The sequence below is a fragment of the Streptomyces sp. NPDC058274 genome (genome assembly GCF_042881375.1).
Taxonomy (GTDB): domain Bacteria; phylum Actinomycetota; class Actinomycetes; order Streptomycetales; family Streptomycetaceae; genus Streptomyces.
In genome coordinates, this window is record NZ_JBHVXW010000001.1 from 569,430 (window position 1) to 626,920 (window position 57,491).

Annotated in this window: 44 protein-coding genes and 1 pseudogene (2 of these 45 cut by a window edge); 23 read left to right on the forward strand and 22 right to left on the reverse strand. The window is 71.0% G+C overall.

Features of this window, described 5'->3' with window-relative positions; all coding sequences use genetic code 11:
- The 3 genes in view from ACFVYF_RS02575 to ACFVYF_RS02585 are tightly spaced (at most 56 nt apart) and all read left to right on the forward strand, a layout consistent with a single transcriptional unit that may run on beyond the window.
- Window positions 1-127 carry the end of a metal-dependent hydrolase gene (locus ACFVYF_RS02575; RefSeq protein ID WP_389449601.1) on the forward strand. Its footprint begins 884 nt before the window's first position, so only the last 127 of its 1,011 coding nucleotides appear in the window; its start codon lies off the left edge, out of view; the stop codon is at window positions 125-127.
- The gene (locus tag ACFVYF_RS02580; protein ID WP_389449603.1) at window positions 127-1,185 is read left to right on the forward strand and encodes a PDR/VanB family oxidoreductase; all 1,059 of its coding nucleotides are present in this window, start codon (window positions 127-129) and stop codon (window positions 1,183-1,185) included. The genes ACFVYF_RS02575 and ACFVYF_RS02580 overlap by 1 nt, the downstream gene beginning before the upstream one ends.
- A 56-nt stretch (window positions 1,186-1,241) precedes the next feature.
- On the forward strand, window positions 1,242-1,943 hold the full coding sequence (locus ACFVYF_RS02585; RefSeq protein ID WP_389449606.1) for a TetR/AcrR family transcriptional regulator: 702 nt from the start codon (window positions 1,242-1,244) through the stop codon (window positions 1,941-1,943).
- Between the two features lie 70 nt (window positions 1,944-2,013).
- On the opposite strand, the gene ACFVYF_RS02590 is transcribed toward ACFVYF_RS02585, so the two are convergent.
- The 8 genes and pseudogenes from ACFVYF_RS02590 to ACFVYF_RS02625 all read right to left on the reverse strand — a co-directional run bounded on the left by ACFVYF_RS02590 (window position 2,014) and on the right by ACFVYF_RS02625 (window position 15,160).
- On the reverse strand, window positions 2,014-2,370 hold the full coding sequence (locus ACFVYF_RS02590; protein WP_389449609.1) for a 5-carboxymethyl-2-hydroxymuconate Delta-isomerase: 357 nt from the start codon (window positions 2,368-2,370) through the stop codon (window positions 2,014-2,016).
- Window positions 2,371-2,416: 46 nt separating this feature from the next.
- Window positions 2,417-2,804: pseudogene (locus ACFVYF_RS02595) on the reverse strand (SpoIIE family protein phosphatase); the annotation flags it as partial.
- 71 nt (window positions 2,805-2,875) lie between these two features.
- Window positions 2,876-8,281, reverse strand: coding sequence for a pullulanase-type alpha-1,6-glucosidase (gene pulA, locus ACFVYF_RS02600; protein ID WP_389450620.1), 5,406 nt, complete (start codon window positions 8,279-8,281; stop codon window positions 2,876-2,878).
- Between the two features lie 144 nt (window positions 8,282-8,425).
- Window positions 8,426-9,808: an alpha-amylase family protein gene (locus ACFVYF_RS02605; RefSeq protein WP_389449612.1), complete on the reverse strand. Its 1,383-nt coding sequence runs from the start codon at window positions 9,806-9,808 to the stop codon at window positions 8,426-8,428.
- A 208-nt stretch (window positions 9,809-10,016) separates the two neighbouring features.
- Window positions 10,017-11,693: a glycoside hydrolase family 13 protein gene (locus ACFVYF_RS02610; protein WP_389449615.1), complete on the reverse strand. Its 1,677-nt coding sequence runs from the start codon at window positions 11,691-11,693 to the stop codon at window positions 10,017-10,019.
- A gap of 136 nt (window positions 11,694-11,829) precedes the next feature.
- Window positions 11,830-12,738, reverse strand: a complete 909-nt coding sequence (locus tag ACFVYF_RS02615) for a sugar ABC transporter permease (protein WP_389449618.1) — start codon at window positions 12,736-12,738, stop codon at window positions 11,830-11,832.
- 13 nt (window positions 12,739-12,751) lie between these two features.
- Window positions 12,752-13,756 (reverse strand): carbohydrate ABC transporter permease, encoded by a 1,005-nt coding sequence (locus ACFVYF_RS02620; protein ID WP_389449621.1) that lies wholly within the window; start codon window positions 13,754-13,756, stop codon window positions 12,752-12,754.
- 123 nt (window positions 13,757-13,879) lie between these two features.
- Window positions 13,880-15,160 carry an extracellular solute-binding protein gene (locus ACFVYF_RS02625; protein WP_389449624.1) on the reverse strand — a complete coding sequence of 427 codons (1,281 nt, stop codon included), beginning with the start codon at window positions 15,158-15,160 and terminating at the stop codon, window positions 13,880-13,882.
- A gap of 465 nt (window positions 15,161-15,625) precedes the next feature.
- On the opposite strand from ACFVYF_RS02625, the gene ACFVYF_RS02630 reads away from it, so the two are divergent.
- Entirely contained in the window at window positions 15,626-16,660 is a 1,035-nt protein-coding gene (locus ACFVYF_RS02630) for a LacI family DNA-binding transcriptional regulator (protein ID WP_389449627.1), read from the forward strand.
- 107 nt (window positions 16,661-16,767) lie between these two features.
- On the forward strand, window positions 16,768-17,637 hold the full coding sequence (locus ACFVYF_RS02635; protein ID WP_389449630.1) for a phosphatase PAP2 family protein: 870 nt from the start codon (window positions 16,768-16,770) through the stop codon (window positions 17,635-17,637).
- A gap of 33 nt (window positions 17,638-17,670) precedes the next feature.
- Here the strand turns inward: ACFVYF_RS02635 and ACFVYF_RS02640 are convergent, their stop codons facing one another.
- A complete protein-coding gene (locus ACFVYF_RS02640; RefSeq protein WP_389449633.1) occupies window positions 17,671-18,567 on the reverse strand; it encodes a LysR family transcriptional regulator in 897 nt (298 codons plus the stop codon).
- A 71-nt stretch (window positions 18,568-18,638) separates the two neighbouring features.
- Here ACFVYF_RS02640 and ACFVYF_RS02645 point away from each other — a divergent pair, with 71 nt between their 5' ends.
- Complete coding sequence (locus ACFVYF_RS02645; protein ID WP_389449635.1) at window positions 18,639-19,610, forward strand: DMT family transporter; 972 nt, start codon at window positions 18,639-18,641, stop codon at window positions 19,608-19,610.
- On the opposite strand, the gene ACFVYF_RS02650 is transcribed toward ACFVYF_RS02645, so the two are convergent.
- On the reverse strand, window positions 19,598-22,594 hold the full coding sequence (locus ACFVYF_RS02650) for a bifunctional [glutamine synthetase] adenylyltransferase/[glutamine synthetase]-adenylyl-L-tyrosine phosphorylase (protein WP_389449638.1): 2,997 nt from the start codon (window positions 22,592-22,594) through the stop codon (window positions 19,598-19,600). The genes ACFVYF_RS02645 and ACFVYF_RS02650 overlap by 13 nt on opposite strands.
- Window positions 22,595-22,870: 276 nt before the next feature.
- On the opposite strand from ACFVYF_RS02650, the gene ACFVYF_RS02655 reads away from it, so the two are divergent.
- From ACFVYF_RS02655 to ACFVYF_RS02675, 5 genes are all read left to right on the forward strand, one after another.
- Window positions 22,871-23,386 (forward strand): pyridoxamine 5'-phosphate oxidase family protein, encoded by a 516-nt coding sequence (locus tag ACFVYF_RS02655; RefSeq protein ID WP_389449640.1) that lies wholly within the window; start codon window positions 22,871-22,873, stop codon window positions 23,384-23,386.
- 56 nt (window positions 23,387-23,442) lie between these two features.
- Window positions 23,443-23,883: a VOC family protein gene (locus tag ACFVYF_RS02660; protein WP_389449643.1), complete on the forward strand. Its 441-nt coding sequence runs from the start codon at window positions 23,443-23,445 to the stop codon at window positions 23,881-23,883.
- Between the two features lie 107 nt (window positions 23,884-23,990).
- Entirely contained in the window at window positions 23,991-24,878 is an 888-nt protein-coding gene (locus ACFVYF_RS02665) for an alkaline phosphatase family protein (RefSeq protein ID WP_389449646.1), read from the forward strand.
- Between the two features lies 1 nt (window position 24,879).
- A complete protein-coding gene (locus tag ACFVYF_RS02670; RefSeq protein ID WP_389449649.1) occupies window positions 24,880-26,412 on the forward strand; it encodes an MFS transporter in 1,533 nt (510 codons plus the stop codon).
- Window positions 26,409-27,482 (forward strand): TolB family protein, encoded by a 1,074-nt coding sequence (locus ACFVYF_RS02675; protein ID WP_389449652.1) that lies wholly within the window; start codon window positions 26,409-26,411, stop codon window positions 27,480-27,482. The genes ACFVYF_RS02670 and ACFVYF_RS02675 overlap by 4 nt, the downstream gene beginning before the upstream one ends.
- Here ACFVYF_RS02675 and glnA read toward each other — a convergent pair.
- The gene (gene glnA / locus ACFVYF_RS02680) at window positions 27,442-28,803 is read right to left on the reverse strand and encodes a type I glutamate--ammonia ligase (RefSeq protein WP_383287156.1); all 1,362 of its coding nucleotides are present in this window, start codon (window positions 28,801-28,803) and stop codon (window positions 27,442-27,444) included. The genes ACFVYF_RS02675 and glnA overlap by 41 nt on opposite strands.
- Before the next feature lie 354 nt (window positions 28,804-29,157).
- On the opposite strand from glnA, the gene ACFVYF_RS02685 reads away from it, so the two are divergent.
- From ACFVYF_RS02685 to ACFVYF_RS02695, 3 genes are all read left to right on the forward strand, one after another.
- Window positions 29,158-29,823: a DUF3105 domain-containing protein gene (locus ACFVYF_RS02685; protein WP_389449655.1), complete on the forward strand. Its 666-nt coding sequence runs from the start codon at window positions 29,158-29,160 to the stop codon at window positions 29,821-29,823.
- Window positions 29,824-29,828: 5 nt separating this feature from the next.
- Window positions 29,829-30,452, forward strand: coding sequence for a DUF305 domain-containing protein (locus ACFVYF_RS02690; RefSeq protein ID WP_389449658.1), 624 nt, complete (start codon window positions 29,829-29,831; stop codon window positions 30,450-30,452).
- Window positions 30,453-30,762: 310 nt separating this feature from the next.
- Window positions 30,763-32,703, forward strand: coding sequence for a protease pro-enzyme activation domain-containing protein (locus ACFVYF_RS02695; RefSeq protein ID WP_389449661.1), 1,941 nt, complete (start codon window positions 30,763-30,765; stop codon window positions 32,701-32,703).
- A gap of 22 nt (window positions 32,704-32,725) precedes the next feature.
- Here the strand turns inward: ACFVYF_RS02695 and ACFVYF_RS02700 are convergent, their stop codons facing one another.
- Entirely contained in the window at window positions 32,726-33,763 is a 1,038-nt protein-coding gene (locus tag ACFVYF_RS02700; protein ID WP_389449664.1) for an alpha/beta fold hydrolase, read from the reverse strand.
- On the reverse strand, window positions 33,760-34,491 hold the full coding sequence (locus ACFVYF_RS02705; RefSeq protein ID WP_389449667.1) for a DUF998 domain-containing protein: 732 nt from the start codon (window positions 34,489-34,491) through the stop codon (window positions 33,760-33,762). The genes ACFVYF_RS02700 and ACFVYF_RS02705 overlap by 4 nt, the downstream gene beginning before the upstream one ends.
- Before the next feature lie 69 nt (window positions 34,492-34,560).
- Between ACFVYF_RS02705 and ACFVYF_RS02710 the strand changes: the two genes are divergently transcribed.
- From ACFVYF_RS02710 to ACFVYF_RS02720, 3 genes are all read left to right on the forward strand, one after another.
- The gene (locus ACFVYF_RS02710) at window positions 34,561-35,292 is read left to right on the forward strand and encodes a hypothetical protein (RefSeq protein WP_389449669.1); all 732 of its coding nucleotides are present in this window, start codon (window positions 34,561-34,563) and stop codon (window positions 35,290-35,292) included.
- Window positions 35,293-35,419: 127 nt separating this feature from the next.
- Window positions 35,420-37,051 (forward strand): multicopper oxidase family protein, encoded by a 1,632-nt coding sequence (locus ACFVYF_RS02715; RefSeq protein WP_389449672.1) that lies wholly within the window; start codon window positions 35,420-35,422, stop codon window positions 37,049-37,051.
- Window positions 37,052-37,184: 133 nt separating this feature from the next.
- Window positions 37,185-38,945 (forward strand): NAD+ synthase, encoded by a 1,761-nt coding sequence (locus ACFVYF_RS02720; protein WP_389449675.1) that lies wholly within the window; start codon window positions 37,185-37,187, stop codon window positions 38,943-38,945.
- A gap of 688 nt (window positions 38,946-39,633) precedes the next feature.
- On the opposite strand, the gene ACFVYF_RS02725 is transcribed toward ACFVYF_RS02720, so the two are convergent.
- From ACFVYF_RS02725 to ACFVYF_RS02745, 5 genes are all read right to left on the reverse strand, one after another.
- The gene (locus ACFVYF_RS02725; RefSeq protein ID WP_389449677.1) at window positions 39,634-40,857 is read right to left on the reverse strand and encodes an MFS transporter; all 1,224 of its coding nucleotides are present in this window, start codon (window positions 40,855-40,857) and stop codon (window positions 39,634-39,636) included.
- Between the two features lie 144 nt (window positions 40,858-41,001).
- A complete protein-coding gene (locus ACFVYF_RS02730; RefSeq protein ID WP_389449680.1) occupies window positions 41,002-42,039 on the reverse strand; it encodes an endonuclease/exonuclease/phosphatase family protein in 1,038 nt (345 codons plus the stop codon).
- A gap of 222 nt (window positions 42,040-42,261) precedes the next feature.
- Complete coding sequence (locus ACFVYF_RS02735) at window positions 42,262-42,882, reverse strand: TetR/AcrR family transcriptional regulator (RefSeq protein WP_389449683.1); 621 nt, start codon at window positions 42,880-42,882, stop codon at window positions 42,262-42,264.
- Window positions 42,883-43,041: 159 nt separating this feature from the next.
- Window positions 43,042-44,634 carry an MFS transporter gene (locus ACFVYF_RS02740; protein WP_389449685.1) on the reverse strand — a complete coding sequence of 531 codons (1,593 nt, stop codon included), beginning with the start codon at window positions 44,632-44,634 and terminating at the stop codon, window positions 43,042-43,044.
- A 149-nt stretch (window positions 44,635-44,783) separates the two neighbouring features.
- On the reverse strand, window positions 44,784-45,572 hold the full coding sequence (locus ACFVYF_RS02745) for a GntR family transcriptional regulator (RefSeq protein ID WP_389449688.1): 789 nt from the start codon (window positions 45,570-45,572) through the stop codon (window positions 44,784-44,786).
- A 225-nt stretch (window positions 45,573-45,797) separates the two neighbouring features.
- Between ACFVYF_RS02745 and ACFVYF_RS02750 the strand changes: the two genes are divergently transcribed.
- From ACFVYF_RS02750 to ACFVYF_RS02770, 5 genes are all read left to right on the forward strand, one after another.
- Complete coding sequence (locus tag ACFVYF_RS02750; RefSeq protein ID WP_389449691.1) at window positions 45,798-47,081, forward strand: PTS transporter subunit EIIC; 1,284 nt, start codon at window positions 45,798-45,800, stop codon at window positions 47,079-47,081.
- Window positions 47,082-47,152: 71 nt separating this feature from the next.
- Window positions 47,153-48,223: an SIS domain-containing protein gene (locus tag ACFVYF_RS02755; protein WP_389449694.1), complete on the forward strand. Its 1,071-nt coding sequence runs from the start codon at window positions 47,153-47,155 to the stop codon at window positions 48,221-48,223.
- Between the two features lie 120 nt (window positions 48,224-48,343).
- A complete protein-coding gene (panB, locus tag ACFVYF_RS02760) occupies window positions 48,344-49,228 on the forward strand; it encodes a 3-methyl-2-oxobutanoate hydroxymethyltransferase (protein WP_389449697.1) in 885 nt (294 codons plus the stop codon).
- Between the two features lie 532 nt (window positions 49,229-49,760).
- Window positions 49,761-50,786: an ATP-binding cassette domain-containing protein gene (locus ACFVYF_RS02765; RefSeq protein WP_389449699.1), complete on the forward strand. Its 1,026-nt coding sequence runs from the start codon at window positions 49,761-49,763 to the stop codon at window positions 50,784-50,786.
- Window positions 50,783-51,607 carry an ABC transporter permease gene (locus ACFVYF_RS02770; RefSeq protein ID WP_389449703.1) on the forward strand — a complete coding sequence of 275 codons (825 nt, stop codon included), beginning with the start codon at window positions 50,783-50,785 and terminating at the stop codon, window positions 51,605-51,607. The genes ACFVYF_RS02765 and ACFVYF_RS02770 overlap by 4 nt, the downstream gene beginning before the upstream one ends.
- A gap of 29 nt (window positions 51,608-51,636) precedes the next feature.
- Here ACFVYF_RS02770 and ACFVYF_RS02775 read toward each other — a convergent pair whose 3' ends face one another.
- Window positions 51,637-55,326 (reverse strand): BTAD domain-containing putative transcriptional regulator, encoded by a 3,690-nt coding sequence (locus ACFVYF_RS02775; RefSeq protein WP_389450623.1) that lies wholly within the window; start codon window positions 55,324-55,326, stop codon window positions 51,637-51,639.
- Window positions 55,327-55,496: 170 nt separating this feature from the next.
- Here ACFVYF_RS02775 and ACFVYF_RS02780 point away from each other — a divergent pair, with 170 nt between their 5' ends.
- Window positions 55,497-56,297 carry a site-2 protease family protein gene (locus ACFVYF_RS02780; RefSeq protein WP_389449706.1) on the forward strand — a complete coding sequence of 267 codons (801 nt, stop codon included), beginning with the start codon at window positions 55,497-55,499 and terminating at the stop codon, window positions 56,295-56,297.
- Here ACFVYF_RS02780 and ACFVYF_RS02785 read toward each other — a convergent pair.
- The 3 genes from ACFVYF_RS02785 to ACFVYF_RS02795 all read right to left on the reverse strand — a co-directional run.
- The gene (locus tag ACFVYF_RS02785) at window positions 56,287-56,475 is read right to left on the reverse strand and encodes a hypothetical protein (protein WP_389449709.1); all 189 of its coding nucleotides are present in this window, start codon (window positions 56,473-56,475) and stop codon (window positions 56,287-56,289) included. The two genes, ACFVYF_RS02780 and ACFVYF_RS02785, sit on opposite strands and share 11 nt — an antisense overlap.
- Before the next feature lie 228 nt (window positions 56,476-56,703).
- Complete coding sequence (gene npdG / locus ACFVYF_RS02790; RefSeq protein ID WP_389449712.1) at window positions 56,704-57,423, reverse strand: NADPH-dependent F420 reductase; 720 nt, start codon at window positions 57,421-57,423, stop codon at window positions 56,704-56,706.
- Window positions 57,424-57,460: 37 nt separating this feature from the next.
- Window positions 57,461-57,491: the 3' portion of an exo-alpha-sialidase gene (locus ACFVYF_RS02795; protein WP_389449715.1), read on the reverse strand. 1,043 nt of this gene lie beyond the right edge of the window; only the last 31 of its 1,074 coding nucleotides appear in the window; its start codon lies off the right edge, out of view — the gene reads right to left on this strand; its stop codon occupies window positions 57,461-57,463.

The window sequence follows — 57,491 nt, forward strand, 5'->3', positions numbered from 1 at the left end:
CTCCTCCCCCGCCGCCGTCGCCGCCACCGCCGCCTCCTCCTCTCCTGTCTCCGCCGCCGCTGCCTCTGATGCCTCTGCCGCCTCCGCTGCCTCCGCTGCCTCCGCTGCCGAGCGGGGAGGCGCGTGATGCCCCGGCTGCGGACCGTCGCGGCCGTCGCCGGTACCGCCCTGCTCGTCCGGCGCGCGATGCGGCGCCGGATCGAGGCCTCGCCGCTGTGGCCGCTGCCCGCCCTGGAGGAACCGGTCTCCGGCCGGCCCCGCTCACGGGCGCTGCGGCTGCTGGTCACCCGGCACGAGAGGATCGCGGACGGGGTCGTACAACTGCGCCTGGAGGGGCGGAACCTGCCCGCCTGGGAGCCCGGCGCCCACCTCGATCTGGTGCTGCCGTCGGGGCTCGTACGGCAGTACTCGCTGTGCGGGGATCCGGAGGACACGTCTTCGTACACCGTCGCGACGCGGCTCGTGGGTGCGGCGGAGGGCGGGCGCGGCGGCTCCCGCGAGGTGCACGACCAGCTCCGGGAGGGCATGGAGGTCGAGGTGCGCGGGCCGCGCAACCGCTTCCCGCTCGTGCCGGCGCCCGCCTATCTGTTCGTCGCCGGCGGCATCGGGATCACGCCGGTCCTGCCGATGCTGCGCGAGGTCCAGGGCCGCGCGGACTGGCGGCTGGTGTACGGCGGGCGCACCCGCGCCTCGATGCCGTTCCTGGAGGAGATCGAGAAACTGCGGGGCGGTGCGGTCACCGTCGTCGCCGAGGACGTGGACGGACGGCCGGATCTCGACGGTCTGCTGGCGGACCTTCCCGAGGGCACCGCGGTCTACTGCTGCGGGCCGGAGGGGCTCATGGAGGGGGTTTCGCGCGCCCTGCCCGCGCACTGCGGTCTCCATCTCGAGCGCTTCACCGCACACACGTCCACCGAGGGCAACGGCCCCTTCGAGGTCGAACTGCGCCGCAGCGGCCGTACGTTGACCGTCCCCGCCGACTCCACCGTCCTCGCCGCCGTGCGGGCGGAACTGCCCGACACCGTGTACTCCTGCGAGCAGGGGTTCTGCGGGACCTGCCAACAGCGGGTCCTGGAAGGGGAGATCGACCACCGGGACGAACTGCTGACAGATGCGGAGCGTGACGACTCGATGCTGATCTGTGTATCGAGGGCGCGCGGTGAACGAATTGTGCTGGATATGTGAACACCCATGGCCGGACCGGGCCGTTCCGGGCCGGATCCGATCGGTAAGGTGTTCGCATGACAACCGGGGTACGCCGCAGGATGGGTGTCGAGGAGCGGCGGCAGCAGTTGATCGGCGTCGCCCTCGATTTGTTCAGCCGACGCTCGCCGGACGAGGTCTCGATCGACGAGATAGCCTCGGCCGCGGGCATCTCGCGGCCGCTGGTCTACCACTACTTCCCCGGCAAACTCAGCCTGTACGAGGCCGCGTTGCAGCGGGCCTCGGACGATCTCGCCGGGCGGTTCGTGGTACCCGAGGAGGGGCCGCTGGGCTCGCGGCTGCTGCGGGTCATGCGCCGGTTCTTCGACTTCGTGGACGACCACGGGCCCGGCTTCTCGGCGTTGATGCGCGGCGGTCCCGCGGTCGGCTCGTCGAAGACCAACGCGCTCGTCGACGCCGTACGCCAGGCGGCCTACGACCAGATGCTGGCGCACATGAAGATCGAGAATCCGCCGGCCCGGCTGGAGCTGGTGGTCCGCTCCTGGATCTCCCTCGTCGAGTCGACGGCGCTGATCTGGCTGGAGGGGCGGCGGATTCCGCGCGGCGAGCTGGAGCTGCAGCTCGTGCACGACTTCGGGGCGCTCGCGGCCGTCAGCGGCGCGTACGACGAGGAGATGAGCGCGTTGCTGCGTACGGCGCTCAAGGACGAGCCGGGCGACGGGCCGTTCGGTGACCTCGTCGTCCGGCTGATCGCGCTGGCGACACCGCCGGTGGAATAGCTTCTTCCGGCCGGCCTCGCCTCCCTGCGGAGTTGGCCGACCGCGCCGGCCCCCACCCCGCCGGTAACGCTTACCCCTCGTACTTGCGGTACGACGCGTCGAGGTCGCGTACCTCGGCGGACGCGTGCAGTTCGAGGCCGTCGGCAGGCTTCACATACGTCTTCAGCAGCCCAAGTGCCGCCTCGGTCAGCTTCGCCTTGGTCTCGTCGGTCCGCCCGGCCAGCAGCGCGATGGTGACGTGGATGATCGCGTGTCCGCGGACGTCGGCGCCGACCACCGTGTCCTCGGTCCGGCGGAACTGCGTCTTGCACGCGCCGATCCGCGCGGCCGCCGTGTCGACCAGTTCCGCGTGCAGCGCCGGTGCGAACCCGGCACGGTCGAAGGCGTCGTCGAGCGTCGCGGAGTAGTCGACGGTGATCTGCGGCATGGGCACTCCTGTTCCAAGGGACGTCTGTTCCAGGGGGACGTCCTGGTCACCCTAACCGCAGCGCGAGCAGGGCGATGTCGTCCTCCCGGTCGCCGCCGAAGCAGTCGAGGAGGGTGTCGCAGAGGGCGGCGGTCCCGGACGGGGCGCCGGCCGCGACGGTGCGCAGGTGCTCCATGGAGACCGCGAGGTCCGTACCGCGCGTCTCGATGAGCCCGTCGGTGATCATGAGAAGCCGATCCGTGGGCATCAGGACCGCCTCGGTGGGCGGCGGACGGTCGAGGCCCAGGCCGAGCAGTGGGCCGGATCTCGACCATGACCGTGGCCGCGTCCAGCGAGTGCCCGACCACGTCCCCGACCGCGGTGAGCACTCCGTCCGAGGTGGGCAGTGCCGCGTAGAAGTCGCCGCCGATGTCGGTCTGCCGGGAGGCGGGCATCTCAAAGCCCTCGGGCACGGGTGGTGGGGGCAGGCCCGGGTTCGGCCGCCTGCCCCCGCCAAGTTACTGCGCTATCGCGAGGCCGGGGCGAATACCGCGACGGTACGACCCGGGACGGCGAACGTCCCCGATTCCGCCCTGTAGGACGCCGACTTGACGATAGGGTCCGCGCCGGACGCCTGCACGGGGTGCAGCCCGTACGCGGTCCCGGCCAGGGCGCCGATCCGCTGTTCCTGCTTTTCGGGCGTCGCGTTGAAGACGACGACGAGGCCGCCGAGCCGCATGGTGATCACACCGGGCGTCTCGTCCTTGCCCGACAGCGGGAAGGACAGCTTCGACCGGACCTCGCCGGCGCTGCCGAGACCGAAGCCGTCCGCGGTCGTACGGATCCGCAGCAGGTCCCGGTACGCGGCCGAGGCGCCCTCGATCTGCTCGCAGCCCACCTTGACGGACGTCAACAGCGGTGTGGCGTAGGGCCACTTGGAGGCGTTGTCGGCCGCCATCGGCAGCCCGCGCCCGAATCCGTTGCCGTCCCGGCAGTTCCAGTGGATGGCGTTGAACCAGTCGCCGCTGTCGTACGAGTTGCGGTCGAGGGACTTCGAGCGCAGCAGGTCGGATCCGGCCTGGGAGAGAGCCGGGCCCTGGGAGAGGGCGGCCGTCGCCAGGGCGAGGACCTGCATCCGGGCGCGGTCGTCCGCGGAGGTGCCGCGCGGGAGTTTGTACGTGAGCGCGTCGTACAGGGACTCGTTGTCGTGCGCGTCCGCGTACGCCAGGGCGTCACCGGGCGCGTCGGCGTAGCCGGCGGGCTGTCCGTTGTAGTCGACCTCGGAGCCCTTGACCTCCTTGCCCGCGGAGTCGGTGAACCGGTACGCCGCCAGGTTGCCCGACAGGCCGACCTTGATGAGGTCCTGGTAGTGCAGCAGACGGGCCTTCTGCTCGGCCGGTGTGCCGTTGGCGGCCGAGGAGTTGGGGTCGGTGTAGAGGCCGGAGGCGAAGCCCTGGACGCCGGGGTCCTCGTCGAAGGGGCCGCCCCCGCGCACGGCGTCACGGGCGCGGTCGGAGAAGGTCGCGATGCCCGTGCCGGCCATGTTCTTCTGGGTGGCCTGCACGAACCGCGCGTCGTCGGCGACCTCACCGAAGTTCCAGCCCTCGCCGTACAGGACGATCTTCTTGCCGTCGACACCGTCCTTCGCGGGGGTCAGCGCGTCGAGGGCCTTCCTGACCGCCAGGATGTTGGCCTTGGGCTGGTGTCCCATGAGGTCGAAGCGGAAGCCGTCGACCTTGTACTCCTTGGCCCAGGTGACGAGGGAGTCGACGACGAGCTTGCCCATCATCGCGTTCTCGGTCGCCGTGCCCGCGCAGCAGGTGGAGGTGGCCACCGAGCCGTCCGCGAGCAGCCGCTGGTAGTAGCCCGGCACGATCCTGTCGAGCACGGAGGTGGCGGCCTGGCCGCTCGCCGCGGTGTGGTTGTAGACGACGTCCATGACGACCCGAAGGCCGTCCCCGTTCAGCGACTTGACCATCTCGCGGAACTCGACCGTGCGCCGCGTACCGTCCGGATCGCTCGCGTACGAGCCCTCGGGAACCGTGTAGTGGTACGGGTCGTAGCCCCAGTTGTACGCGTCCTTCGCGGCGGTCTTCGCCACGCACTCCTGCTGTTTGTCCGAGTCGGCCGCGTACGAGGCGAGGTCGCAGCCCGGCGTCGCCCGGTCGGACTTCTTCTCGGGAATCGTGGCGATGTCGAACGCGGGCAGCAGATGCACGTACGACGTACCGGCCTTCGCCAGCGCCCTGAGGTGCCGGGAGCCGTCGCTGTCCCGGTCGGTGAAGGCGCGATAGGTGCCCCGGTCCTTCGCGGGGACCGTCCTGTCCTCCGCCGAGAAGTCGCGGATGTGCAGTTCCTGGATCTGGGCGTCCTTGAGGGCCACCGCCTTGGGCTTCTTCAGGTGCGACCAGCCGCTCGGAGCAAGGGACTTGGCGTCGAGGTCGGTGACGAGGCTGCGCGCCGAGTCGGTCGTGAGGGCCACCGAGTACGGGTCGGTGACCTTGTTGGTGACGACCTTCCGGACCGTCGGCGCCCACACCTTGACGACGTACCGGTAGGGCTTGTCCGCCCAGGACTTCCTGCCGGTGACGGACCAGACGCCGGTGGTGTCGTTCCGCTTCATCGCGACCGCGGAGCCGTCGAGGTCCAGGCGCACCGACTGCGCGGTGGGCGCCCACACGGAGAGCGTGGGCGTGCCGTTGTCGAAGACCGGTCCCAGGTGCGCCTTCGTGGCGTCGTACAGATCGTCCAGTACGCCTGCGAGCTGCACGCCGGTCGCCGCGAGCACGGCGCCGTTCGCCGCGCGTTGCGAGGCGACGAGCTGGCCGCGCAGGGCGTCCCGCACCCGGTCGCGGTCACGCGGGTCGACGGACCAGGCCGCGTAGTCCTTCAGGTGCGGGAACGCGGTCTTCTGGGCGTCGGTGAGCCTCGTCCTCGACAGGCGCAGCCACTTGGCGTTCCCGGTCAGGGTGCCGTCCTGTACGGCGATCGAGCCGTCGTGCGCGTAAAGCAGCTGGGTGGAGGCGGCCGCCTCCGAGCCGTTCCAGGCGAGGGTGTTCCGGTCGATCCACACCGCCTTGGAGGTGGTCAGGTCGAGCGCGGCCGCACTGCCCGCGGGCTGCGGGAGCAGGTACTTCTCCTGGCCGCCGAGCATCCACACCTCGTGGCCGTTGGCCGTGAGGTCGAGCGACTGGTCGGACGGGAGGTCCTTGTCGTCGCCGTTGTGGAGGATGTAACTGAGGCTGGTGGCACCCTCGGTGAGCGGCACCTCGAAGACCGCGCCGTAGGCGTCGGTCCGCGCCGGTTCCAGAGGCTTCGACCAGTCCGTGGGCGTCGCGGCGCCGGTCCAGACGTGCAGTCCCCAGCCGTCGTACTTCCCGTCGGCGCGGTGGTAGTGCAGGACCGCCTTGGTCTTGTCCTGCGCCGGATAGTCGGGCCGTTCGGTGCGTACGGTCTCCTTGCCCTGTTCGAGCCAGACCTCGCCAGTCCTGGTGACGTCGATTGTGCGGTCGGCGGAGACGTCCTTGGTGCCGTCCTTGTCGATGACGAGGAACCCGACGCTGGAGGCGCCCGGCTTCAGCTTGACGTAGGCGAAGGCTCCGTAGGCGTCGCGGCCGATGAAGTCGTGGCCCGCGGGCCAGGTCGTCGACTCGCCGTCCGCGAGGTCGCCCCAGGCATAGAGGCGCCAGTCGGTGTAGTCGCCGTCGGGGCGCTTGTAGTGGACGATCGCGTAGTCGCGGGAGGAGGCGGTCGGGACCTCGGCGGCGGGCGGGGTGCCGGTGGCGGAGGCGGCCGTCGCGCTCGCCGTGCGTCCGGCGGAGTCGATGACAACCGCCTTGTAGCGCAAGGGGGTTGCAGCCGGGACGGTCTTGCCGATGGTTTGGGTGACCTTGTACGGGGCGTGGTCGGCGGAGCCGAGTGTCCGCCACTTTCCGTTGCCGGTCTGGGCGGCGAAGACCACGCGGTTGAGCTGTCCCCCCTCGACGGTCGCGGAGAGCTCGACGGTTCCGGTGGCGCCGGCGTCCGGTGCCTTCAGGGTGAGTGCGGGCTTCGAGGCGGGTGCCGGGAGCCGGCCCCCCGCCTTGAGGACCACCGCGGAACCGGCCGGGACGGTGACCGTGACCTTCTTGTCGGAGCCGCTCCTGACCGACGCCTCGGTCCCGTACTCTCCGCGGAACGTCATGTCAGCGGAGCCGGTCGCGAAGGTCGCCGTCCGTGCTTCGTCGGCGTTGTTGAGGGCGACGAGGTACTCGGTGCCGGCACCCGTGCGGGAGAAGGCGTACACGCCCGCGCCGTCCGCCGCGTACCGCTCCGTCTGGACGCCGTCCGCGAGCGCGGGGTTGTCCTTGCGGAGCTTGGAGAGAGCGGCGATCTCCTGGTAGAGCGGTGCACTCGTGTCGTACGCGTCGCTCGCGTGCGTCCGGTCTGTGCCGAGCTCGTCGTCGTCCAGGTAGTCGGCGGTCTTCGAGGCGAACATCGGCTGGCGGGCGTCCTTGTCGCCGCCCGCGCCGGTGAAGCCCTGCTCGTCGCCGTAGTAGACGACGGGGTTGCCGCGGCCGAGGAACATCAGCTCGTTGGCGAGCCGGTCCTTCTTGAGCAGTTCGGCGTCGCCGGCCCCGGGGTTGTCCTGGTTCAGGAAGTAGCCGATGCGGCCCATGTCGTGGTTGCCGAGGAAGGTGACCTGCTCGTACGCGTTGGCCTTGTCCGTCGTGTACTTGTAGTCGTCGCCGAAGACCGAGGCGAGCTTCCGGGCGCTGCCTCCCTGGGAGGCGTACGAGCGGGCCGCGTCCTGGAAGGGGAAGTCCAGCGTGGAGTCGAGGCGGCCCTGGGTGACGTACGGCGAGGTGACCGAGGTGTCGGCGGAGTAGACCTCGCCGAACATGAAGAAGTCGTCCCGGCCGTGCTTCTTCGCGTAGGCGTCGAGGGCGGTGGCCCACTGCGTCCAGAACTCCATGTCGACGTGTTTCACGGTGTCGATCCGGAAACCGTCGATGTCGTAGTCCCCGACCCACTTCTCGTAGATCTTCTCCATGCCCCGCACCACCTCGGGACGCTCGGTCCACAGGTCGTCGAGGCCGGAGAAGTCGCCCTGGTCGGAGCTCTCGCCGGCGAAGGTGGAGTCACCGCGGTTGTGGTACATCGTCGGGTCGTTGAGCCAGGAGGGGACCTTGGCGTTCTTCTTCTCGGCGGGCACGACCGGGGTGCGCGGGAAGGAGTCCTTGTCGACGGCGGGGAACCCGCTCGTCCCGTCCGCGTAGTCGGCGTCGTCGAAGGGCCGGCCGTCCTTGGTCAGATACGGGAAGGCGCCTTTGGAGAGGTAGCCGTAGGACTTCTCCTCGTAGTCGACGACATCGGCCGTGTGGTTGGTGATGACGTCGAAGAAGACCTTCATGCCCTTGGCGTGGGCCTTGGAGATCAGCGTCTTGAGGTCCTGGTTGGTGCCGAAGTGCGGGTCGACCCGGGTGAAGTCGGTGATCCAGTAGCCGTGGTAGCCGGCCGAGGCGTCCTTGCCGGTGCCCTGCACGGGCTGGTTCCGGAAGATCGGCGCCATCCAGATGGCCGTGGTGCCGAGGCCCTTGATGTAGTCGAGTTTCCGGGTCAGGCCCTTGAGGTCGCCGCCCTGGTAGAAGCCCTTGTCGGTGGGGTCGTAGCCGGTCGACAGACGGGAGCCGGTCAGGCCGCCGCGGTCGTTGGACGGGTCGCCGTTGGCGAAGCGGTCCGGCATGACGAAGTAGAACTGCTCGCGGGTGGCGTCGTGCCGGGCGGGCTCGGCGGCGAGCTTCGCGTCCGACGGCGGTGGCGGCGGGGTCGCGGCCTTCGCCGCGAGGGGGTGCGCAAGCGATACGGCCAGCGCGGCGGCGGCGATGACGGCTGCCGTCCGGCTGTGGCGGTGGGAGCGGCGCGTGCGGGGCGCCGACCCTCTCGGTATCAGGTCCACAGGCGTGAACTCCTAGCGAATACGGCGTTCTTGGGTCCGACCCCACGCTGCATCCCGGCTACGGTGCCGGGCGCCCGCGTGACCGTATCGCTTACGCAAGGTTTACAGCAAGAGTCGTGCAACGAACAGCAAGAGCTTTCAGCAGCTGCTCTTGCCGGCGTACAGGGCGAGGGCGGTGCCCGCGCCCAGCGTCGCCGTGAACTGGCCGGAGCCGTTGACCGTGACCGTCGTGTTGTTCTGCACGTTGCAGTACGTCCCGGCGGCCAGTGAGGTCTGGTAGGTGCGGTTCAGCGAGCCCGACTCGTGGTTGATGGCCACGAACCCCTTGCTGCCGCGGCCGAAGGCGATGGCGTCGCCGCCGTTGTCCCACCAGTTCGTGACCGACTGGCCGCGCGTGGTGTTGCGGAAGGCCACCATCGACTTGATCTCCGGCCAGGCGTGCTGGCACTTCCAGCCGTCCTGCCAGCAGGCGTTGACCGTGCCGCCGTTGGGCGGTCCCGCGTCCGTCGAGGACCACTCGTAGCCGGAGTTGATGTCCGGGGCACCGTAGGGGTAGGCGAGCATGAAGACGTTGGCGAGGGTGTAGTTCGCGCCGTCCTTGTAGTTCAGCGTCGAGCCGTTGCGCTCGGTGTCGTGGTTGTCGACGAAGACACCGGAGACGCCACTGCTCATATAGCCCCAGCCCTCGCCGTAGTTCTTCAGATAGGCGAGGTTCTCGTTGTTGAAGACCCGCTTGAGGTCGTAGGCGTACCGGAACTCCTGGACGTCGCCGTTGCCGGTGTACTCGGTCGGCTGGACGGCCTCACCGGAGCCGTAGATGACCTCCTGCTTCCAGTACACGGACGGATTGCTCAGCCGTGACTTGATGTTCGCGAGGTCGGCCGCCGGGATGTGCTTGGCCGCGTCGATACGGAAGCCGTCGACGCCGTATCCCAGCAGGCTGTTCAGGTACCCGGCGATGGTCTTGCGGACGTACTCCTCGCCGGTGTCCAGGTCGGCGAGCCCGACGAGCTCGCAGTTCTGGACGTTGCCGCGGTTGGTGTAGTCGCTGATCGACGCCGTGCAGTCGTCCATGTCGTACGAGGAGTACAGGCCCGGGTAGTTGTACTTCGTGTACGAGGAGCCGCCGGTGCCGGTGCCCGAGCCCGCCGACATGTGGTTGACGACCGCGTCGGCGACGACCTTCACACCCGCCGCGTGGCAGGCGTTCACCATGTTCGTGAAGGCGGTCGCGTCACCGAGCCGCCCGGCGATCCGGTAGCTCACGGGCTGGTACGAGGTCCACCACTGCGAGCCCTGGATGTGCTCGGCGGGCGGGGACACCTGGACGTAGCCGTAGCCGGCCGGGCCCAGGGTGGTGGTGCACTCCCTCGCGACGGAGTCGAATTTCCACTCGAAGAGGACGGCCGTGACGTCCTTCGAGCCGGGTGGTGATGCCTGGGCCACTCCTGTGGGGAGGGTGACCGAGGCCGCCATGCCCGCCGCGAGGACGGATATGGCGGCCAGAGTTCTCCTGGCCATGTGAACTCCTGCACGTCGTTGTGCGGGTGGGGGACATGAGGGTGCGGGGGCCGGAAGTTGCGTACTGAACAACACCGGTGTGAGCGGGACCGTAACGCTTGCTCGCAAGTTTCAGCAAGATGTCGCAAGCAATTCCAACTCACTTCATGTGACGGCCGGTTGGCCGTCCCCACCCTGTCCGCCGAGGCGCAGGAGGTTCACACGTGGGTCAGCGGGCCCACCAGACCGTGGTGTCCGACGGCAGCTTGGCCTCGTCGTCCGCGAGGGTCACCTCGCCGCTGGCGACCAGCACCCGTCCGTACGCCGGGACGGTCACCGCCTCGCCGCCGGTGTTCGCCGTGCACACGAACTCCCCGCGGCGGAAGGCGAGTACGCCCTCGGGTGCCTTCAGCCACTCGACGGCATCGCCCGCGCCCAGCTCGGCCCGCTCCCGGCGCACGGCGAGCGCGGTCCGGTACAGCTCCAGGGTGGAGTCCGCCTTGCCGGTCTGCGCCTCGATGCTCAGCTCGCCCCAGCCGGCGGGCTGCGGCAGCCAGCTGCCTCCGTCCCCGAAGCCGTACGAGGAGCCCTCCCGCGTCCACGGGATCGGCACCCGGCAGCCGTCACGGAAGCCGTCCTGTCCCGCGCCCCGGAAGTAGGCGGGGTCCTGGCGCACCTCGTCCGGCAGGTCCACGACGTCGGGCAGGCCGAGCTCCTCACCCTGGTAGAGGTAGGCGGAGCCGGGCAGCGCGAGCATCAGCAGGGTCGCGGCCCGGGCGCGCCTGAGGCCGAGTTCGCGGTTGCCGGCGGTGCGGATCTGGGTGCCGAGCCCGGCCTCGTTGGCGAAGCGCGTGGCGTGCCGGGTCACGTCGTGGTTGGAGAGCACCCAGGTGGCGGGGGCGCCGACCGGGCGCATCGAGTCCAGCGTGCGGTCGATGACGGAACGCAGCTCGGCAGCGTCCCAATGGGTGCCCAGGTACTGGAAGTTGAAGGCCTGGTGCAGCTCGTCGGGGCGCACGTAGTTGGCGGTGCGCTCGATGGTGGGCGTCCACGCCTCGGCGACGAAGATGCGGTCGCCCGAGTACTCGTCGAGGATCGTGCGCCACTGCCGGTAGACGTCGTGCACGCCGTCCTGGTCGAAGAACGGCATGACATCGTTGCCCAGGAGCTTCAGCTGGTCGTGCTCTCCCAGGTCGGGCAGCCCCTCGGCCTTGACCAGTCCATGGGCGACGTCGATACGGAAGCCGTCGACACCCATGTCGAGCCAGAAGCGCAGGATCGAGCGGAACTCGTCCCCGACCGCCGGGTGGTCCCAGTTGAAGTCGGGCTGCTCGGGCGCGAAGAGGTGCAGGTACCACTCGCCGGGAGCGCCGTCCGGTTCGGTGACCCGGGTCCACGCCGGGCCGCCGAAGATGGACTCCCAGTCGTTGGGCGGCAGTTCGCCGTTCTTCCCCTTGCCGGGCCGGAAGTGGTAGCGGTCCCGCAGCGGCGAGCCCGGCCCCTCCCGCAGCGCCCGCCTGAACCACTCGTACTGGTCCGAGGAGTGGTTGGGCACCAGGTCGACGATGATCCGCAGGCTCAGCTCGTGCGCGTCACGGATCAGCGCGTCGGCGTCCAGCAGATTGCCGAACATGGGGTCGACGGCGCGGTAGTCCGCCACGTCGTATCCGGCGTCGGCCTGCGGCGAGGCGTAGAAGGGGCTCAGCCACACGGCGTCGATGCCGAGGTCGCGCAGGTACGGGAGTCGGGAACGTACGCCCTCCAGGTCGCCCATGCCGTCGCCGTTGCTGTCGGCGAAGCTGCGCGGATAGACCTGGTAGATCACCGCGTCGCGCCACCAGTCGCGGTGGGCGGCGACGGTGGCGAGAGCGGAGGTCGGGGCCTGGTCGGCGGAGTGCTGGCTCATGGCGTCCTTGGTGCGTGACGGTGTTCGGGCAGGTGATGCGGTGGATACGAAGGCGGCCGCGGTGCCGGCGGGGTCGGATGGACACCGCGGCCGCCACCCGCGCGCGACGTGCGCGCGGGAGCGCGGGGCGCCGGCGTCAGCCCTTCGTACCGCCCGCGGTGAGGCCGGCCACCAGGTTCTTCTGCACAAGGTAGAAGAACGCGGAGACGGGTATCGCGACCAGCACCGCGGTGGCGGCCATGAGGTTGCGCTGCGCGTCGTGCTCGCTGACGAAGCTCTGCAGGCCGACGGCGAAGGTGTACTTCGTGTCGGACAGCATGAACGTGGAGGCGAAGGCCACCTCGCCGAACGCGGTGATGAAACTGTAGAAGGCGGCGACGGCCAGGCCCGGTTTGGCGAGCGGCAGGATCAGCCGCGCGAACGTGCCGAAGGGGCTCAGTCCGTCGACCCGCCCGGCCTCGTCGATCTCGAAGGGGATCGTGTCGAAGTAGCCCTTGAGCAGCCAGGCGCAGTACGGCACGGCGGTCGAGCAGTAGACGAGGATGAGGCCGAAGTAGTTGTCGATGAGCTGGAGTTCGGAAAGGATCTCGTACATCGGGACCATCAGCACGGCGACCGGGAACATCTGGGTGACGAGCAGCACCCACATGAACTTCCGGTAGCCGGGGAAGCGCATACGGGACACCGCGTAGCCGGTGGTGGCGGCGACGAGCACTCCGATGACCGTGGTGCCGAGCGAGACGAGGAGCGTGCTCTTCATCCAGTCGAAGAACGGCGTGTGCTGGAGCACGAACGCGTAGTTGTCGAGCGTCATCTTGCCGAGGATGTTCCCGGGGTGCAGGTAGTCGTCCTTGTCCGGGCCGAGGGACAGATAGACCAGCCAGACGATCGGGAAGAGCGCGACCAGGCTCGCGACGGTCAGGATGCCGTGCGAGGTGAGCGAGCCGGCGAGGGTGCGCTCACCGCGTCGGAGCGCCTTGCGGGGCGACGCGTCGTACGCGGGGACCTGGTCGCGCGGAGGCGTCTGCAGGGTGGGGGTACTCATGGGAACTCCTGCCTCAGATCGCGAGCTGCTGGTCATTGCGGTTCAGCCAGCGGCGGTAGAAGGAGGTGAAGACGATCAGGATGGCCAGCAGCAGTACGCCGTAGGCCGCCGACTGCGCGAAGTCGCGCGGCTGTTGGCCGAAGCCCAGGTAGTAGGCCCAGGTGACGAGGATCTGCGCGTCCGGGGCGGTGTTGCCGAAGAGCAGGAAGATGACGGCGAACTGGTTGAAGGTCCAGATGACGCCGAGCAGGACGACGGTGGAGCTGACCGACCTGAGACCCGGCAGGGTGACGTGCCGGAAGCGCTGCCAGGCGTTGGCCCCGTCCATCTCGGAGGCCTCGTACAGCGTGGCGTCGATGGACTGCAGTCCGCCGAGCAGCGAGACCATCATGAACGGCACACCGCACCAGGTGTTGACCATGATCGCGGCCGTGCGCTGCCAGAAGGTGTCCTCCAGCCACAGCGGCGACGGCAGGTGCACCGCGTCGAGCATCGAGTTGATGACACCGCCGTCGGCGAGCATGAAGCGCCAGCCGAAGACGGTGACGAAGGTGGGCACGGCCCACGGCAGCACCAGGATGAGCCGGTAGAGCGTCCGGCCGCGGAGCTTCTGGTTGAGCAGCAGCGCGAGGCCGAGACCGATGACGTAGTGGAGCAGGACGCACAGCGCCGTCCACACGATCGTCCAGATGAAGTGCGACCAGAAGCGGTCGTACGAGGTGGGGCCCCACAGGATGTCGGCGTAGTTGTCCAGGCCGATGAACTTGTAGGTGGCGTCGATGTGGTTGACGCCGATCGTGCGGGCCGAGTTGAGGCTGGTGGCGTCGGTGAACGTCAGATAGACGCCCCGCACCAGCGGATAGAGCACCAGGACGCCGAGCACGACGACCACCGGGGCGATCATCGCGTACGCGTACCAGTACTTCTGGTACGAGTGCTTCAGGCGCTGCGTCCGGCCGGAGCCCGGCGCTCGGTCACCGCGCCGCTTGCCGGTCGCTCGGTCGATGGCGACTGTCATGGTTCGACACCTTCTGGAAGATCAGGGGTTGGGCGCGGGGACCGGCGCCGCGCCGCGGGGCGCGCCGGGGTCCGCCGGCCGCCGGATCCGTCCCCCCCTGGGCGGATCCGGCGGCCGCGCGGGTCACTTGCTGAAGTCCGGGACCAGCTTGGCGATCGCGGTCTCCGCGTTGCCCAGGCCCTTGTCCAGCGACTCCTTGCCACCCGCGATCTTCGGCAGCTCGGTGTCGAGCGGTCCCCACAGCGAGCTGTACTCGGGCAGCGCGGGGCGCGGCTGGGCGGCGGAGAGCACGCCCTGGTAGCCGGCGATGCCCGGGTCGGCCTTGACCTCGGCGGTGTAGGCGTCGTCGCGCGTCGGCAGCGTCGAGTTCTTGAGGGCGATCGTCTCCTGGGACTTCGCCGACGTCATGAACTTCAGGAACTTCAGCGACGCGTCCTGGTGGGCCTTGTCGGACCCGGCGTAGACCGAGAGGTTGTGACCGCCGGTCGGGGCGCCCGCCTTGCCGCTGGAGCCGGCCGGGACGGTGGCGATGCCGAGGTTGGCCTTGTCCTTGAAGGCCGAGCCCTTGTAGAAGTTCGTGATCTCCCACGGGCCCTGGACGATCGCGGCGACCTTGCCGTTGACGAAGGCGTCCTGGATGTGGGCGTACGCGTCGGCGGTGGTGTCGGCCTTGTGCAGTCCCTTCCCGGAGAACAGGCTCTGCCAGGTGCCGTACGCCTTCTTGGCGGGCGCCGAGTTCACCGTGATCTTCTTGGCGGTGGCGTCGACCGTGTCGGTGCCCTCGCCGTAGAGGAACGACTGGGCGTAGTACGCCTGGGTGGAGCCCCAGTAGCCGTCGACGCCGGTCTTCTTCTGGACCGTGGCCGCGTCGGACTTCAGCTCGTCCCAGGTGGCGGGCGGCTTGGCGATGCCGGCCTTCTTGAAGAGGGCCTTGTTGTAGACGAGCGCGAGGGTGTCGGTGACCAGCGGCACGCCGTACGTCTTGCCCTCGTACTGGGCCTGCTTGATCAGGCTGGGCTGGAACTTGCCCTGGTCCGCGAGGGCTTCGGTGCCGTCGAGGGGCAGGAAGAAGCTCTTCTTCGCGAACGCCGGGGTCCAGCCGACCTCGGAACGCAGGATGTCCGGGGCGCCCTTGGAGCCGGCGGCCGTGTCGAACTTGTTCTGCGCCTGGTCGAAGGGCACGTTGACGTACTTGACCTTGATCTTGGGGTTGGCCTTCTCGAATTCCTTGGCCAGGGCCTTGTACGTCGGTTCCTCATTGGTGGCGTTGGAGGTGTCCCACCACGTAATGGTGACCGGACCGTCCGACTTGCCGCTGCCACTGTCACTGTCACTGCCGCCGCAGGCCGTCGCCGCGAGGGCGAAGGACGCCACCAGCGCGGTGGCCGCTATGCCACGCCGCATGAGATCTCCTTGAGGGTGAAAGCCCGTGTGGTGGGAGGTGACGGCCCCGTCTGCCGCCCCCTGCCGACTCACCGACGCGCCGTTGCTGCCGCCGGGCGACGTGAACGTAACAGCGATGTAAGCGTTGCGAAAGGCCTTGCAGCAAAAAAGTGCAAGGACTGTCCGGAGTTACCCGTCCGTGACGGATCGCGGACCGCCTCTGACCACTGATGTACGGCCGCTCAGCGGGGTTCGGCCGCCTTGTGCAAGACTCTGCAAGCTCTTGCCACAGCGGGCGGATACGAGGATCATCGCCCCGTCAGTGCCCGCGGGAGCCACCCCTTTCCCGCGGCGCGGGCACGGGGACACCGACCAGCATCACAAGGGAGCGCGATGACGCAGCAGCCCGCAGCGGGACGTTCACCCGCCCGCCCGAGGCGCCCGGTCGGTGGGCAGGGCGCAAACCGGCCGGTACAGTCCCCTCCTGTGACCACACGGCTTGCCGACATCGCAGCCCAGGCGGGGGTCAGTGAGGCGACTGTCAGCCGCGTCCTGAACGGGAAGCCGGGCGTCGCCGCGACCACGCGCCAGTCCGTCCTGGCCGCCCTCGACGTCCTCGGTTACGAGCGCCCGGTGCGGCTGCGGCAGCGCAGCGAGGGCCTGGTGGGCCTGATAACCCCGGAGCTGGAGAACCCGATATTCCCGGCCCTTGCCCAGGTCATCGGCCAGGCACTGACGCGCCAGGGATACACCCCGGTCCTCGCCACCCAGACCCCCGGCGGCTCCACCGAGGACGAGCTGACGGAGATGCTCGTCGACCGGGGCGTGGCCGGCATCATCTTCGTCTCCGGACTGCACGCGGACACCTCCGCGGACATGCAGCGCTACGACCAGTTGCGCGCCCAGGGCGTGCCGTTCGTCCTCGTCGACGGTTTCTCGCCGAAGGTGCAGGCGCCGTTCATCTCGCCCGACGACCGGGCGGCGATGACGCTCGCGGTCACCCACCTCGTCTCGCTCGGCCACACCCGGATCGGCCTCGCCCTCGGCCCGAAGCGTTTCGTGCCGGTGCAGCGGAAGATCGAGGGGTTCGTGCGCGCGGTGCAGGAGCAGTTGGGGCTGCGCTCCGACGACATCGAGGAGCGACTCGTCCAGCACTCGCTGTACACGCTGGAGGGCGGCCAGGCCGCGGCCAGCGCCCTGATGGACCGGGAGTGCACCGCGGTGGTGTGCGCCAGCGACATGATGGCGCTCGGCGCGATACGGGCGGCCCGGCAGCGCGGTCTGGACGTGCCGAAGGACGTGTCGGTGGTGGGCTTCGACGACTCGCCCCTCATCGCCTTCACGGATCCGCCGCTGACCACGATCCGCAAGCCGGTGCCCGCCATGGGCCAGGCCGCGGTGCGTACGTTGCTGGAGGAGATCGGCGGGACCCCTGCGCCGCACAGCGAGTTCGTGTTCATGCCGGAACTGGTGGTGCGCGGTTCGACGGCCTCGGCCCCTGGGGACCGAAATCGTCCCTGAGGGGACCATTCGCGGCTCCGGGGGCTCCGCGGGATGCAGGAAATGCGGCCTGGACCCGACCAGGGGATGATCGGTCGGGTAGGGCTTTTCTGGCAGACTCTGTCCTTATGGGTGAGACGACCGTGACGACACTGGAAGGCCGGGAGCAGGCCACTCCACAGTCCGTCCCGGACAGCTCGAACGTCCGCACGGACAGGGCACTGCTGTGCCGGCTGCGCACCCCGCGCCGCCCCCGTCTCTGGTTCGAGATCCTGCTGATCGGCGTGAGTTACTGGACGTACTCACTGATCCGCAATGCGGTGCCGGAGCAGAAGACACAGGCGTTGCGCAACACCGACTGGATCTGGCGGGCCGAGCATCACCTCGGGATCGCCGTCGAGGAGGCGGTCAACCACGCCGTGAACTCGGTGACTTGGCTGATCGTCGGAATGAACTACTACTACGCGACCCTGCACTTCGTGGTGACGCTGGGCGTGCTGGTGTGGCTCTTCCGCAGTCACCCCGGCCGTTACGCGGCGGCGCGCACGGCACTGTTCGCGACGACCGCCGTCGCCCTGGTCGGCTACTACTTCTTCCCGCTCGCCCCGCCCCGCCTGATGACCGGCGGCACCTTCGTGGACACGGTCCTGGTCCACCAGACGTGGGGTTCCATGGCGTCCGGCGATCTGAAGCACATGTCGAACCAGTACGCGGCGATGCCGTCCATGCACATCGGCTGGTCCCTGTGGTGCGGCCTGACCATCTTCGCGCTGGCGTCGACTCCGTGGGCCCGCATCCTGGGCCTGCTGTACCCGGCCGCCACCCTGCTGGTCATCGTCGCCACGGCCAACCACTTCTGGCTGGACGCGGTGGGCGGGATGATCTGCCTCGCCTTCGGCTTCGCGGTGGCCCGCCTCTGGTACGGCGCCCTGCCGTACGCCCTGCCACGCTGGGTGCCGGGGCCGGGCACCCGGCCGCTGCTGTCGCTCAAGCCCTGACCGCGCCCGCCGTACGGCCGCCGCGCCGCCGGCTCACCCCTGGCGGGCGGTGTCCCGCAGTGCGTCGAGCAGCGTGCGCAGGGCGGGCTGCGGCGGCGCCGTCGCGCGTACGGCGGCGTAGATGGCCCGTACCGGCTCGGGGCCCCGTACGTCGCGGATCACCACGTCCGGGTGGCGGCCGCCCAGCCCCAGCCGCGGGACGAGGCTGACGCCGAGCCCCGCCGCGACGAACCCCTGCGCGGTGACGTAGTCCCCGCTCTCCACCACGAAGCCGGGGCGGAACCCGGCGGCGGCGCACGCGTCGAGCTGGGCGTCCAGGCACGGGCCCGGCCACTCGCTGCCGACCCACGGCTCCTGGGCCAGCTCGGCGAGGTCGAGCACCCGGCGCCGCGCGAGACGGTGTCCCTTGGGGAGCACCGCGCGGTAGGGATCGTCAAGGAGATGCACCAGCCGTACCCCCTCGCATTCCGTGCTCCCGGGCGCTCGCACCACCAGCGCCAGATCGGCCCGTCCCTCCTTCACGTCGGGCAGCGGATCCTCGGGGTCGATCAGCTTCAACTCGACCCGCACCCTCGGGTGTTCGGCCCGCAGCCGGGCGACCGCCGGCGCGACCAGGGAGGCACCCGCGGTGGTGAAGTAGCGGACCGTGAGCTGTCCGGTGCGCCCGGCGCGCAGATCGGCCAGCGCGGTCTCGGCCTCGGCGACCTGCCGGCCGATGGCATCCGCGTACTCGGCGACCAGCAGCCCGGCCGGCGTGGGGCGCACGCCCCGGCCGACCCGCTCCAGCAGGGCCGTACCGGTCTGTTTCTCCAGCGCGGTGATCTGCTGGCTGACGGCGGAGGGCGTGTAACCGAGGTCGGCCGCCGCCGCGGTCACCGACCCGCTGCTGACCACTGCCCGCAGGACCTGCATGCGCCGCACATCAAGCATGCAGCACAGCTTAACAGTGCATGCATGACTCTTCACTTGTCCTCACACGTATGGTCCGGGACCGTGGATGCATGCCTTCCCACCTGGCTTCGTCCCTCCGTATGGGCCTGCTCGCGCTGCTCTGGGGCTCCGGCTTCCTCTGGATCAAGCTGGCCCTGAACCACGGCCTGTCCCCCGCCCAGATCGCGGTCACCCGCTGCGCGCTGGGCACCGCCGTTCTGCTGGTCCTCGCCCGGTCGGGCGGTGCGCGGCTCCCCCGTTCACGGGCCGCGTGGGGCCATCTCGTGGTGGCCGCCCTCTTCTGCAACGCCGTCCCGTTCGCCCTCTTCGCCGTCGGCGAGCAGACGGTGGACTCCGGAGTGGCGGGCGTCCTCAACGCCACAACTCCCCTGTGGTCCCTGCTGATCGGCATCCTTCTGGGCACGGACCGCGGTCTCTCCCCCCGCCGCCTGACCGGCCTGCTCCTCGGCTTCGCGGGGACGCTGCTGATCTTCGCGCCCTGGCACCGCTCGGGCCTGATGAGCTGGGGCGCCCTGGCGCTGCTGGCCGCCGCGATGAGCTACGCCGTGGCCTTCGCCTACATGGGCCGCCATCTCACGGACCGGGGAGCGCCGATGGCCGTCTCGGCGGCGCAGCTCCTGGCCGCCACGGCCTGGACCACCCTCGCCCTCCCCGTCACCGGCGCCGGCCCGCTGCGCGCCGACCTGACGGCCGTCCTCGCGGTGACCGCCCTCGGCATCCTCGGCACGGGCATTACCTTCTACCTCAACTACCGTCTGATCGCCGACGAGGGACCCACCAGCGCGGCCACCGTCGGCTATCTCCTCCCGGTGGTCTCGGTCGCCCTGGGCGCGGTGGTGCTCCACGAGGAGATCGGCCCGCGGGTCGTCGCGGGCATGGCGGTGGTCCTGGCCGGGGTGGCCCTGACCCGCGCCCGCACTTCCGCCGCGGCGGACCGGTCGCGGGCCGGTGCGACGCCGCGATCCCCGGCGCCGGGGATCGCGGTGCCCGCGGCTGCGGCGCAGGAGGCTCACGCCCCGTAGAACAGCTCCTCGGCGACCGCCCGGGCCCGCCGCGTGGTCCGCCGGTACGCGTCCAGCATGTCCCCGACATGGCCGGCCCCGTACCCCAAGTACCGTCCCACGGCGGCCAGTTCGCGCCCGTCGGAGGGGAACGTGTCGCCGGCCCTGCCGCGCACCAGCATCACCGCGTTGCGGACCCGGGTGGCGAGCACCCACGCCTCGTCCAGGGTCTCCGCGTCCTCCGCGGACAGCAGCTCCGCGGCGCACGCCGCCGCGAGGGCGCCGCGGGTGCGGGTCGTCCGCAGCCCCGGCTCAGTCCACCCGTGCTGGAGCTGCAGCAGCTGGACGGTCCACTCCACGTCGGACAGGCCGCCGCGGCCCAGCTTGGTGTGCAGCGTCGGATCGGCGCCGCGCGGCATCCGCTCGGTCTCCATCCGGGCCTTGAGGCGGCGGATCTCCCGTACGGCGTCGTCCCCGAGCCCCTCCGCCGGATACCGCAGCGGATCGATCAGCTCGATGAAACGGCGCCCCAAGTCCTCGTCGCCCGCGACGTGTTCGGCCCGCAGCAGCGCCTGCGACTCCCAGACCAGGGACCAGCGACGGTAGTAGGCCGCGTACGAGTTCAACGTCCGCACCAGCGGCCCGGACTTGCCCTCGGGGCGCAGGTCCGCGTCGATGAGCAGCGGCGGGTCCGCGCTGGAGATCTGCAGCAGCCGCCGCATCTCGGAGACCACGGCGTTCGCGGCGCGCGAGGCCTCCTGTTCGTCGACCCCCTCCCGGGGCTCGTGCACGAACAGCACGTCCGCGTCGGAGCCGTAACCGAGTTCGTGTCCCCCGAAGCGTCCCATCCCGATCACGGCGAACCGGGTGGGCAGCGTCTCCCCCCAGCCGTCGCGCACCACGGCCCGCAGGGTGCCCGCGAGCGTCGCGGCGGTGAGGTCCGAGATCGCGCCGCCGACCCGGTCCACCAGAGCGCCCTGGTCGGCCACGACCGGGGTCTCCTCGGTGCCGTAGGAGGCGACGATGTCGGCGGCGGCCGTACGGAACAGCTCGCGTCGGCGGACCCCACGGGCGGCGGTGACCGCCTGCTCGCCGCCGGCGGCCCGGCCGACCGCGGCGAGGATCTCCTGCTCCAGGTGGGCGTGGGAGCGCGGTTCGAGGCCGCCGCCGACCCCGTCGCCGAGCAGCGCCACCGCTTCCGGGGCGCGCATCAGCAGATCGGGCGCGAGCCGGCCGGCGGACAGCACACGCGCCAGGTTCTCGGCGGCGGCCCCCTCGTCCCGCAGCAGCCGCAGATACCAGGGGGTCTTGCCCAGCGCGTCCGACACCTTGCGGAAGTTGAGCAGCCCGGCGTCCGGCTCCGCGGAGTCGGCGAACCAGCCCAGCAGCACGGGCAGCAGGGTCCGCTGGATCGCCGCCTTGCGGGTGACGCCGGAGGCCAGCGCCTCCAGATGACGCAGCGCCGCGGCGGGATCGGCGTACCCGAGCGCGACCAGTCGCTCGCGTGCCGCGTCAGGGCTCAACCGGGTCTCGCCGGGGGCGAGTTGGGCGACGGCGTCGAGCAACGGCCGGTAGAAGAGCTTCTCGTGCAGCCGCCGTACGACGGAGGCATGCCGCTTCCACTCGCGGTTCAGCTCGGTCACCGGGTCGGTGCGCAGCCCGAGGGAGCGCCCGATGCGCCGCAGATCGACGTCGTCCTCGGGCACCAGGTGGGTGCGGCGCAGCCGGTAGAGCTGTATGCGGTGCTCCATGGACCGCAGGAAGCGGTACGCCTCGTCGAGCTGTACGGCGTCGACACGTCCCACGTAGCCGCCCGCCGCCAGCGCCTTCAGCGCGTCGAGCGTGGTCCCGCTGCGCAGCGACGTATCGGCCCTGCCGTGCACCAACTGCAGGAGCTGTACGGCGAATTCGACATCGCGCAGGCCGCCGGGTCCGAGCTTGAGCTCGCGCTCGATCTCGGCGGCGGGGATGTTCTCCACGACTCTGCGGCGCATCTTCTGCACGTCGGGCACGAAGTTCTCGCGCTCGGCGGCGTGCCAGACGAGGGGCGCGAGGGTGGCGACGTACTCCTCGCCGAGTGCGGGGTCGCCGGCCACCGGCCGGGCCTTGAGGAGCGCCTGGAACTCCCAGGTCTTGGCCCACCGCTGGTAGTAGGCGAGATGGCTGCTGAGCGTGCGGACGAGCGGGCCGTTGCGCCCCTCGGGCCGCAGATTGGCGTCGACGGGCCAGATGCTGCCCTCGACGGTGGTCTCGGAGCAGATCCGCATCATGTGCGAGGCGAGCCGGGTCGCGGCCTGGACCGCCTTGCCCTCGTCGGCTCCCTCGACGGCCTCGCCCACGAAGATCACGTCGACGTCGGACACGTAATTGAGCTCGTGTCCCCCGCACTTGCCCATCGCGATGACGGCGAGGCGGCACAGCGCGGCGTCGTCGGGAGCGTCCGCGTGGGCCAGGGCGAGCGCGGCGCGCAGGGTCGCCGTCGCGAGGTCGGCGAGCTCGGCGGCGGTCTCGGCTATGTCCGTGGTGCCGCACACGTCACGGGCGGCGATGGACAGCAGACACCGTCGGTAGGCGACCCGCAGCGTGACGGGGTCGGTCGCCTCCGCCAGACCGCGCTCGAACTCCGCCACCCCGGGGTGCAGGTCCTGCGCCTCGTAGGTCACGAGCGCCTGCCAGTCCCGCGGGTGGCGGGCGAGGTGGTCGGCGAGCGCGGTGGACGCACCGAGCACCCCGAGCAGCCGGTCCCGCAGCGGCTTCGCCGCGATCAGCGTGTCCAGCAGCTCCCGCTGCGCCGTGTGCCCGTCCTGCGCCTCGACGAGCCGTACCAGGCCGAGCAGCGCCAGATCCGGGTCGGCGGTGGCGCCCAGGGCGTCGAGCAGCACCGGATCGTCCCGCACGGGCCCCAGCTCGGCGCTGTCCAGCAGCCGCTCGGCGGCGGACGGATCGGTGAAACCGTGCCGCAGCAGCCGCGTGAAGGTACTGCTCCTGCGCCCCGGCGCCGTCATCCTCGGCCTCCCGTCGGATCAAGGTCGTACGAGCCCGAGCCTAACCGCAGAGCCCCCGGTGAGCGCCGGGGCGGGCGGCCGCGGCCGGAACCGACGAGTGCGGTGGGCGCCGGACGGGCGCGAAGCGAGGAATGCGGTGGGCGCCGCGGGGGCGGCCGCGGCCGGAACCGAGAAGTGCGGTGGGCGCCGGACGGGCGCGCGGCCGGGACCGATGAGTTCCGCCGGTGTGCGAGGTCTGCCTTCCGCAGGGACCATGTCGTAACAGGAGGAGTTCCCATGTCCGCCACCCACCCGCAGACCGACCTCGACGAGCGCTACGGCGACGCCGGGGCGAGTCCGACCCCCTGGCCGCAGGCCCGGGAGCGGCTGGCCGCCGCCGAGCTCTTCTGGCTGTCGACGGTACGGCCCGACGGCCGGCCGCATGTGACCCCGCTGCTCGGCGTCTGGCAGGACGGCGCCCTGCACTTCACCACGGGCGCCGAGGAGCGGAAGGCGCTCAACCTCGCCGTGAATCCGCAGGTCGTCCTGACCACGGGCACCAACACCTGGGCCGAGGGCTACGACCTCGTCGTCGAGGGCGAGGCGGTGCGGGTGACCGACGACGCGCGGCTGCGCGGGCTCGCCCGGGCGTGGGAGGAGAAGTACGGCGCCGTGTGGCACTTCGACGTCCGGGACGACGGGGCGTTCGAGGCTGGCGGCGGGCCTTCTTTCGTGTACGCGGTGGCGCCGCGGACCGCGTTCGGCTTCGGTAAGGGGGATCCGTTCAGCCAGACGCGGTGGCGGTTCGCCTGACGTACGACCGACCGACGACTGAGGTACTGCTGACATACGACGAAGGGACGCATTCCGTGGAGATGACCCTCGAAGTGATCGTGCTGCCGGTCTCCGACGTGGACCGGGCCAAGGAGTTCTACCAGGACAAGGTCGGCTTCCACGTCGACCTGGACGGTGAGGTGATGCCGGGGGTGCGGATCGTGCAGCTGACGCCGCCCGGCTCCGGGTGTTCCATCGCTCTGGTCGACGGGCTGGAGATCCCGACGGGGACTCCGCGGCCGGGGACGTACCACGGCATGCAGCTGGTCGTCGCGGACGCCAAGGCGGCGTACGAGGAGCTGACGGCCCGCGGTCTGGACGTCAGCGAGCCGCAGGTGTTCTCGCCGCAGGACGGTGCCACGTTCATGTACTTCACGGACCCGGACGGCAACGGCTGGGCGATCCAGGAGTACCGGCAGCGGGACGCGAAACCGCTGCACCGGCTGCTGAGCGAACTGGCCGGCCAACAGCAGTAGTTCACCGGCTTTTCATCCCTCGGGTTGAGGGATGTCCGGTCCGGGAATGTTGGCGTGTGCATGCTCTGTCTGCACCCGTCCTCGTCCCCCCACCCCGGAGGTCCGCAGTGTCCGGCAGAAACGTGTACCGCCGCAGTCGTCCCCTGGTGGCGTCCGCCCTTGCCTTCGCCGCCGCCGCGGCCGGACTGTGGACCGGGTTCGGCGGCTCGTCCCCGGCGCGGGCCGCGGCCGCGGTCCCGACCCCGGACCACGTGGTCGTCGTGGTGTTCGAGAACCACGCGTACAGCCAGGTGATCGGCTCGTCCAGCGCCCCGTACATCAACTCGCTGAAGACCGGAGGCGCCAACCTCTCCCAGTCGTACGCCGAGACGCACCCGAGCCAGCCCAACTACTTCGCCCTGTTCTCCGGCTCCACCCAGGGGATCACGGACGACAGCTGCTACACGCCCGGCTTCTCCTCCGCCCCGAACCTCGCCTCCGAGCTGATCGCGGCCGGCAAGACGTGGGCGAGCTACAACGAGACGCTGCCCAGCCAGGGCTCCACCACGTGCAGCAGCGGCGACTACGCCCGCAAGCACAATCCGTGGTTCGGCTTCAGCAACGTACCGACGTCCAGCGCAAAGACCTTCACGCAGTTCCCCACGGACTACGCGACGCTCCCGCAGGTCTCCTTCGCCGTGCCGAACCTGTGCAGCGACATGCACGACTGCTCGGTGTCCACCGGTGACACCTGGCTGAAGAACAAGCTCGGTGATTACGCGAGTTGGGCCAAGACCCACAACAGTCTCCTCGTCGTCACCTTCGACGAGGACAACCGGCTCAGCGGCAACCGGATCCCGACGGTGCTGTACGGCCAGCAGGTGACCGCGGGCTCCTCGTCCACCACCACCTACAACCACTACGACCTGCTGCGCACCCTGGAGGACATGCACGGTCTGCCGCACGCGGGCAATGCCGCCTCCGCCAAGGACATCACCGGCATCTGGACGTCCTGACGTGTACGTGGCGGACAGCCGCGCCGGCTCCCCGGCGTCGGCGTCCGCGGACGGCGCCGCCCGGCCCCGAGCCGGGCGGCGCCGTGCCGCGGTCGCGCCGACGGTCCTGGCGCTCGGCACGGTCAGCCTGATCACCGACGTCTCCTCGGAGATGGTGACGGCGGTGCTGCCCCTGTACCTGGTGGCGGGCCTCGGCCTGTCGCCACTGGGCTTCGGGCTCCTCGACGGGATCTACAACGGGTTCTCGGCGCTGGTGCGGCTGGCCGGCGGCCACCTCGCCGACCGCGGGGGCGGCCGCCACAAGTGGGTCGCGGGCTTCGGCTACGGCCTGTCGGCGGCCTGCAAACCCCTGCTCCTGATGGCCCAGACCCTCACCCCCATCGGCCTGATCCTCGCCGCCGACCGCACCGGCAAGGGCCTGCGCACGGCCCCGCGCGACGCCCTGATCTCGCTGTCGAGCACGCCCGAGAGCCGGGGGCGCTCCTTCGGTGTGCACCGGGCCATGGACACGGCGGGCGCGCTCCTCGGCCCGCTGGTCGCGTTCCTGATCCTCCGGGCGACGGTGGACGGGTACGACGCGGTGTTCATGGTGAGCTTCTGCGTGGCGGCGGTGGGTGTCCTGGTGCTGGTGCTGTTCGTGCCGGGCGCGCGTGCGGGGGCGGTGACCGGTCCCCGGCGGCGCGAGGAGGGCGCCCCGGCCCTCCGTCCGGGTCGGGTTCCGGGTCCAGGTCCGGGTCCAGGTCCGGGTCCGGGTCCGGGTCCAGGTCCAGGTCCGGCTTCGGCTTCGGCTTCGGCTTCGGCTTCGGGCACGGCTCCGGCATCGGGCACGGCTCCGGCTCCGGTATCGGTATCGGCTTCGGCTTCGGCTTCGGCTTCGGCTTCGGCTTCGGCTTCGGCTTCGGACTGCCATAAGCCCCTCTCCCCCCGCGCCGCTCCCAGCCTCCGCGCGGCCCTTGCCCTGCTGCAGCAGCGCGACCTGCGCCGGATCACCGTCTGCGCCCTCCTTCTCGGCCTCGCGACGGTCAGTGACTCCTTCGTCTATCTGCTGCTCCAGCGCCGCCTCGGCGTGCCGGACCGCTGGTTCGCCCTGCTCCCCGTCGGCACGGCGGCCGCGTTCCTCCTCCTCGCCGTCCCGCTGGGGCGGCTCGCGGACCGGGCGGGCCGCCGGCGGGTGTTCCTCGCGGGCCACGGCGCCCTGCTCCTGGCGTACCTCCTGCTGCTCTCCTCCTGGCAGGGGAGCGCGCTGCCGTACGCGGTCCTGTTCCTGCACGGCGGCTTCTACGCGGCGACGGACGGCGTGCTGATGGCCGCCGCGTCGGACAACGTGCCGGAGGAACTGCGTTCGTCGGGGCTGGCCCTGGTGCAGACGGGGCAGGCGCTGGCCCGGTTCGTCTGCTCGCTGGGCTTCGGGGCGGCCTGGACGGCGTGGGGCGACCGTACGGCGCTGACCGCGTCGGCCGTGGCGCTGGCCGGCTGCGCACTGTTCGCACTCCGTCTCTGTCCGACCGCACCGCCCTCGGAGGGCACGGTATGACCCTGCGTACCCGCATCCTGGTCCTGATCGCGGCCCTCGTCGTCCTGGCCGGCGTCGCCACCGCCTCCGTGCTGCACGCCTCGGCCCGCGCCGACCGCCGCGACCGGGCCCAGCCGGGCGGCCCGACGATCACCGCGGGCCCGGTCGCGCTGACCGGTGACACCGGCCGCCTGGTGTTCCGGAACATGGCGTGGGGCCCGCACCGCGACGAGCTGACCTCGGTCCCGGCGTCGGATCCGTCGGGCCCGCGCACCGCGTCGAAGGTCAAGTGCCTGCGCTTCTACGCGGCTTCGGGCACCGGGGTCTGTCTCCAGGCGGTGCACGGCGCCGTCCAGGACACCTACCGTGCGGTGCTGCTGGATGCGCACCTGCGCGAGACGGCCCGCTACGACGTCCCCGGCATCCCGTCCCGCGCCCGCGTCTCCCCCAGCGGCCGGTACGCCGCCTGGACGGCGTTCGTGGGCGGCGACTCGTACGCGGGCACGAACTTCTCCACCCGCGCGGCCGTCGTCGACACCCGCACCGGGAAACTGACCTCTTCCCTTGAGGCGTTCCGCATCGTCAAGGACGGCAGGACGTACCGCGCGGCGGACGTGAACTTCTGGGGCGTCACGTTCGCGGACGACGACCGCACCTTCTACGCGACGCTGGCGACGAAGGGCTCGACCTATCTGGTCCGGGGCGACCTCCGGGCCCGCACGGTCACCACCGTCCGCTCGAACGTCGAATGCCCGTCGCTCTCCCCCGACGGCACACGCATCGCCTTCAAGAAGCGCGTCAAGGGCCTCTCCAAGGACGCCCCCTGGCGCCTCTACACCCTGGACCTGCGCACCCTGCGCGAGACCCCGCTCGCCGAGCCCCGCAGCGTCGACGACCAGGCCGTCTGGCGCGACGACCACACCCTGGTCTACGCCCTCCCCGGCGACTACGGAGCCGACCTCTACACGATCCCGTCCGACGGCACGGGAAAGCCGCGGCGCATCAGCACCGCGGCCGTGTCTCCCGCGTACGTGAACCAGCGAACCGGGGCTACAGCACCGGCAGGTTCTTCCGCAGCTCGAACGCCGTGACCTCGCTGCGGTACTCCTCCCACTCGCTCTTCTTGTTGCGCAGAAAGAAGTCGAAGACGTGCTCGCCGAGGGTCTCGGCGACCAGTTCGCTGCGCTCCATGAGGGTGAGGGCCTCGCCGAGGTTCTGCGGCAGGGGCTCGATGCCCATCGCGCGGCGCTCGGCGTCACGGAGGGCCCAGACGTCGTCGTCGGCGCCCGGCGGCAGCTCGTAGCCCTCTTCGATGCCCTTGAGGCCGGCGGCGAGGAGGAGGGCGTAGGCCAGGTACGGGTTCGCGCCCGAGTCGAGGGAGCGGACCTCCACGCGCGCGGAGCCGGTCTTGCCGGGCTTGTACATCGGGACGCGGACCAGGGCGGAGCGGTTGTTGTGGCCCCAGCAGATGTACGAGGGGGCCTCGCCGCCGGCGCCCGCGGTGCGCTCGGAGCCGCCCCAGATGCGCTTGTAGGAGTTGACCCACTGGTTGGTGACGGCCGAGATCTCCGCCGCGTGCTTCAGCAGGCCCGCGATGAAGGAGCGGCCGACCTTGGACAGCTGGTACTCCGAGCCGGACTCGTAGAACGCGTTGCGGTCGCCCTCGAAGAGGGAGAGGTGGGTGTGCATCCCGGAGCCCGGGTGCTCCGAGAACGGCTTCGGCATGAAGGTCGCCTGGACCCCCTGCTCCAGCGCCACCTGCTTCATGACCAGGCGGAACGTCATGATGTTGTCCGCCGTGGACAGTGCGTCCGCATACCGCAGATCAATTTCCTGCTGGCCGGGGGCGCCCTCGTGGTGCGAGAACTCGACCGAGATGCCCATCGACTCCAGCATGGTGATCGCCTGGCGGCGGAAGTCCATGCCGACGTTCTGCGGGGTGTGGTCGAAGTAGCCGGAGTTGTCGGCAGGGGTGGGCCGCGAGCCGTCCAGCGGGCGGTCCTTCAGCAGGAAGAACTCGATCTCCGGGTGGGTGTAGAAGGTGAAGCCCAGGTCCGAGGTCTTGGCGAGGGCGCGCTTGAGGACGTAGCGCGGGTCCGCGAAGGACGGGGAGCCGTCCGGCATGAGGATGTCGCAGAACATACGGGCGGTGCCGGGGGCCTCCGCGCGCCACGGCAGGACCTGGAAGGTCGACGGATCCGGCTTGGCGATCATGTCGGACTCGTACACCCGGGCGAAGCCCTCGATGGCCGAGCCGTCGAACCCGATGCCCTCGTCGAAGGCCTGTTCCAGCTCGGCCGGGGCCACGGCCACCGACTTGAGGAAGCCGAGTACGTCCGTGAACCACAGGCGAACGAACCGGATGTCCCGCTCCTCCAGTGTCCGGAGCACGAACTCCTGCTGCTTGTCCATCTTCCGCTTCCACCCATCCTTGCTGGTCAGGCCGCCTGCTCCCACGCCTCGGGGACGGTCGGGGCACCTGAGCATCCCACCACAACACCATTTCGTGCGCGTTGCGGACCATGATCGGCCGGACGGCCGCGGTCTGAACGCCTCACGTACGGCAGGTGTCCTGCTCTGCTGCCCATAGTGCCTGCTCACCCGGGCCCGGCGATACCGAGGAGCGGGGTCGACTCGGAGCCGGTGACGAGTCGTGCCCGGCCGGCTTCGGACATTCCTGTGACCTCACTGCATACCCCGCCCCCGTTCCCACTACGATCAGCGGACCCGACCGTCCCGCCCGTCCGACCTGATGAAGGACTCGCCATGGGTTCCGCCAAGAACACCAGCAATGCCTCGCGCAAGGCGCGCATAGAGGAGCTGCGCCGCGCCGAGCGTTCCCGCGAGCGCCGCAACCGGATCCTCATGATCACCGCGAGCGTGGTGGTCGTCGCGGGTCTGGTGGCCGGCGGGGCCTACGTCGTCACCTCGCAGTCCGGCAAGGACGACTCGGCGAGCGACTCGAAGGGCACGGCGGGCCACTTCGTCACGGGCAAGGACGGCGTGAAGACCTGGAAGGGCACGCTGGGCCGCACCCATGTCACCAAGACCGTGAAGTACCCGATGGAGCCCCCGGTCGGCGGTGACCACAACCAGGTCTGGATGAACTGCAACGGCGACGTCTACCCGAAGTCGGTCAACAACATGAACGCCGTGCACTCGCTGGAGCACGGCGCGGTCTGGGTGACGTACAACAGCAAGGCGTCGGACGCCGACGTCAAGGCGCTCGCGGCGAAGGTGAAGAAGACCCCCTACACGCTGATGAGCCCCGTCGCGGACCAGAAGGACCCGATCATGCTCAGCGCGTGGGGCAAGCAGCGCACGGTCAAGAGCGCGAGCGACCCGGACGTCGACGCCTTCTTCGCCTCGTACGTCCAGGGCAAGCAGACGCCGGAGCCCGGCGCCGCCTGCACCAACGGTCTGTCGCAGTGAGCCGGATGCGGCAGACGGGCTGGATCGCCGGGACGGCCGCGGCGGCGCTGGTCGCGGCCGGAGCGATCACGTACGCGGTCGCCGACGGCGGTGACTCGGGCACGCGCACGCCCACCGCCGACTCCGCGGACGCGGGCTTCGCGCGGGACATGTCGGTCCACCACCAGCAGGCCGTCGAGATGTCGTACATCGTGCGCGACCGCACGAAGGACGACGAGGTACGGCGGCTCGCATACGACATCGCGCAGACGCAGGCCAACCAGCGGGGCATGCTGCTGGGCTGGCTCGATCTGTGGGAGCTGCCGAAGGTGTCGGCGGACCCGCCGATGACGTGGATGGGCATGGGCGGCATGGCGTCCGGCAAGGACGGCGCGCTGATGCCGGGCATGGCGACCGACACCCAGCTGAAGAAGCTGAACACGCTCAGCGGCAAGCCGGCCGAAGTCCTCTATCTGCAGCTGATGACGGCTCACCACCAGGGCGGTATCCACATGGCCGAGGGCTGTGTCGAGAAGTGCACGGTCGGCGTGGAGCGCCGGCTCGCGCAGGGCATGGTGGACTCCCAGCAGTCGGAGATCGATCTGATGGCGGACCTGCTGAAGAAGCGGGGCGCGAAGGCGCTGGACTGACCCGTCCGGCCTCCGGCACATCCCGGGCCGGGAAATCCGGCGCACCCCCGGGCGACGAAAGGGAACCCTCGTACCGCAGACCGAGGGATATCCCTATGATCTGCGCGGGAATTGCCGCCATACCGGCCCAAAGGGCGGCCAATCAGACCCACTTGAGGTTTCCTTGGCCTTTTCATTCCCCTGGCATGAACGGTTCATCGCGAGAGTGACCCCAGCGTGATCCACTCCCCCGTGCCCGGACATCGCACGGGGGTCTACGCGGATCACGGACCGACCACTACATGCGAAGAATCGCATCGCAGGGGGTTCTATGAGATCCAACCGCGCCACCGCGCGCGCCGGAGTGAGCCTGGCAGCGACACTGCCGCTCCTCGCCGGCGCGCTGGCGCTCGGCATACCCGCGGCTCATGCCGCGGACGGCCCGGGCCGCGACACCCTCGCGGGCACCAAGCCCGCGTGGGCGACGGCCACGGCGGACAAGGGGGCCACGTCCGACAGCTCCCAGGTCTCCGCCCGGGTCTACCTCGCCGGCCGGGACGCCGCCGGTCTGGCCGCGTACGCCAAGGCCGTGTCCGACCCGGACTCTGCCTCGTACGGGAAGTACCTCAGCGCCAAGCAGACGCAGCAGCGTTTCGGCGCGACCAAGGCGCAGGTCGCCGAGGTCACCTCGTGGCTGAAGTCGGCGGGCCTGAAGGTCACCGGCACCACGCAGCACTACGTCTCCGTGACGGGTGATGTGGCCGCCGCCGAGAAGGCGTTCGGCACGCAGCTGCACAACTACACCAAGGGCAAGAAGACCTACCGGGCGCCGTCGAAGACGGCTTCCGCGCCGGCCGCCCTGGACGGTGCCGTCCTGACCGTCACCGGTCTGGACAGCGCCCCGCACAAGGCGTCGCACCAGGATCAACTGCCGCCGCCGGACGCGGTGTTCCGCAACTCCGGGCCGTTCTCCTCGTATTACGGCTCGAAGACCGCGACCTCCCTGCCGTCCGCGTACGGCAAGAAGATCCCGTACGCGGTCAAGGGATACACGGGCAAGCAGCTGCGCGCCGCCTACGGTGCGGGCAAGGGCACCGGCAAGGGGGTGCGGGTCGCCATCACCGACGCGTACGCCTCGCCGACCATCGCCTACGACGCGGCCACCTACGCGAAGAAGCACGGTGACGCGAAGTACAGCAGCAGCCAGCTGCGTCAGGTGCTGCCCGCCGAGTACACGAAGACCGAGGAGTGCGGGGCCGCCGGCTGGTACGGCGAGGAGACCCTCGACGTCGAGGCCGTGCACGCGGTCGCGCCCGCGGCGAACATCACGTACGTGGGTGCCGCCTCCTGCTACGACGACGATTTCCTCGACACGCTCGGCAAGATCGTCGACGGGCACCTCGCCGACATCGTCTCCAACTCGTGGGGCGACATCGAGGCCAACGAGACGCCGGACATCGCGGCGGCCTACGACCAGATCTTCCAGTTCGGCGCGGTCGAGGGCATCGGCTTCTACTTCTCCTCCGGCGACAACGGCGACGAGGTCGCCAACACCGGTACGAAGCAGGTCGACACCCCGGCCAACTCGGCCTGGGTGACGGCGGTCGGCGGTACCTCGCTGGCGGTCGGCAAGAACGACAAGTACCAGTTCGAGACCGGCTGGGGCACCGAGAAGGCCTCGCTGTCCGCGGACGGCAAGAGCTGGACCAACTTCCCGGGCGCCTACACCTCGGGCGCGGGCGGCGGCACCAGCAAGACCGTGGCGGAGCCCTTCTACCAGAAGGGTGTCGTCCCGGACGCGCTCGCCACGGCCAACAGCGCCGCCGGCAACCGTGTCGTCCCGGACATCGCGGCGATCGCTGACCCCAACACCGGTTTCAAGGTCGGCCAGACGCAGACCTTCCCGGACGGGTCGCAGAAGTACGACGAGTACCGGATCGGTGGCACCTCGCTCGCCGCGCCGGTGATCGCGGGCGTCCAGGCCCTGGCCCAGGAAGCGCGCGGGGGCAAGCCGATCGGCTTCGCCAACCCGTCGATCTACGCGAAGTACGGCTCGAAGGTGTACCACGACGTGACGGACACCCCCACGGGCTCCGAACTCGCCGTGGCGCGCGTTGACTTCGCCAACGGCATCGACGCGACCGGCGGTCTGCTGACCTCCGTCCGCAGCCTCGGCAAGGACAGCTCGCTCAAGGCCGTGAAGGGCTACGACGACGTCACCGGAGTGGGCTCGCCCGCCGCCGGTTACATCTCCTCGTACCGCCGCCACTGACGGTCACGCATCACCCGCTTCATCACCGCGCCCGCCCTTCGTCGAGGGGCGGGCGCAGGTGTGTTCCGGCCGCGTCTTCGGCTCCGATGTCTCCTGTGTCTCCCGCGTCTCCCGTGGCGCCGGTGGAGAGCAGCGCGTCCGCGACGTCCTGGGGGCGGTCGAGCATCAGGAGGTGTCCGGAGGGCGCGACCACACGGAAGGCCCCGCCCAGGTACGCGGCCAGCGCCCGCTGCCGCCCCAGCCAGCGCGGGGAGCCGGCCGCGAGGACGGTGACCGGGACGTCCGGCAGGGGGAAGTCCCCGCGCAGCGCGGCCAGTTCGACGGCCTCGTCGGTGTAGGTGGCGTTCTCGGCGAGGACGGCACGCAGCGAACGGCTCGTGCGGTAGGTGCGGCGCACCAGGGCGTACGGGGCCGGGTCGCCGGGGGTACGGCGGGGGCGGTCGCGGTTCTTCGGGGGCCGGTGGGTGGGGTCGGGGCGGTCGCCGTCGGCAGGGGCCCGGTGGGTGAGGTCGGGGCGGTCGCGGTCCTCCGGGGGCCGGTGCGCGGGGGCGGGCGGGGTGCGGCCGGCTCGTACGGCGGCGCGGCGCAGGAGAGGGCCGAGGGCGCGCGGGATGCCCGCCGCGCTCAGGACCGTGCCGCACGCACGCGTGGCGGCGTTCCGCGCTGTCCGTGCCCTACGGGGACGCGGTTCCTCCTCCACGCTGGAGTCGAGGAGGACGAGCCCGGCCGTGCGGGCGGGGAAGAGCCGCGCGAAGGCCTCGGCGTGGAAGCCCGCCAGCGAGTGTCCCGCCACGGTCACCGGGCCGTCGATGCCGAGCGCGTCCAGGACGTGCGCGATGCGCCGCGCCTCCCCGTCCAGCGTCGGCCACGCGCGCGTGGGCCCGCTGAGCCCGAGCCCGGGCCGGTCGAAGCGCACGACCGTGCGGTGCGGGGCGAGCAGCGGCACGACGAGGTCCCAGTCGAACCAGCACATCCCGAGGCCGGGGCTCAGGACACAGACGGGCCCGCTGCCGTCCACGCGCACGTGGTGGGACACGCCGTCGACGCGGACGAACGTCATCGCCGCACCTGTGCGGTGAGGACGCCGGGCCGGCCCGTCGCCCGTGCTCCGGCCCGGGCGACCGAGACCGCCAGCACCCCCAGCCATACGGCGATCAGCCCCACCTGAAGGCGCTGGGCGATGCCGAGGGACCAGTCGCCGTGCGCTTCTTCCAGTACGGCGACGGCCGCCAGGGTCCAGACCGTGGCGGCCAGTTCGAGGAGGACCAGGGCGGGGCCGAGGCGGGCCAGGAGCGATCCGGGTGCGGCTCGGCGGGCCGTGTGCGTGAGGGTCAGCATGGCGAGCAGTACTCCGCAGACGGCGAGCGCGCTGCTGGTCGCGTGCGCCGTGTGGGTCACCGGGACCAGGCCCGCATGCTCACGTTCCGCGCAGCCGGCGTCGACGGTCGGCGCGCAGCTCAGCGGCAGTCGCGAGTCCACCGCGGTGGCCGTCCCGAACAGCACGAGCGCGCTCCAGCCCGCGGTCCCCCACCGGCCCCGGGACGGCAGCCGCAGCAACGCCCAGAGGCCGCCGGCCCACAACAGCACCCCGGCCACCAGATCGGTCGTGCGGAACAGCAGGCCGTACGGCTGGTTCTGCGCGGCCAGTTCGCTGACATACGTACGTGCCGGTGCGAGGCGGGTGGCGAGCACCGCCTCCAGGACCCACGCGGTGTACGTGAGTATCCCGAGGGCGACCAGCAGGGCGACGGCGCGGCAGTCACGGGGAATGCGGGGCGGCGTCGTCATGGGCTCCATGATCGGCGCGGGGGCCACCGCCCGCACGTCGCCGATACCCGGTGGGGGTAAGGTGCGGGGATGACGACGAGCGGCCGGCCACGCGACGCGCTGCACGCGCGCGTGCCGTACGGGCGGCTGCTGCTGTTCGCCGCGCTGCTCCTCGGGATCGTGACGATGCACACCCTGGGGCATCCGTCCGGGCACGACCAGGACGGCGGTCGGGGGGCGGCCGCTGTCTCGTACACCGCCGACACCGCGCACGCCGCGGGAATGGCACCGGGGGCGGGACACCACGTCGAGCACCCGACTTCGAGCACGGGCCGCCAGGTCGAGCACCCGACTTCCGGGGCGGGGCATCGGGCGGAGCACCCGACTTCGGGCGCGGGCGGCCAGGTCGAGCACCTGACCTCGGGCACAGGCCGCCAGGTCGAGCACCTGACCTCGGGCACGGGCCGCCAGGTCGAGCACCTGACTTCCGGCGCGGGGCATCAGGCCGAGCGGGGTGCCTCAGCCGCCGGGGACCCGGCCGGCCCGCCGGCTTCGGGGGCGGCGGCGCATCGGACCGGGCCCATGGACGGCGCAGAGACCGTGGCTCCCGGGATGCCGCCGATGCGGGGCATGGACCCGCTGGCCGTCTGTCTGGCCGTGCTCGGGGGCTTCACCCTGCTCCTGCTGCTCGCGGTGGCGTGGAGCGGCCCGTGGACGGACGCCGTACATCCACCGGTGCTCGCGCGGCCCCTGCGCACGCTGCGGCCCGAGCCTCCCCCGCCGCGAACTCTCCTTGCCCGTCTGTCGGTGCTGCGCATCTAGGCCTGCGCACCGACTGCTTCGGGCCGCTCGCGCGGGGGTGGGAACCTCCGGGCGTCGAGCGGTGTACCAGAAGCAGCGGACGCGCCAGTTGCTCGTACACACACCAATCGACGAGGTGTCACCAGTCATGCGCAATTCCACGCGCCGCACCGTGCTCGGTGCATCGATCGCCGTCGCCGGGACGGGAATTCTGGCCGCCTGCTCGGGTTCCGGCCACACGGGTCATGGAGGAAGCGGAGGAGAGGAAGGGAGCGGCTCCGGCGGCGTTCCGAAGGGGTATGTCGACCCGGCCGGCCCGGAAGTCGCCGCCGCCGAGAAGCGACGCGGCGCCGGCCCGGTCCGCGCGGTGCGGCTCACCGCCGCCGCGACCTCCCTCGACCTCGGCGGTCGTACGGTCAAATCCTGGGCGTACGGCGGCGAGCTGCCCGGCAAGGAGGTCCGCGTCACGGCCGGCGACACCCTGGCGCTCACGCTCGCCAACCACCTCCCGCAGCCCACGTCCCTGCACTGGCACGGCCTCGCGCTGCGCAACGACATGGACGGGGTGCCGGACCTCACCCAGCGTGCCGTCCAGCCCGGTGCCGACTTCACCTACCGCTTCGCGGTCCCGCATCCGGGAACGTACTGGTTCCATCCCCACTCCGGCACCCAGCAGGACCGCGGGCTCTACGCACCGCTGATCGTGGAGGATCCCAGGGAGCCCCTGTCGTACGACAAGGAGTGGGTGGTCGTCCTCGACGACTGGGTCGACGGGGTGGACGGGTCCACGCCGGACGCCGTGCTCAAGGAGCTGCGCGGCGGCATGGGCGGAGGCATGGACATGGGCGACAGCGGGGGCAGCGGTGCGGGCGGTGGAGACGGCGGCCACTCGGGGCACGACATGTCCTCCATGTCACTGCGGGGACAGGAGTCACCCCCGCCCGGCCCCTCCCGGATGCTGATGGGTTCCAGCAGCGACCTGCTGGGCGGCGACGCGGGCGATGTCGCCTACCCGTACTACCTGGTCAACGGGCGTACGGCGACGGATCCTTCGGTCTTCCGCGCGCGCCCCGGGGACCGGATCCGGATCCGGTTCGTGAACGCGGGCGGTGACACGGCCTTCCGGGTCGCCCTCGGCGGGCACGAGATGACGGTGACGCACACGGACGGTTTCCCCGTCCGGCACGCGACCACGGACACCCTGCTGCTCGGCATGGGCGAGCGGTACGACGTACTGGTCACGGCCAAGGACGGCGTCTTCCCGCTGACCGCGCTGGCCGAGGGCAAGAAGGCGTCGGCGCTCGCGCTGCTGCGGACCGGCGGCGGATCGGCGCCCTCCGCCGGCGTACGGCCCAAGGAGCTCGACGGGCGGCTGCTGACGGCCGACAAGCTGACGGCGGACAAGTCGGTGGCGCTCCCCGGGAAGAAGCCGGACCGCACGGTGGCCTTGCAGCTCACCGGCGGGATGGAGAAGTACGACTGGGCCTTCGACAAGAAGCCCTACCGCGCGGATCAGCGCCATCCCGTGCGCGCCGGGGAGCGGGTGCGGCTGGTGTTCGCCAACTCCACGAGCATGTGGCATCCCGTTCATCTGCACGGGCACACCTTCGCCCTGGCGAACGTGGCGGGCGGCCCGCGCAAGGACACCGCGCTCGTGCTGCCGAACGGGACGCTGACGGTGGATTTCGACGCGGACAATCCAGGACTGTGGATGATCCACTGCCACAACGTGTACCACGCGGAGGCGGGGATGATGACGGTGCTCGGGTATCGGAGCTGAGCGCGTGAGGGCGTCGGTGGGGTCGGAAGAAGCGGCCCGCTCAGGCCCGTGAGGGACCGTGCGGGTGGGTGGGGCGTCTCCTCGTGGGGCGTCTCACCCCCCATTGTGTCGCTCTGACGATTACACTGGTCCCGTGCCTCAACTACGCCTCGCCTTGAATCAGATCGACTCGACCGTCGGCGATCTCGCCGCGAACGCCGAGGCGATCCTCCGCTGGACCCGGCACTCCGCCGAGCAGGGAGCGCATCTGGTGGCGTTCCCCGAGATGGTGCTGACCGGGTATCCCGTCGAGGACCTGGCCCTCCGGTCGTCCTTCGTGGAGGCCTCCCGGGCGGCGCTGCGCGCGCTGGCCGCCCGGCTGGCCGACGAGGGCTTCGGAGAGCTGCCGGTGATCGTCGGCTACCTCGACCGGTCCGAGACCGCCCAGCCGAAGTACGGCCAGCCCGCCGGCGCCCCGCGGAACGCCGCCGCCGTGCTGCACGGGGGCGAGGTGGTCCTGACCTTCGCCAAGCACCACCTGCCGAACTACGGCGTGTTCGACGAGTTCCGGTACTTCGTGCCGGGCGACACCATGCCGGTCGTACGGGTGCGCGGGGTCGATGTGGCCCTCGCCATCTGCGAGGACCTCTGGCAGGACGGCGGCCGCGTGCCGGCCGCCCGCTCCGCCGGCGCCGGTCTGCTGATCTCCGTCAACGCCTCGCCGTACGAGCGCGACAAGGACGACACCCGGCTGGAGCTGGTCCGCAAGCGGGCCCAGGAGGCCGGGTGCACCACCGCGTATCTCGCCATGATCGGCGGCCAGGACGAGCTCGTCTTCGACGGCGACTCGATCGTGGTCGACCGGGACGGTGAAGTCGTCGCGCGGGCACCGCAGTTCGAGGAGGGGTGCGTCGTACTGGACCTGGAGCTGCCGGCCGCGGCCGCCGAGCCGGTGGTCGGGGTCGTCGACGACGGGCTGCGGATCGACCGGCTGGTGATCTCCGAGGAGCCGCTGCCCGCGTACGAGCCGGAACTGACCGGTGGGTACGCGGAGCGCCTCGAGGACGACGAGGAGGTCTACTCCGCGCTGGTGGTCGGGTTGCGGGCGTACGTGGCGAAGAACGGGTTCCGGTCCGTGCTGATCGGGCTGTCGGGCGGGATCGACTCGGCGCTGGTGGCCACGATCGCGTGCGACGCGCTCGGCGCGCGGAACGTGTACGGGGTGTCGATGCCCTCCAAGTACTCGTCCGACCACTCCAAGGAGGACGCGGCGGAGCTGGCCCGGCGTACCGGGCTGAACTTCCGGACCGTGCCGATCGAGCCGATGTTCGACGCGTACATGGGGTCGCTGGGGCTGACGGGGCTGGCCGAGGAGAACCTCCAGTCGCGGCTGCGGGGGACGACGCTGATGGCCCTCTCCAACCAGGAGGGGCACATCGTGCTGGCGCCGGGAAACAAGTCCGAGCTGGCGGTGGGGTATTCGACGCTGTACGGCGACTCGGTGGGCGCGTACGGGCCCATCAAGGACGTGTACAAGACGTCGGTGTTCCGGCTGGCCGAGTGGCGCAACCGGGCGGCGGCGGAGCGGGGGCAGACTCCGCCCATCCCGGAGAACTCCCTCACCAAGCCGCCGAGCGCGGAGCTGCGGCCCGGGCAGGTCGACACGGATTCGCTGCCGGACTATCCCGTGCTGGACGGGATTCTCGAGCGGTATGTCGACCGGGACGAGGGGGCCGACACGATCGTCGCGGCGGGGTTCGAGCGGGGGCTGGTCGTCAAGACGCTGCGGATGGTCGATACGGCGGAGTACAAGCGGCGCCAGTACCCGCCGGGTACGAAGATCTCCGCCAAGGGCTTCGGCAAGGACCGCCGCCTGCCGATCACCAACCAGTGGCGAGAGGACGCGGACGCCTGACCGGCGGGGGGTCTGGCGGGGGCGTTTCGCTGGCATGGGCGCCTTAGGCGGGGGGCGCTTTGTGCCGGTGGGGGTGGCTCGCCTGGCGCGGGGCGGTGGGTGGTCGCCTGGCGCGGGGCGGTGGGTCGGGTCCGTGCCGGTACATCCGCCCGTCGCCCTACCGGCTGTGCTGTCTGCTGGGGGCGCTCGGTTGCCCGTCCTGCCGCATGGCGACGGGCATGTGATGTACCGGCACGGCCCCTTCGGTGCGTGGGCGACTGCGGGTAGGTGGGGGTCGCGGGCGGGGGCAGCCGGCCGGACGGTCATAGCTGCGGGGCAGCGAGCCCCCCGGGGCCGGCAGAGCCGCTGTAGCTGCGGGCATGCGTGCCGCTAGGGGCGATGGGGGTCCCCCCCCGGTCGAGCGGAGTCGAGAGTGGGGGAGGGTGGGCGCAGCGGCACCCCGCTAGCGCCGGGCTCGCCGACCCACCCCCACGCCCGCACCAGCGAAGGGTGCCCATGCAGGTACGGGGCCGGGAGCATCCAGTCCCGGCACCCCCTAGGTGCCGGGACTGGGACTTCCCGGGCGGCACCCTTAGGTGCCGAGGACCTAGCCCACCCGGGCGGCACCCCCAAGGTGCCGAGGACCGAGCCCACCCGGGCGGCACCCCCAGGTGCCGGGGAGAAGCGCACCCGGGCGGGCGGCCCGGGGTCAGTGGTGGGCGGGTTCCTGGGGGTGGGGGACGTGGGTGGCGATGAGGCGGCCCGGGGTGGCCGTGAGGCCGGCGGCGCGGCGCCGGTCGACGACGTACGCCGTACCGGCCACGGCGATGCCGAGAACGGCGAGCACCGCACCGGCGACGGCCGGAGACGTCGCCCCGAAGCCCGCCGCGAGGGCGAGCCCCCCGATCCACGCACCCCCGGCGTTCGCGAGATTGAACGCGGCCTGGTTGGCGGAGGACGCCAGCGACGGAGCCGCGGCGGCCTTCTCCATGACCATCAGCTGCAGCGGAGACCCCGTGATGAACGCGGCCATGCCGAGCAGGGTGACCCCGACGGCCGCGCTCCACTGCGCGGTCATGAGGACCGGGAAGAGCGCGAGGACCACGACCAGGGACACGAGGCCGCCGAAGAGCGTGCCCCGGAGGGAGTGGTCGGCGAGGCGGCCGCCCAGCAGGTTGCCCGCCGTCGCGCCCACGCCGAACAGGGCGAGGAGCAGGGTGACGCTGCCGTCGGCGTACCCGGCCGCGTCCGTGAGCATGGGCGTGATGTAGCTGTACGCGGAGAACAGCGCGCCGAAGCCCGCGACGGTGGTGCCCAGGGCCAGCCAGACGGGAAGGGACCGCAGGGCGGCCAGCTCACCGCGCAGACCGCCGGCCGGCGCGTGCGTGTGGTCGTGCGGGATGAGCAGCGCGAGCGCGGCTATGGCGGCCACGCCGATCGCGCTGACGCCGAGGAACGTGGCACGCCACCCCAGGTGCTGGCCCATGAGCGTGGCGACGGGCACCCCCGCGATGTTGGCCACGGTCAGCCCGAGGAACATCAGCGAGACGGAACGGGCCTTGCGCTCGGGGGCCACCAGGTTGGTGGCGACGACGGCGCCGACGCCGAAGAACGCGCCGTGCGGCAGTCCGCTCAGGAAGCGGGCGGCCAGCAGCCAGTGGTAGTCGGGCGCGAACGCCGAGAGCGCGTTGCCGAGCACGAACAGGCCCATCAGCGCGATCAGGACCTTGCGGCGGGAGAGCCGGGCCGTGACCGCTGCCAGGAGCGGCGCGCCGATGACGACACCGAGCGCGTACGCCGAGACGAGATGCCCGGCGACGGGGATCGAGACGTGCAGGTCGTCCGCGACGTCGGGCAGCAGTCCCATCATCACGAACTCGGTGGTACCGATGCCGAAGGCGCCCACGGCAAGGGCGAGCAGGGCCAGGGGCATGAGGGGCCTTTCAGACGAGCGTGGGCGTGCGGGATCCCGGAGGGACGCATCCGCACACAGGGCCGCGCCCGTGCACACCGATGTACACGGGACGCGTAAGTTCAGGGGGGAAACAAAGTCTCTCAGGCCCAGTATTCCCCGAGGTTAAGAACCGGTTGCGTCGACCTTCACGCGGGCGGCGACCGGGAGGTGGTCACTGCCGGTCCGGGGAAGCGTCCACGAGCTCACCGGCTCGATGCCCTTGACCATGATCTGGTCGATCCGGGCCATCGGGAACGACGCGGGCCAGCTGAAGCCGAAGCCGCTGCCGGCCGCACCCTGGGTGGAGCGCATCTGCGCGGTGACGGCGTTCAGCGCGCGGTCGTTCATCGTGCCGTTCAGGTCGCCCAGCAGGACGACCTTCCGCAGGGACTCGTGCGCGATCGCCTCGCCCAGCGCGTCGGCGCTCTTGTCGCGCTCGCGGGCCGTGAAGCCGGCCTCCAGCTTCACCCGTACCGAGGGCATGTGGGCGACGTACACGGCGATGGAGCCGGCCGGTGTGTCCACCGTCGCGCGCATCGCACGCGTCCAGCCCAGCTTGATGTCCACGGGCTGGGCACCGGTCAGCGGGTACTTGCTCCACAGCCCGACGGTGCCCTGCACCGAGTGGTACCGGTACGTCGACGTCAGCGCCTTCTCGTAGACCGGGACCGCCGAGGCCGTCAGCTCTTCGAGGGCCACCACGTCCGCGCCGGAGGCGGCCACGTCACGGGCGGTGCCGGACGGGTCCGGGTTGTCGGCGTTGACGTTGTGCGTGGCGACGGTCAGGTCACCGCCCGAGCCGGTCTTGTCCGAGAGCAGTCCGCCGAAGACGTTCAGCCAGACGATCGCGGGCAGCAGCACGGCGATCAGCGCGGTCACCGACTTCCGGACCAGCGCGAGGACCAGCAGCACCGGGACGGCGACGCCGAGCCAGGGCAGGAACGTCTCCGTGAGGCTGCCGAGGTTGCCGATGGTGTTGGGGATCTGCGCGTGCAGCAGCATCACCAGGGCGAGGAGCAGCGCGACCGCGGCGAGGATCAGGCCGCGGCGCCAGATGCCACGATCGCCCCGCCACCCGTCCAGCAGGCGTCGAAGCCGGGATCCTCGGCGCTCGGGCCCCGAGCCTCCGCTGCCCGTCTCCGTCATATACGCCTGCGCCATACCGTCGCCTCACAACTTGCCGTGCACACCGTCTGTCCCGCGCCTACGACCCTAGGGGATGATCGGTGCCCTTCCTGCCGCCGTATGAACGGCCGTACGGGCACGAGGACGAGCAACTCGGTGTCCGGAGTTCCGGATATGGGCCCCGACCCCGTGCTCTGTGACGAAACACGCACATGCGGGCCCATGATTGCCCGATGAACTACCGCGCGGGTCACGGCACTACGGCGTGGTCGGCCGCAGGCCCTCCAGGACCGTGTCGACGATCCGTTCCGCGAGGTCCTCGGGGAGGTCGGCGGCGGGGCGCATGATGGAGCGCAGGAGCATGGGTCCGACGAAGAGGTCGTTGAGGAGTTCGACGTCGACGTCGTCGCGGAGTTCACCGTTGCGCTGTCCGCGGCGCAGGACCCCGAAGACGATACGGCGCCTCGGCTCGATGACGGTCTCGTGGTACTCGGTCCAGATTTTCGGACTGCTCTTCATCTGGGCGAACACGTTGTGCAGGATCGCCGACGAGCGGTTGATCAGGCCGCGTTGGCGCAGCGATTCCAGGAGGACGACGAGGTCGTCGCGCATCGAGGTGCCGGGGAGTTCCGGTTCCGGAGGTTCGGCGGCCCGCAGGACGTCGACGAACAGCTCCTCCTTGCCGCGCCAGCGGCGGTAGATGGTCGCCTTGCCGACACCCGCCGTGCGGGCGATCCGCTCGATGGAGACCTCCCCGAGGGGCACGCCCTCCTCCAGAAGCTTCATCGCGCCCTCGATGATCGAGCGTTCCACGGCCTCGCTGCGGGGGCGGCCCCGGGAGTGGCCCTCTTGCCTGCCACGGCTGTCCGCGAGGCTCACGTCGACTCCGTTCCTTCGGTGCACTGGGGTGATTCTCCCTGGTACGCGGTCCGAGGGTGCCCGGCGCCCGGGTCGCCGTCGGAGGTGACGGCGAACCCGGCGCCTGCGCGGGCGGCGCCTTCGGCTGCGTACGCCTGCGTGCCCTGTCCGTTGTGGCGGCTAGTGCTCGGCCGTCGCCAACTCCGGCTCCTGCTTGCCCTCCTGGGAAGCCGCGGGACGGCCCGGCAGGAACACGGCGACCACCACCGCGCCGACGAGCGCGACACCCGCGCCGCACAGCGCCGTCACGTGCATGGCGTGCAGGAAGGCGTCGTTGGCGGGGTCGATGAGGGCCTTGCCCTGGGGGCCGAGCTTGGCGGCGACGCCGAGGGTGGCCTCGATGGACTCGCCCGCGGTGTGCCGCAGACCGGGCGGCAGCAGGGAGAGCTTGTCCTCGATGCCGTTGCGGTAGGCGGTGGACAGCACGGAGCCGAGGACCGCGATGCCGAGGGCGCCGCCGACCTGGCGGAAGGTGTTGCTGAGCGCGGAGGCGGAGCCCGCCTTCTCACGCGGCAGCGCCTGCATGATGACCACGCTGGTCGGGGTCATGATGTGCGCCATGCCGGTGCCCATGAAGAAGAAAATGACCTCGAGGAGCCAGATCGGCGTGTCGGCGTCCAGCGTGGCGAACGCGGCCAGCATCGCGGCCAACATCAGCAGACCCGCCGTGCAGGTGGCCTTGTTGCCGAAGCGGTCGACGACGAGGCGGGCGCGCGGCGCGAAGATGATCTGGGCGGCGGCCAGCGGCAGCATCAGCAGACCGGTCTGCAGCGGCGAGTAGCCGCGCACGCTCTGGGTGTAGAAGACGGAGAAGAACGTCACGCCCATCAGCGCGAAGAAGACGAGCGCGATGGCGGAGATGGCGGCCGAGAAGACCTTGTTCTTGAAGTACGTGACGTCGATGGACGGGTGGTCGCTGCGCTTCTCGTACACGACGAACGCGACGAGTACGGCGAGGCCGCCCAGGATGCTCGCGAGGACGGCCGCGTCGGTGAAGTCGGCCAGCTGGCCGCCCTTGATGATGCCGTAGACGAGCAGCACGAGACCGACGACCGACAGGACGACGCCGACCGGGTCTACGCGACCGGGATTCGGGTCGCGGGAGTCGGGGACCAGCCAGACCATCAGGGCGATCGCGACGATCACGATCGGCACGTTGATCAGGAAGACCGAGCCCCACCAGAAGTGGTCGAGGAGCACGCCGCCGGTGATCGGGCCGATCGCGATGGCGAGGCCGACGCCGCCGGCCCAGATGCCGATGGCCTTGGGCTGCTCGTCGCGCTCGAAGACGTTCATCAGGACGGCGAGGGTGGCGGGCATCACGAAGGCGGCACCGAAGCCCATCATCGCGCGGAACACGATGAGCTGGACCGGCGAGCCGGACTCCGCGGCCAGCGCCGAACCTATGCCGAACACGACGAGACCGGCGAGCAGTACCTTCTTGCGGCCGAGCCGGTCGCCGAGCAGGCCCGCGGTGAAGAGCAGGCCGGCGAAGACGAGCGTGTAGGCGTTGATGGCCCACTCCAGCTCGCCCTGCGTGGCGCCGAGGCCGGTGGGCGCGGGGGTCGAGATGGTCTTGATCGCGACGTTCAGGATCGAGTTGTCGAGTACGACGATCAGCAGGCTGAGCATGAGCACGCCGAGGATGAGCCAGCGGCGCCGATGCACCGCTTCGGGCACACGCCGTTCTGCGGAGGGAGCGGAGGTTGTCATGACCGCCATCCTAACGATTTCCGATACGGCACCGTCTCGTATCGTAAATGCTTTACGGAGAACTTACACAGAGACCTAGGTCTGGACGGAAGAGGACCTAGGTCTGCGTGCTGAGGACCCTTGGCGGGCGGGGTGGACCGCGAGGCGGGTCAGACTGTCTGCAGGGTGGTGCGCAGGCGGTACCGTTCGCCGCTGTACTCGACGACGGAGAGCAGCACCGGCCGCCGGTCCCTGTCGTGAATGGCCTGGTCGAGCACCAGGACCGGTGAGCCCGGCTCGATCTCCAGGTGTCCGGCCAGCTCGCCGTCCGCCGTACGGGCCTCGATGGTGGCCTCGGAGCGGTCCAGCTCGACACCGCGACGGCGCAGTTCCTCGAAGAGCGAGGCCGAGGTGAAGTCGACCTCGTCCTCGTCCAGGCCGGCGACGAGTTCCGCGACGACGAGGGTGCGGTCGACGGCGATACGGACGTCGTTGAGCAGCCGCACCCGGTCGAGACCGAACAGCTCGGTGCCGGCCGGTACGTCGAGCCGCTCGGCCTCGTCGAGCGTGGCGGGGCGCCTGACCTGCCGGAGCACGAGGGAGGCCGGCGTCATCCGCTTACGGCGGGCGGTGGCGGTGAACGACTCCAGGTCATTGGGCCAGTCACGCGAGGAGGCGGTGGTGGAGGGCGCGGGGGCGGTGGCGACGAACCAGCCGCGGCCGTGCGTCGCGGTGAGGATGCCCTGGTCGACGAGGTGCCCCAGGGCCTTGCGCAGGGTGACGCGGGAGATCTCCAGCCGGGCGCAGAGATCCCGCTCGGAGGGCAGCTTGTCGCCTTCCGCCAGACCCCGCCGCTCGATGTCGGCGCGGATGACGTCCGCGGCCTGGCGCCAGAGCGGGTCCGACCCACTGGTGCGGTGGGGCGCACGGGGCGGGTGGGCGTCGGCGTCGTCGCGCATGTACTGCTCCTCGGTGCGTGCGATGGATACCCAATAGAATACCACCGCGTACCACTTGAGTCGGGCGATGCCTCCTGCAGCCACCCTGCCAGTACGGGGCCGCACGAATAGCCGACCGCTCGTGAATAGACCACTGCATATGAGTATTGACCAATCAAATACCACTGCTTACCTTGATGGTCGGTGGAGGACCACCGGAGGTCTCTCAGGCACGGAGGAAGACGGATGAGCAGCGGCACGGCAACGGCGCCTGCCCCCAGGGCGAAGGCACCCCGCAGGAAGCAGGGCAGCGGCGTGATGGCCGTCATGCAGCGCATCGGCCGCAGCTTGATGCTGCCGGTCGCCACGCTGCCGGCGGCCGCCCTGATGACCCGCCTCGGCGGTACGGATCTGCTCGGCCGGGAGAACTTCCCCGAGATCGTCCGCAAGCTGGGCATGGTCCTCGCCGCCGGCGGCGAGACGGTCTTCACCTATCTGCCGCTGCTCTTCGCCGTGGGCGTGGCCATCGGCTTCGCCAAGAAGGCCGACGGCTCCACGGCGCTGGCCGCCGTCGTCGGCTATCTAGTCTTCAAGGCGGTCCTCGCCAGCGCCGCCTTCCCCAAGGGCGCCGACGGACAGCCGCTGGACGCCAAGGTGCTCGGCGGCATCGTCATGGGCCTGGTCACCGCGCTGCTCTACCAGCGCTTCAGCCGCACCAGACTTCCCGAATGGCTGGGTTTCTTCGGCGGCCGCCGGCTCGTCCCGATCCTGAGTGCCTTCGCGGGCGTCGGCATGGGCATCGTCTTCGGCGTGATCTGGCCGACCGTGGGCAGCTGGTTCTTCCACTTCGGCCAGTGGCTGGTCGGCACCGGCGCCTGGGGCGCGGGCATCTTCGGTGTGGTGGTGCGCGCCCTGATCCCGATCGGGATGCACCACTTCTTCTCGTTCTTCCCGTGGTTCGAGGCCGGTTCGTACACCAATCCGGCCACCGGCACCGAGGTGCACGGCGACATCGCGCGTTTCCTGGCGGGCGACCCGAGCGCCGGGCAGTTCATGACCGGCGGCTTCCCGATCTACATGTTCGCGCTGCCCGCGGCGGCCCTGGCGATCGCGCACACCGCACGCCCCGAGAACCGCAAGATGATCAAGGGCATGATGATCTCGGTCGCGCTCACCTCGTTCGTGACCGGCGTGACCGAGCCGATCGAGTTCAGCTTCATGTTCGTGGCGCCGGTCCTGTACGCGATCCACGCGCTGCTCTTCGGCGTCTCGATGGCCGTCTGCTACGCCCTCGGCATCCGCGACGGCTTCGGCTTCTCGTCCGGCGCCATCGACTACGTCGTCAACTTCGGCATCGCCACCAAGCCCTGGCTGCTCATTCCGATAGGCCTGGCCTTCGCGGCCGTCTACTACGTGATCTTCCGCTTCGCGATCGTCCGGTTCAACCTCCCGACGCCGGGCCGCGAACCGGTCGCCGAGGACACCGGGCCGGCTCCCACGGACACCGAAGGCTCCCCGGCCAAGGCCTGACCAGCACGGCCGGCCCCTTCACCGCCCACTCCCGCCCCCCGCGCCGGGGCGCACGAAAGGAACCTCCCACCATGTCCGCGACCCGCATCACCTTCCTGGCGGGACAGACCGAGCAGCCGCAGGCGCTCGCTCGCGTCGTCGCCCACGTCCGCGACCAGCTCTCCGGCTCCGCCGCCGAACGGCTGCGGAAGGCACGGCGCCCCCTCTTCACCGGCATCGGCGCCTCCTTCGCGGCCCTCGCCGTACCCGTCACCGCCCTGCGCGAGCACGGGGTCGTCACCCAGCGCGTCCTCGCCGACGAGATCGAGCACGGCACCCGCGGCTTCGACACCGATCTGCTGGTCGGTGTGTCCCAGGGCGGCCGCAGCTCGGAGACGCTCGCGGCCTTCAAGGCGGCCCAGGAGCAGACGCTGCCGACGGCGGCGGTCCTCAACGTGCCGCAGTCGCCGCTCGGTGACCTCGCCGGCCTGACCGTGGACCTCGGCAACGAACCCGACTCGTACGCATCCACCACCGGCTTCACCGCGACCGTCGTGGCCCTCGACCTGATCGCCGGCGCGATCAGCGGCCGCGACGACTCCGAGGGCACCTGGGGGCGTATCACCGAGCAGACCACGGCCGTGCGCGCCGAAGCCGCCCGGGTGATCGGCACCGTGCGGGCCCGGGCGGCGCGCTGCGTTGCCGCGGACGCCGTCGCCTCGGGTGCCTCACGGGCCTCCGCCGAGGAGGCGGCCCTGCTGCTGCGCGAGGTCGTACGGATGCCCGCCACCGCGTCCGCGACCCGCAGCTATCTGCACGGCGAGATGGAGTCCGCGGGCAACACCCTGCATCTCGTCCTCGGCGACGACCGGGAGATCTCCCTCGCCCGGTCGCTGTCCGGAGCGGGGCATCTCACCCTGCTCGTGACCACCCGTGACGTCGCGGCCGGCGAGCACCTCGCCGTGGTCCGGCTGCCCGGGACGGCGCCCGCGGCCCGGGTCGTACTGGAGACCGTCGTCGTACAGGAGCTGGTGGCCACGCTGAGCGGGGAGCGGAACATCCCCATCGAGTCGTTCGTCTTCGCCAACGACGACACCAAGGAGGGCGGTGTGGACCCGTCGGACTTCGCGCTCGCCTCCCCCGACCTGGGCCGGAACGGCTGACGGCGGACGTGAGGAACGACCGCCGGGCCCGGTCTGGTCTTGCACGCCACGAGGTGCCACCATGGAGGTGATCCGGGGACGCCGTCAGGGCGCCTCGAGATGACATAAGGAGCCGTTGCGATGACGCAGCTCTCGGCTGCCCCGAAGCCGGGCCAGGACTCTGGCCGGAAGTCCGACAGCAGCAATGCGCTGTACGGCGGCAAGGGCACACGCCGCATCACCGTGCGTGACATCACCGCCGCCAAGGAGCGCGGCGAGAAGTGGCCCATGCTCACCGCGTACGACGCGATGACCGCGTCCGTCTTCGACGAGGCCGGTATCCCGGTCATGCTCGTCGGCGACTCGGCGGGCAACTGCCACCTGGGGTACGAGACGACGGTTCCCGTCACCCTCGACGAGATGACCATGCTGTCGGCCGCGGTCGTCCGGGGCACCAGCCGGGCCCTGATCGTCGGCGACCTGCCCTTCGGTTCGTACCAGGAGGGCCCGGTCCAGGCCCTGCGCTCGGCCACCCGGCTGGTCAAGGAGGCCGGGGTGGGCGCGGTGAAGCTGGAGGGCGGCGAGCGGTCGCATCGCCAGATCGAGCTGCTGGTGGAGTCCGGCATCCCGGTCATGGCGCACATCGGCCTGACCCCGCAGTCCGTGAACTCCATGGGCTACCGCGTGCAGGGCCGCGGCGAGGAGGCCGCGCAGCAGCTGCTGCGGGACGCCAAGGCGGTGCAGGACGCGGGGGCGTTCGCCGTGGTGCTCGAGCTGGTTCCGGCGGAGCTGGCCGCGGAGGTGACGCGGATTCTGCACATTCCGACGGTCGGTATCGGCGCGGGTGCCGAGACCGACGCGCAGGTGCTCGTCTGGACCGACATGCTCGGTCTCACGGGGGGCAAGATGCCGCGCTTCGTGAAGCAGTACGCCGATCTGCGTCAGGTCATGGGCGACGCGGCGCGGGCGTTTGCGGACGACGTGGTCGGCGGAACGTTCCCTCTGGAGGAGCACTCCGTCCACTGAGTCCCGCGTCCAGCTGAGGCCTGCGTCCACCGAGGCCGTGCGTCCAGCTGAGGCCCTGCGTCCAGCTGTCCGGCGCCCGTGAGGGTGCCGCGTTCACTGAGCCACTGTGGCACCAAGCAGCCCCGCCGATCTTCCCCCGTCGGTGGGGCTGTGCCGTTTCCTGACCGGGGGTCAAACGGGTTCCTGTAGTACGGGTTCCCGACCGGGGGTAGTACGGGTTCCTGACCGCGGGTAGGACGGGTTCCTGACCGCGGGTAGGACGGGGTTTCTTCGCCCCCTCCGCCCCTGCCCGTCCCGTACCTGGGGGCTGCGCCCCCAGACCCCCCTTGTCGCGCTGCGCGCTCGTCCTCAAACGCCGGACGGGCTGAAAATCTCCAGCACCGTACGGGCTGAGGATCTCCGGCACCGTACGGGCTGAAAATCTCCCGCACCATACGGGCTGACACCGTGCTGTCGGTGATATGTCGGGGGTCCCGCGCGGCTGTCGGGGAGCTGTCGGTGGTTTGTCGGTGGGGGCTGACAGCTTGTGGACATGACGCGAATCGACAAGAACCCCGGCGGCGCCCGGAGCGCCGTCACCGTGAGGGGACTGGTCAAGCACTACGGCGAGACCAAGGCGCTGGACGGCGTCGACCTGGACGTGCACGAGGGCACCGTGCTCGGCGTGCTGGGTCCCAACGGCGCCGGCAAGACCACCCTCGTCCGTGTGCTGTCCACTCTCATCACCCCCGACTCCGGCCAGGCGACGGTGGCCGGCTACGACGTCCTCACGCAGCCCCGTCAACTGCGCCGCGTGATAGGGCTCACCGGCCAGTACGCCAGCGTGGACGAGAAGCTCCCCGGCTGGGAGAACCTGTACATGATCGGCCGGCTGCTGGACCTGTCCCGCAAGGACGCCCGCCGACGGGCCGACGAGCTCCTGGAGCGTTTCTCCCTCACCGACGCGGCCAAGCGCCCGGCGGCGACGTACTCCGGCGGTATGCGCCGCCGGCTCGACCTCGCCGCCTCGATGATCGGCAGCCCGGCCGTGCTGTACCTGGACGAGCCGACGACCGGCCTGGACCCCCGCACCCGCAACGAGGTGTGGCGGGAGGTCAAGCGCATGGTCGCCGAAGGCGCCACCGTGCTGCTCACCACCCAGTACATGGAGGAGGCCGAGCAGCTGGCCTCCGAGCTGACGGTCATCGACCGCGGCAAGGTCATCGCCAGCGGCCGGATCGACGAGCTGAAGGCGAAGGTCGGCGGCCGCACCCTGCGCGTCCGCCCGGTGGACCCGCTGGAGCTGCGCCCGCTGGCCGCCATGCTCGACGAGCTGGGCCTCACCGGCCTCGCCACCTCCACCGTGGACACCGGGACGAGCACCGTGCTGGTCCCGATCCTGAGCGACGAGCAGCTCACCGCGGTCGTCGGCGCGGTCACCGCGCGCGGCATCACGATCGGCTCGATCAGCACCGAACTGCCCAGTCTGGACGAGGTGTTCCTGTCCCTCACCGGCCACAAGGCCAGTGCCCCGCAGGACAGCACCCCGGCCCGCGCCTACGAGGAGGTCTCCGTATGACCACCGCCGCCATCGATGTCCCCCTCGCCGCGAAGGACGAGGGCCGTATCAGCCCCCGCGCGCACGCGCGCCACATCGGCGCCCTGGTCCGCCGCAACCTGCTGTGGATCCGGCAGGACCCGGAGTCGATGTTCGACGCGGTCCTGATGCCGATCGTCTTCACCCTGCTGTTCGTGTACGTCTTCGGCGGCTCCATCGGGCAGTCGCTCGGCGGCGGCCAGGACCAGTACGTGCAGTACGTGGTGCCGGGTCTGATGGCGATGATGGGCATGAACATCGCCACGGCCGTCGGCACCGGCTTCAACCAGGACTTCCAGACCGGTGTGATGGACCGCTTCCGCACCCTGCCGATCGGCCAGGGCTCGGTGCTCTTCGCCAAGATCGTGGTCGAGCTGATGCGGATGCTCGTCGCGACGACGATCCTCATGATCGTCGGCGTGCTGGTCGGCTTCGACATCACCAACTGGCCGGGCCTGTTCGCCGCCGTGGGGCTCGCGGTCCTCTTCGGCTCGGCCCTGATGTGGATCTTCCTGGTCCTCGGGGTGACGATGAAGAACGCCCAGTCCGTGCAGGCCATGGGCTTCCTGGTGCTGATGCCGCTGCAGTTCGGTTCGTCGATCTTCTCGCCGCCCCGGACCATGCCGGGCTGGCTGCAGGCCTTCACCGACTACAACCCGCTCTCCTCCCTCGCCGACACCGCCCGCGGTCTGATGGTGGGCGGCCCGGTCGCGCACGACCTGTGGGTGACCCTCGGCTGGACGGCGGTGATCACGGCGGTGATGGCACCGGTGGCGATCCACAAGTTCCGTACCAAGAGCTGACGTTGCACCCCGGCAGTGCCCGGTCCGCGTCAGATGAGGGCGGTGGCCTCCTCCAGGGAGAGGCCGCCGCCCTCGGCGTACGCGGCCTCGTACGTCGCGTCGTCGAGGAGCGCCCGCACACCCGCCTCGGCCTGCCCGCGCACCTCCTCCTCCATCGGGCCCGCGAAGTGCCCTGGCGGCAGCAGGTGGTCGGCGGCACCGAGGAGCCGGGCCGCGTCCCGGGCGCGCCGGCCGCCGTCCAGACCGGTGAGAGCGACGGCTGCGGTGGCCAGATGGGCGGAGGCCATGTGCGGCGCGATCATCTTCGACAGCGGATCCACGGCCCGCTCCATCGCCGAACGCACCTTCGCCCGGGCGCTCGCGTACTGCCCGTCGACCGCGTCCAGCCAGGCCTCCACACCGAGCACGAATCCGTCGAAGACCACGAAGCTGACGGCTTCGAAGTCCGCGCGCAGCAGGCTCATCTGCTCGCGTGCCTCCGCGATGCGGTCGGTGCGGCCGAGCCACATCGCGAGGAAGAGACGGGAGGCGGGCATCGCCTCGTTGACGGCGCCGTGTCCCTCGGCGAGCACGTCCCGCAGCATCCGCTCGCCCCGCTCGGGCTCGCCGGACTCGATCAGGACGCTGCCGAGACGGGCACTGAGCACCGCCGTCTGGGTGTGGGCGCCGAGCTGTTCGGCGTAGGAGATGGCCTTCAGGTAGTCCGCGGCGGCGAGTGTGTACGCGCCCCGGCGCTCGTGGGCCTCGCCGCGCGCGGAGAGCGCCTCGGCGGCGCCCCAGGCGTCTCCGATCCGGCCGAAGATCTCCAGCGCCTCCTCGGCGTCGCGGGTCGCGTCACCCGCCCAGTCGGAGCGGTTGGCGAGTATGTTGGCGCGCATCTGGAGGGAGACGGCGAGTTCCCAGTCGTAGCCCAGTTCCCGGCAGGTGACGACCGTCGTGTCGATGACCCAGCGCATCCGCTCCATGTCACCGGTCAGCATGACGGCGTAGAACCACAGGTAGCCGGGGATGCGGCAGGTCTGCGGCAGGCCGGGCCGGTAGGCGTCGCTGATGGCGCGCAGCTTCCGCTCGGCCTCGGGGGACTGCCAGGTGGTCAAGTCCATGTCCATACAGGACAGATGGATGAGATGGATCCCGCGCCGGGCCTCTTCGAGGACCTCCGGGCGCATCGGCGGCGGGGCGGCCGTGCAGCTTTCGTACAGCGGCTCGATGGGTAGCACGGGCGGGGCGAAGGGGTCGGGGCCGAGCGTCATGACCTCACTGGCCCAGGTGCGGGTCTCGATGCGCTGGTCGCGGGTCTGCCAGTACCAGGCCAGGGAGAGGACGAGGCACAGCGCCTCCTGTTCGTCCCGCTCGGCGATGGCGTGCCGCAGGGCGGTGCGGAGGTTCTCGTACTCGCGCTGGAGCCGTTCGAGCGCGGCGAGCTGGCCGGGGCCGCGCAGTTCGGGGTCGGTGGTGCGGGCGAGTTCGCGGTAGTACGTGAGGTGCGCGCGCTCGGCCGCGGGGCGGCCGCCGGATGCGTCGAGGCGCTCGCCCGCGTACTCGGCGACGGTCTCCAGGAGCCGGTAGCGCATCCCCCCGTCCGTCGAAGGGGCGGCCACCACAAGGGACTTGTCGACGAGCGAACCGAGCCCCTCCAGCGCGGCGGGGCCGCAGACGGCCTCCGCGGCGGCGAGATCGCACCCGCCCGCGAAGACGGACAGCCGCCCCAGCACCTCGCGTTCGTCCTCGTCGAGCAGTTCCCAGGACCAGTCGACGACGGCCCGCAGGGTCTGCTGCCGCGGCAGGACCGTACGGCTGCCGGAGGTCAGCAGCCGGAAGCGGTCGTCGAGCCGGTCGGCGATCTGACGCGGGGTGAGCATCCGCAGCCGGGCGGCGGCGAGTTCGATGGCGAGCGGCAGCCCGTCGAGCCGCCGGCAGATCTCGGCCGCGGCCTCGGGGTCGTCCTCGGTCCGGAACCCCGGCCGGGCCGCGGCGCCGCGGTCGGCGAGCAGCCGCATGGCGACGGGCTCGGGCAGCGGCTCCACGGGACGCAGCAACTCCCCCGGTACGCCGAGGGGTTCGCGGCTGGTGGCCAGTACGGTCAGTTCGGGGCACCGCTCCAGCAGATGCTCGACGAGCCGGGCGGCGGCGTCCACGACGTGCTCGCAGTTGTCCAGGATGAGCAGCATGCGGCGCTTGGCGCAGTACTCGGCGAGCCGGGCGAGGGGGTCGTCGTGCCGGTCGGCCGCGGCCCGCAGCTCCTCGGCACCGGCGCCGCGCAGCACGGTCTCCCGGGCGCCCACCGCGGTGAGGACGGCCTCGGGCACAGCCTCCGGATCGTCGACCGGCGCCAGTTCGGCCAGCCACACCCCGTCCCGCGCGGCGTACGCCACGGCCTCGGCGGCCTCCTGCGACAGCCGCGTCTTCCCGGCCCCGCCGGGCCCGAGCAGGGTCACGAGCCGGGCGGCCGCGAGATCCTCGCGGATGGTGGCGATGTCGGCTTCCCGGCCGACGAAGGAGGTGAGACGGGCGCGGAGGTTGCCGGCCGGCTGGAGGGCGGGGCGGACCCGCGGAGCCGCGTCCGCGCCGCCCGGCACCTCGGAGGCGGCGCCCCTCGTGGCGTGCTGAGCGGCGTACTGAGCGGGTCCGGCGCCGTCCGGCGACACGTGACCGTCGGCCGGGTCACGCCCGTCGGCCATGGCATGCCGTGCTGCCGGGCCGGTGCGCTCGCCGGTACGGGGCTGTCCGGCCGGGGACGGATACGGCGGCTGTCCGGCCGGCGGCTGTCCGGCCGGGGACGGATACGGCGGCTGTCCGACCGGAGGCTGTCCGGCCGGGGACGGATACGGCGGCGGGCTCGATGCCGACGGGACGGCCGGGGCGGCGGGCGCCCCGGACACGCGCTGATCCCGTCCCTGAGCACCGCGGCCCGCACCACCTGACCCGGGACCGGCGGCCGGCGGAGCGCCGCCGCCCCCGCGGGAGCCGGGAGCCGGCGGCCGCACCGCTGCCGGGCTCAGCAACTCCCCGTGCAGCGACCGCAGTTCGGGCCCGGGGTCCGAACCAAGACGGTCGGCCAGCAGCCGGCGTACGGACTCATAGCCGGCGAGGGCCTCGGCGGTGCGGCCGGCGTCACGGAGGGCGCGCAGCCGGAGAACCTGCAGGGGCTCGTCCAGGGGGTGGAGGTCGCACAGGGCGGTGAGCTCGGGCAGCGCCTGTTCGGCGTGGCCGAGGGCGAGAGCGGCGGTGAGGCGGGCCCGGCGTACGTCCAGACGCCTGGTCTCCCAGCGGGCCGACTCGGCGGTGCGGTCGGGGAGGTCGGCGAGCGCCGGACCGTGCCACAGGGCGAGGGCGTCGTCGAGGACCACGGCCGCCTTGGCGGCGTCGCCGTCGGACAGCGCACGTGTGCCCTCGCCGGCCAGCCGCTCGAAGCGGTGCAGGTCGACGTCGTCCGGGGCGGCGGCGAGGCGGTAGCCGCCCGCCGCGGAGTCCACCGCGTCCGGGCCGAGCGCCCTGCGCAGCCGTCCGATCAGCGCCTGGAGCGCGCCGGTCGCGTCGGCGGGCGGGTCGCCGTCCCACACCTCGTCGACGAGCTGGGCCGCGGGCACGGTCCGCGAGGCCCGCAGGGCGAGCACGGTCAGCAGGGCGCGCAGCCGCGCCCCGCCCAGCGGGACGGGGGTGCCGTCGGGGCGGAGTGCCTGAGTGGTGCCGAGGATGCGGTAGCGCACGGGGTCCATTGTCTCCGGCGTCATCCCGTCCTCGTCAGCATGTGCCGCCGCCCCCATGTTCATACCCCCACCTTCCCCGGAACTCGGAGAGGATCGCGAGACGTTTTCGGATTGCGCCCGGTACGGTCGGGCAGGCCGACCGGCCCGACGAACAGTTCATCACCAGCCCAGGGAGCCCCATGACCACCGCCGCGTCCCGTCGCAGCGACCGGAGGATCAGTCCCGTCTTTCTCGGGATCCTGGCCGTCACGGCGGTCACCGCGTGGGCGACCTGGACCGGCTTCGCCGAGCAGCCCGGCATCGCCGTGTTCCTGTTCGTGACGGCCGCCTGGATCGTCTCCCTGTGCCTGCACGAGTACGCGCACGCACGCACCGCCCTGCACAGCGGCGACATCTCGATCGGCGCAAAAGGGTACTTGACGCTCAATCCGCTCGCCTACACGCATGCACTCCTGAGCATCGTCCTCCCGGTGATCTTCGTGATCATGGGCGGGATCGGCCTGCCGGGCGGCGCGGTCTTCATCGAGCGGAACCGCATCCAGGGCCGCTGGAAGCACAGCCTGATCTCGGCGGCCGGCCCGCTCACGAACGTCCTGTTCGCGGTGGTGTGCACGGCCCCGTTCTGGCTGCACGCGCTGGACGGCGTGCCCCAGGACTTCCAGTACGCGCTGGCCTTCCTGGCCCTGCTCCAGGTCACGGCCGCGATCCTGAACTTCCTGCCGGTACCGGGCCTGGACGGGTACGGGGTGATCGAGCCCTGGCTGTCGTACACCATCCGGCGGCAGGTGGAGCCGTTCGCGCCGTTCGGCCTGCTGGCCGTGTTCGCGGTCCTGTGGATCCCGTCGGTGAACGGGGTCTTCTTCGACGCGATCTACGGAATCCTGAACAGCCTGGGGATCGACGACGTACACCGCTACTGCGGCCAGGAGCTCTACCGCTTCTGGCAGGGCACGAACGAGTTCTGCTCCGTCAGCCGGTGACAGAACCGGACCCTTGGCCGGCCCGGGCACGCCGGGCGTAGTACCAGGTCATGTTGGACGACAGCCCGGCCAGCAGTACCCACACGATCCCCAGCAGGCTGCCCTGGACGAAGGAGACCACGGCCGCGGCCACGGACATCAGACAGACGATCAGGGCATACAGGGCGAGGCGGGGCATGGGGGTCGGCTCCTGACGGGACGGTCGGACGAGGTGGTACCAGGTCGTACCCGGAGGTGGGACGAGGTCGTACGGCCCCCAGTGTCCCCCATGCTCGCGCCGGGTCCGCGCCGCGGTGTGCGCCCGGCGCCCCGGCCGGGTCCGGGCCCGGTCGGGGCGCCGGCCCGTACGCCCCACGTCCGTACGCCCGTACGCCCGTACGCCCGTACGCCGATCACACGTCAAACGTCACACGTCCGTCAGCCGCAGCCCCGCGTGGGCCTTGTAGCGGCGGTTGACGGAGATCAGGTTGGCGACCAGGGACTCGACCTGGTGGGCGTTGCGCAGGCGGCCGGAGAAGATGCCGCGCATGCCCGGGATGCGTCCGGCGAGGGCCTGCACGATCTCGACGTCCGCGCGCTCCTCGCCGAGGACCATCACATCGGTGTCGATCTCGTCGACCTCCGGGTCCTGGAGCAGCACCGCGGAGAGGTGGTGGAAGGCGGCGGTGACCCGCGAGCCGGGCAGCAGGGCGGCGGCCTGCTCGGCGGCGCTGCCCTCCTCGGGCTTGAGGGCGTAGGCGCCCTTCTTGTCGAAGCCGAGCGGGTTGACGCAATCGACGACGAGCTTGCCGGCCAGTTCCTCGCGCAGGGACTCCAGCGTCTTGCCGTGTCCGTCCCACGGCACGGCCACGATCACGATGTCGCTGCGCCGCGCGCACTCGGCGTTGTCCGCGCCCTCGACGCCGTGCCCGAGCTCCTCGGCGGCGCTCCGCGCGCGGTCCGCGGCGCGCGAGCCGATGATCACCTGCTGGCCGGCCTTGGCGAGGCGGTAGGCGAGGCCCTTGCCCTGGGGGCCGGTGCCGCCGAGGACGCCGACGACGAGAGCGGAGACGTCGGGAAGGTCCCACGGGTCCTTGGCGGGGGCCTTTTGTGCGCCGGCGGCGGAGGACTGGTCAGTAGAGGTCATGGGCCGACTTTACGTGCGCGGATCCCGCGGGCGCGGGTCAGGTGAGCGTGCTCACGGGGATCCGGCGG

Excerpts from the sequence above, each read along its gene's own strand:
- ACFVYF_RS02580 (WP_389449603.1), top strand. The coding sequence starts at position 127 with ATGCCCCGGCTGCGGACCGTCGCGGCCGTCGCCGGTACCGCCCTGCTC.
- ACFVYF_RS02585 (WP_389449606.1), top strand. The coding sequence starts at position 1,242 with ATGACAACCGGGGTACGCCGCAGGATGGGTGTCGAGGAGCGGCGGCAG.
- ACFVYF_RS02590 (WP_389449609.1), bottom strand. The coding sequence starts at position 2,370 with ATGCCGCAGATCACCGTCGACTACTCCGCGACGCTCGACGACGCCTTC.
- ACFVYF_RS02605 (WP_389449612.1), bottom strand. The coding sequence starts at position 9,808 with ATGGCCAGGAGAACTCTGGCCGCCATATCCGTCCTCGCGGCGGGCATG.
- ACFVYF_RS02610 (WP_389449615.1), bottom strand. The coding sequence starts at position 11,693 with ATGAGCCAGCACTCCGCCGACCAGGCCCCGACCTCCGCTCTCGCCACC.
- ACFVYF_RS02615 (WP_389449618.1), bottom strand. The coding sequence starts at position 12,738 with ATGAGTACCCCCACCCTGCAGACGCCTCCGCGCGACCAGGTCCCCGCG.
- ACFVYF_RS02620 (WP_389449621.1), bottom strand. The coding sequence starts at position 13,756 with ATGACAGTCGCCATCGACCGAGCGACCGGCAAGCGGCGCGGTGACCGA.
- ACFVYF_RS02625 (WP_389449624.1), bottom strand. The coding sequence starts at position 15,160 with ATGCGGCGTGGCATAGCGGCCACCGCGCTGGTGGCGTCCTTCGCCCTC.
- ACFVYF_RS02635 (WP_389449630.1), top strand. The coding sequence starts at position 16,768 with ATGGGTGAGACGACCGTGACGACACTGGAAGGCCGGGAGCAGGCCACT.
- ACFVYF_RS02640 (WP_389449633.1), bottom strand. The coding sequence starts at position 18,567 with ATGCTTGATGTGCGGCGCATGCAGGTCCTGCGGGCAGTGGTCAGCAGC.
- ACFVYF_RS02645 (WP_389449635.1), top strand. The coding sequence starts at position 18,639 with ATGCCTTCCCACCTGGCTTCGTCCCTCCGTATGGGCCTGCTCGCGCTG.
- ACFVYF_RS02650 (WP_389449638.1), bottom strand. The coding sequence starts at position 22,594 with ATGACGGCGCCGGGGCGCAGGAGCAGTACCTTCACGCGGCTGCTGCGG.
- ACFVYF_RS02655 (WP_389449640.1), top strand. The coding sequence starts at position 22,871 with ATGTCCGCCACCCACCCGCAGACCGACCTCGACGAGCGCTACGGCGAC.
- ACFVYF_RS02675 (WP_389449652.1), top strand. The coding sequence starts at position 26,409 with ATGACCCTGCGTACCCGCATCCTGGTCCTGATCGCGGCCCTCGTCGTC.
- glnA (WP_383287156.1), bottom strand. The coding sequence starts at position 28,803 with ATGGACAAGCAGCAGGAGTTCGTGCTCCGGACACTGGAGGAGCGGGAC.
- ACFVYF_RS02685 (WP_389449655.1), top strand. The coding sequence starts at position 29,158 with ATGGGTTCCGCCAAGAACACCAGCAATGCCTCGCGCAAGGCGCGCATA.
- ACFVYF_RS02690 (WP_389449658.1), top strand. The coding sequence starts at position 29,829 with ATGCGGCAGACGGGCTGGATCGCCGGGACGGCCGCGGCGGCGCTGGTC.
- ACFVYF_RS02695 (WP_389449661.1), top strand. The coding sequence starts at position 30,763 with ATGAGATCCAACCGCGCCACCGCGCGCGCCGGAGTGAGCCTGGCAGCG.
- ACFVYF_RS02700 (WP_389449664.1), bottom strand. The coding sequence starts at position 33,763 with ATGACGTTCGTCCGCGTCGACGGCGTGTCCCACCACGTGCGCGTGGAC.
- ACFVYF_RS02705 (WP_389449667.1), bottom strand. The coding sequence starts at position 34,491 with ATGACGACGCCGCCCCGCATTCCCCGTGACTGCCGCGCCGTCGCCCTG.
- ACFVYF_RS02710 (WP_389449669.1), top strand. The coding sequence starts at position 34,561 with ATGACGACGAGCGGCCGGCCACGCGACGCGCTGCACGCGCGCGTGCCG.
- ACFVYF_RS02715 (WP_389449672.1), top strand. The coding sequence starts at position 35,420 with ATGCGCAATTCCACGCGCCGCACCGTGCTCGGTGCATCGATCGCCGTC.
- ACFVYF_RS02725 (WP_389449677.1), bottom strand. The coding sequence starts at position 40,857 with ATGCCCCTGGCCCTGCTCGCCCTTGCCGTGGGCGCCTTCGGCATCGGT.
- ACFVYF_RS02730 (WP_389449680.1), bottom strand. The coding sequence starts at position 42,039 with ATGGCGCAGGCGTATATGACGGAGACGGGCAGCGGAGGCTCGGGGCCC.
- ACFVYF_RS02740 (WP_389449685.1), bottom strand. The coding sequence starts at position 44,634 with ATGACAACCTCCGCTCCCTCCGCAGAACGGCGTGTGCCCGAAGCGGTG.
- ACFVYF_RS02745 (WP_389449688.1), bottom strand. The coding sequence starts at position 45,572 with ATGCGCGACGACGCCGACGCCCACCCGCCCCGTGCGCCCCACCGCACC.
- ACFVYF_RS02750 (WP_389449691.1), top strand. The coding sequence starts at position 45,798 with ATGAGCAGCGGCACGGCAACGGCGCCTGCCCCCAGGGCGAAGGCACCC.
- ACFVYF_RS02755 (WP_389449694.1), top strand. The coding sequence starts at position 47,153 with ATGTCCGCGACCCGCATCACCTTCCTGGCGGGACAGACCGAGCAGCCG.
- panB (WP_389449697.1), top strand. The coding sequence starts at position 48,344 with ATGACGCAGCTCTCGGCTGCCCCGAAGCCGGGCCAGGACTCTGGCCGG.
- ACFVYF_RS02765 (WP_389449699.1), top strand. The coding sequence starts at position 49,761 with ATGACGCGAATCGACAAGAACCCCGGCGGCGCCCGGAGCGCCGTCACC.
- ACFVYF_RS02770 (WP_389449703.1), top strand. The coding sequence starts at position 50,783 with ATGACCACCGCCGCCATCGATGTCCCCCTCGCCGCGAAGGACGAGGGC.
- ACFVYF_RS02775 (WP_389450623.1), bottom strand. The coding sequence starts at position 55,326 with ATGGACCCCGTGCGCTACCGCATCCTCGGCACCACTCAGGCACTCCGC.
- ACFVYF_RS02780 (WP_389449706.1), top strand. The coding sequence starts at position 55,497 with ATGACCACCGCCGCGTCCCGTCGCAGCGACCGGAGGATCAGTCCCGTC.
- ACFVYF_RS02785 (WP_389449709.1), bottom strand. The coding sequence starts at position 56,475 with ATGCCCCGCCTCGCCCTGTATGCCCTGATCGTCTGTCTGATGTCCGTG.
- npdG (WP_389449712.1), bottom strand. The coding sequence starts at position 57,423 with ATGACCTCTACTGACCAGTCCTCCGCCGCCGGCGCACAAAAGGCCCCC.